The sequence below is a fragment of the Desulfosporosinus nitroreducens genome (assembly GCF_023897015.1).
GTDB lineage: Bacteria > Bacillota > Desulfitobacteriia > Desulfitobacteriales > Desulfitobacteriaceae > Desulfosporosinus > Desulfosporosinus nitroreducens.
This window is the reverse complement of record NZ_JAMHFY010000029.1, coordinates 1-57671: the sequence shown is the minus strand read 5'-3', so window position 1 is coordinate 57671 and position 57671 is coordinate 1. Positions and strand designations below refer to the sequence as shown.

General features: G+C 41.9%; 55 protein-coding genes, 1 rRNA gene and 1 riboswitch (1 of these 57 running past the window's edge). Of the genes, 37 read left to right on the top strand and 19 right to left on the bottom strand.

The features are described 5' to 3' along the window. From M8E35_RS22205 to M8E35_RS22195, 3 genes are all read left to right on the top strand, one after another. A protein-coding gene (locus M8E35_RS22205) for a methyl-accepting chemotaxis protein (protein ID WP_252472601.1) crosses the window boundary here: on the top strand, positions 1-206 show its final stretch. It extends 1492 nt beyond the left edge of the window; only the last 206 of its 1698 coding nucleotides appear in the window; the start codon falls outside the window, past its left edge; it ends in the stop codon at positions 204-206. Between the two features lie 273 nt (positions 207-479). Beyond that, positions 480-1871, top strand: coding sequence for a methyl-accepting chemotaxis protein (locus M8E35_RS22200; protein ID WP_309446496.1), 1392 nt, complete (start codon positions 480-482; stop codon positions 1869-1871). Positions 1872-2034: 163 nt separating this feature from the next. Next, positions 2035-2751: a M48 family metallopeptidase gene (locus M8E35_RS22195; RefSeq protein WP_252472599.1), complete on the top strand. Its 717-nt coding sequence runs from the start codon at positions 2035-2037 to the stop codon at positions 2749-2751. A 147-nt stretch (positions 2752-2898) separates the two neighbouring features. Here the strand turns inward: M8E35_RS22195 and M8E35_RS22190 are convergent, their stop codons facing one another. Continuing rightward, positions 2899-3678 carry a CAP domain-containing protein gene (locus M8E35_RS22190; RefSeq protein WP_252472597.1) on the bottom strand — a complete coding sequence of 260 codons (780 nt, stop codon included), beginning with the start codon at positions 3676-3678 and terminating at the stop codon, positions 2899-2901. Between the two features lie 225 nt (positions 3679-3903). Here M8E35_RS22190 and M8E35_RS22185 point away from each other — a divergent pair, with 225 nt between their 5' ends. Continuing rightward, complete coding sequence (locus M8E35_RS22185) at positions 3904-4302, top strand: TIGR02328 family protein (RefSeq protein WP_252472595.1); 399 nt, start codon at positions 3904-3906, stop codon at positions 4300-4302. A gap of 119 nt (positions 4303-4421) precedes the next feature. Here the strand turns inward: M8E35_RS22185 and M8E35_RS22180 are convergent, their stop codons facing one another. Together M8E35_RS22180 and M8E35_RS22175 are read right to left on the bottom strand one after the other, a co-directional pair. Next, on the bottom strand, positions 4422-4565 hold the full coding sequence (locus M8E35_RS22180; RefSeq protein ID WP_252472608.1) for a LysM peptidoglycan-binding domain-containing protein: 144 nt from the start codon (positions 4563-4565) through the stop codon (positions 4422-4424). A 356-nt stretch (positions 4566-4921) separates the two neighbouring features. Further along, positions 4922-5494, bottom strand: coding sequence for a xanthine phosphoribosyltransferase (locus M8E35_RS22175; protein ID WP_252472593.1), 573 nt, complete (start codon positions 5492-5494; stop codon positions 4922-4924). Between the two features lie 351 nt (positions 5495-5845). Here M8E35_RS22175 and M8E35_RS22170 point away from each other — a divergent pair, with 351 nt between their 5' ends. Further along, entirely contained in the window at positions 5846-7057 is a 1212-nt protein-coding gene (locus M8E35_RS22170; RefSeq protein WP_252472591.1) for an NADP-dependent isocitrate dehydrogenase, read from the top strand. 381 nt (positions 7058-7438) lie between these two features. On the opposite strand, the gene M8E35_RS22165 is transcribed toward M8E35_RS22170, so the two are convergent. Then, positions 7439-8596 (bottom strand): UxaA family hydrolase, encoded by a 1158-nt coding sequence (locus tag M8E35_RS22165; protein WP_252472589.1) that lies wholly within the window; start codon positions 8594-8596, stop codon positions 7439-7441. Between the two features lie 47 nt (positions 8597-8643). After that, positions 8644-8931, bottom strand: a complete 288-nt coding sequence (locus M8E35_RS22160) for a UxaA family hydrolase (protein WP_252472587.1) — start codon at positions 8929-8931, stop codon at positions 8644-8646. A gap of 198 nt (positions 8932-9129) precedes the next feature. Between M8E35_RS22160 and hprK the strand changes: the two genes are divergently transcribed. Next, entirely contained in the window at positions 9130-10023 is an 894-nt protein-coding gene (gene hprK / locus M8E35_RS22155; RefSeq protein ID WP_252472606.1) for an HPr(Ser) kinase/phosphatase, read from the top strand. 113 nt (positions 10024-10136) lie between these two features. Here the strand turns inward: hprK and M8E35_RS22150 are convergent, their stop codons facing one another. The 4 genes from M8E35_RS22150 to M8E35_RS22135 form a co-directional block, all read right to left on the bottom strand. Further along, complete coding sequence (locus M8E35_RS22150; RefSeq protein WP_252472585.1) at positions 10137-10847, bottom strand: C40 family peptidase; 711 nt, start codon at positions 10845-10847, stop codon at positions 10137-10139. 349 nt (positions 10848-11196) lie between these two features. Then, complete coding sequence (locus M8E35_RS22145) at positions 11197-11976, bottom strand: ABC transporter ATP-binding protein (protein ID WP_252472583.1); 780 nt, start codon at positions 11974-11976, stop codon at positions 11197-11199. Further along, positions 11973-13016: a FecCD family ABC transporter permease gene (locus tag M8E35_RS22140; protein WP_252472581.1), complete on the bottom strand. Its 1044-nt coding sequence runs from the start codon at positions 13014-13016 to the stop codon at positions 11973-11975. Before M8E35_RS22140 ends, M8E35_RS22145 begins: the two co-directional genes overlap by 4 nt. Before the next feature lie 79 nt (positions 13017-13095). Beyond that, entirely contained in the window at positions 13096-14064 is a 969-nt protein-coding gene (locus tag M8E35_RS22135; protein WP_252472579.1) for an ABC transporter substrate-binding protein, read from the bottom strand. Between the two features lie 139 nt (positions 14065-14203). After that, positions 14204-14389: riboswitch (cobalamin riboswitch) on the bottom strand. A gap of 174 nt (positions 14390-14563) precedes the next feature. On the opposite strand from M8E35_RS22135, the gene M8E35_RS22130 reads away from it, so the two are divergent. From M8E35_RS22130 to splB, 3 genes are all read left to right on the top strand, one after another. Then, complete coding sequence (locus M8E35_RS22130; RefSeq protein WP_252472577.1) at positions 14564-14854, top strand: phasin family protein; 291 nt, start codon at positions 14564-14566, stop codon at positions 14852-14854. Between the two features lie 172 nt (positions 14855-15026). After that, positions 15027-16706, top strand: coding sequence for an ABC1 kinase family protein (locus M8E35_RS22125; RefSeq protein WP_252472575.1), 1680 nt, complete (start codon positions 15027-15029; stop codon positions 16704-16706). Between the two features lie 40 nt (positions 16707-16746). After that, positions 16747-17790 carry a spore photoproduct lyase gene (gene splB / locus M8E35_RS22120; protein WP_252472573.1) on the top strand — a complete coding sequence of 348 codons (1044 nt, stop codon included), beginning with the start codon at positions 16747-16749 and terminating at the stop codon, positions 17788-17790. On the opposite strand, the gene M8E35_RS22115 is transcribed toward splB, so the two are convergent. The 4 genes from M8E35_RS22115 to M8E35_RS22100 form a co-directional block, all read right to left on the bottom strand. Further along, a complete protein-coding gene (locus tag M8E35_RS22115) occupies positions 17787-18476 on the bottom strand; it encodes a LutC/YkgG family protein (protein ID WP_252472571.1) in 690 nt (229 codons plus the stop codon). The genes splB and M8E35_RS22115 overlap by 4 nt on opposite strands. Positions 18477-18481: 5 nt before the next feature. Then, a complete protein-coding gene (locus tag M8E35_RS22110) occupies positions 18482-19897 on the bottom strand; it encodes a LutB/LldF family L-lactate oxidation iron-sulfur protein (protein WP_252472569.1) in 1416 nt (471 codons plus the stop codon). Continuing rightward, positions 19894-20622, bottom strand: coding sequence for a (Fe-S)-binding protein (locus M8E35_RS22105; RefSeq protein WP_252472568.1), 729 nt, complete (start codon positions 20620-20622; stop codon positions 19894-19896). The genes M8E35_RS22110 and M8E35_RS22105 overlap by 4 nt, the downstream gene beginning before the upstream one ends. A 214-nt stretch (positions 20623-20836) precedes the next feature. After that, positions 20837-21007 carry a hypothetical protein gene (locus tag M8E35_RS22100; protein WP_252472566.1) on the bottom strand — a complete coding sequence of 57 codons (171 nt, stop codon included), beginning with the start codon at positions 21005-21007 and terminating at the stop codon, positions 20837-20839. A gap of 249 nt (positions 21008-21256) precedes the next feature. Here M8E35_RS22100 and fadR point away from each other — a divergent pair, with 249 nt between their 5' ends. The 3 genes from fadR to M8E35_RS22085 are packed head-to-tail and all read left to right on the top strand — an operon-like array spanning position 21257 to position 25454. After that, positions 21257-21844 carry a fatty acid metabolism transcriptional regulator FadR gene (fadR, locus tag M8E35_RS22095; RefSeq protein WP_252472564.1) on the top strand — a complete coding sequence of 196 codons (588 nt, stop codon included), beginning with the start codon at positions 21257-21259 and terminating at the stop codon, positions 21842-21844. A 52-nt stretch (positions 21845-21896) separates the two neighbouring features. Next, a complete protein-coding gene (locus M8E35_RS22090; RefSeq protein ID WP_252472562.1) occupies positions 21897-24284 on the top strand; it encodes a 3-hydroxyacyl-CoA dehydrogenase/enoyl-CoA hydratase family protein in 2388 nt (795 codons plus the stop codon). Between the two features lie 12 nt (positions 24285-24296). Further along, positions 24297-25454 (top strand): thiolase family protein, encoded by a 1158-nt coding sequence (locus M8E35_RS22085; RefSeq protein WP_252472560.1) that lies wholly within the window; start codon positions 24297-24299, stop codon positions 25452-25454. 292 nt (positions 25455-25746) lie between these two features. Here M8E35_RS22085 and M8E35_RS22080 read toward each other — a convergent pair whose 3' ends face one another. Together M8E35_RS22080 and M8E35_RS22075 are read right to left on the bottom strand one after the other, a co-directional pair. Further along, positions 25747-25887, bottom strand: a complete 141-nt coding sequence (locus tag M8E35_RS22080; RefSeq protein WP_252472558.1) for a hypothetical protein — start codon at positions 25885-25887, stop codon at positions 25747-25749. A gap of 117 nt (positions 25888-26004) precedes the next feature. Continuing rightward, complete coding sequence (locus M8E35_RS22075) at positions 26005-26145, bottom strand: hypothetical protein (protein ID WP_252472558.1); 141 nt, start codon at positions 26143-26145, stop codon at positions 26005-26007. Positions 26146-26377: 232 nt separating this feature from the next. Here M8E35_RS22075 and M8E35_RS22070 point away from each other — a divergent pair, with 232 nt between their 5' ends. Next, positions 26378-28150: an acyl-CoA dehydrogenase FadE gene (locus tag M8E35_RS22070; RefSeq protein WP_252472556.1), complete on the top strand. Its 1773-nt coding sequence runs from the start codon at positions 26378-26380 to the stop codon at positions 28148-28150. Between the two features lie 201 nt (positions 28151-28351). Here M8E35_RS22070 and M8E35_RS22065 read toward each other — a convergent pair whose 3' ends face one another. Beyond that, complete coding sequence (locus tag M8E35_RS22065) at positions 28352-28501, bottom strand: hypothetical protein (RefSeq protein WP_252472554.1); 150 nt, start codon at positions 28499-28501, stop codon at positions 28352-28354. Between the two features lie 159 nt (positions 28502-28660). Here M8E35_RS22065 and M8E35_RS22060 point away from each other — a divergent pair, with 159 nt between their 5' ends. From M8E35_RS22060 to M8E35_RS21990, 15 genes are all read left to right on the top strand, one after another. Beyond that, a complete protein-coding gene (locus tag M8E35_RS22060; protein ID WP_252472553.1) occupies positions 28661-29560 on the top strand; it encodes an MBL fold metallo-hydrolase in 900 nt (299 codons plus the stop codon). 51 nt (positions 29561-29611) lie between these two features. Next, positions 29612-30907, top strand: coding sequence for a methyl-accepting chemotaxis protein (locus tag M8E35_RS22055; protein WP_252472551.1), 1296 nt, complete (start codon positions 29612-29614; stop codon positions 30905-30907). 87 nt (positions 30908-30994) lie between these two features. After that, positions 30995-31489 (top strand): spore coat protein, encoded by a 495-nt coding sequence (locus tag M8E35_RS22050; protein ID WP_252472549.1) that lies wholly within the window; start codon positions 30995-30997, stop codon positions 31487-31489. 404 nt (positions 31490-31893) lie between these two features. Then, complete coding sequence (dhaS, locus tag M8E35_RS22045; RefSeq protein ID WP_252472547.1) at positions 31894-32469, top strand: dihydroxyacetone kinase transcriptional activator DhaS; 576 nt, start codon at positions 31894-31896, stop codon at positions 32467-32469. A 256-nt stretch (positions 32470-32725) separates the two neighbouring features. Beyond that, the gene (locus M8E35_RS22040) at positions 32726-34306 is read left to right on the top strand and encodes an oleate hydratase (RefSeq protein WP_252472545.1); all 1581 of its coding nucleotides are present in this window, start codon (positions 32726-32728) and stop codon (positions 34304-34306) included. A gap of 386 nt (positions 34307-34692) precedes the next feature. After that, a complete protein-coding gene (locus M8E35_RS22035) occupies positions 34693-35118 on the top strand; it encodes an ArsR/SmtB family transcription factor (protein WP_252472543.1) in 426 nt (141 codons plus the stop codon). Positions 35119-35208: 90 nt separating this feature from the next. Further along, positions 35209-37359, top strand: coding sequence for a heavy metal translocating P-type ATPase (locus M8E35_RS22030; protein WP_252472541.1), 2151 nt, complete (start codon positions 35209-35211; stop codon positions 37357-37359). A gap of 73 nt (positions 37360-37432) precedes the next feature. Continuing rightward, positions 37433-38041 carry a methyltransferase family protein gene (locus M8E35_RS22025; protein WP_252472539.1) on the top strand — a complete coding sequence of 203 codons (609 nt, stop codon included), beginning with the start codon at positions 37433-37435 and terminating at the stop codon, positions 38039-38041. Between the two features lie 161 nt (positions 38042-38202). Next, positions 38203-38421, top strand: coding sequence for a YmaF family protein (locus M8E35_RS22020; RefSeq protein WP_252472537.1), 219 nt, complete (start codon positions 38203-38205; stop codon positions 38419-38421). Positions 38422-38561: 140 nt separating this feature from the next. Further along, positions 38562-39002 (top strand): histidine utilization transcription antiterminator HutP, encoded by a 441-nt coding sequence (gene hutP, locus M8E35_RS22015; protein WP_073032717.1) that lies wholly within the window; start codon positions 38562-38564, stop codon positions 39000-39002. A gap of 150 nt (positions 39003-39152) precedes the next feature. Further along, positions 39153-40721 carry a histidine ammonia-lyase gene (hutH, locus tag M8E35_RS22010; RefSeq protein WP_252472535.1) on the top strand — a complete coding sequence of 523 codons (1569 nt, stop codon included), beginning with the start codon at positions 39153-39155 and terminating at the stop codon, positions 40719-40721. 289 nt (positions 40722-41010) lie between these two features. Beyond that, complete coding sequence (locus M8E35_RS22005) at positions 41011-41355, top strand: metal-sensitive transcriptional regulator (protein ID WP_252472533.1); 345 nt, start codon at positions 41011-41013, stop codon at positions 41353-41355. Between the two features lie 28 nt (positions 41356-41383). Beyond that, the gene (locus M8E35_RS22000; RefSeq protein ID WP_252472531.1) at positions 41384-44125 is read left to right on the top strand and encodes a heavy metal translocating P-type ATPase; all 2742 of its coding nucleotides are present in this window, start codon (positions 41384-41386) and stop codon (positions 44123-44125) included. Between the two features lie 242 nt (positions 44126-44367). Next, complete coding sequence (locus M8E35_RS21995; RefSeq protein ID WP_252472529.1) at positions 44368-44568, top strand: CopZ family metallochaperone; 201 nt, start codon at positions 44368-44370, stop codon at positions 44566-44568. 244 nt (positions 44569-44812) lie between these two features. Then, the gene (locus M8E35_RS21990) at positions 44813-45010 is read left to right on the top strand and encodes a hypothetical protein (RefSeq protein WP_073032712.1); all 198 of its coding nucleotides are present in this window, start codon (positions 44813-44815) and stop codon (positions 45008-45010) included. Positions 45011-45105: 95 nt separating this feature from the next. Here the strand turns inward: M8E35_RS21990 and M8E35_RS21985 are convergent, their stop codons facing one another. Next, positions 45106-45312: an alpha/beta-type small acid-soluble spore protein gene (locus M8E35_RS21985; protein WP_073032711.1), complete on the bottom strand. Its 207-nt coding sequence runs from the start codon at positions 45310-45312 to the stop codon at positions 45106-45108. Between the two features lie 214 nt (positions 45313-45526). On the opposite strand from M8E35_RS21985, the gene trhA reads away from it, so the two are divergent. After that, a complete protein-coding gene (gene trhA / locus M8E35_RS21980) occupies positions 45527-46177 on the top strand; it encodes a PAQR family membrane homeostasis protein TrhA (protein ID WP_252472528.1) in 651 nt (216 codons plus the stop codon). Between the two features lie 85 nt (positions 46178-46262). Here the strand turns inward: trhA and M8E35_RS21975 are convergent, their stop codons facing one another. Then, a complete protein-coding gene (locus M8E35_RS21975) occupies positions 46263-46718 on the bottom strand; it encodes a YbjN domain-containing protein (protein WP_252472526.1) in 456 nt (151 codons plus the stop codon). Between the two features lie 163 nt (positions 46719-46881). Here M8E35_RS21975 and M8E35_RS21970 point away from each other — a divergent pair, with 163 nt between their 5' ends. The 6 genes from M8E35_RS21970 to M8E35_RS21945 all read left to right on the top strand — a co-directional run bounded on the left by M8E35_RS21970 (position 46882) and on the right by M8E35_RS21945 (position 55584). Continuing rightward, complete coding sequence (locus tag M8E35_RS21970; RefSeq protein WP_252472524.1) at positions 46882-48039, top strand: cache domain-containing protein; 1158 nt, start codon at positions 46882-46884, stop codon at positions 48037-48039. A gap of 311 nt (positions 48040-48350) precedes the next feature. Further along, on the top strand, positions 48351-51386 hold the full coding sequence (fdnG, locus tag M8E35_RS21965) for a formate dehydrogenase-N subunit alpha (protein ID WP_252472522.1): 3036 nt from the start codon (positions 48351-48353) through the stop codon (positions 51384-51386). Further along, on the top strand, positions 51386-52183 hold the full coding sequence (locus M8E35_RS21960; RefSeq protein ID WP_252472520.1) for a 4Fe-4S dicluster domain-containing protein: 798 nt from the start codon (positions 51386-51388) through the stop codon (positions 52181-52183). Before fdnG ends, M8E35_RS21960 begins: the two co-directional genes overlap by 1 nt. Then, positions 52183-52899: a formate dehydrogenase subunit gamma gene (locus tag M8E35_RS21955; protein ID WP_252472518.1), complete on the top strand. Its 717-nt coding sequence runs from the start codon at positions 52183-52185 to the stop codon at positions 52897-52899. The genes M8E35_RS21960 and M8E35_RS21955 overlap by 1 nt, the downstream gene beginning before the upstream one ends. Positions 52900-52941: 42 nt before the next feature. Beyond that, positions 52942-53667, top strand: a complete 726-nt coding sequence (locus M8E35_RS21950; protein WP_252472516.1) for a formate dehydrogenase accessory protein FdhE domain-containing protein — start codon at positions 52942-52944, stop codon at positions 53665-53667. A 330-nt stretch (positions 53668-53997) separates the two neighbouring features. Then, a complete protein-coding gene (locus M8E35_RS21945) occupies positions 53998-55584 on the top strand; it encodes a peptide chain release factor 3 (RefSeq protein WP_252472515.1) in 1587 nt (528 codons plus the stop codon). Here M8E35_RS21945 and M8E35_RS21940 read toward each other — a convergent pair. Next, positions 55581-56768 carry an N-acetylmuramoyl-L-alanine amidase gene (locus M8E35_RS21940; protein ID WP_252472513.1) on the bottom strand — a complete coding sequence of 396 codons (1188 nt, stop codon included), beginning with the start codon at positions 56766-56768 and terminating at the stop codon, positions 55581-55583. The genes M8E35_RS21945 and M8E35_RS21940 overlap by 4 nt on opposite strands. Positions 56769-56901: 133 nt before the next feature. On the opposite strand from M8E35_RS21940, the gene M8E35_RS21935 reads away from it, so the two are divergent. Next, positions 56902-57213 (top strand): hypothetical protein, encoded by a 312-nt coding sequence (locus M8E35_RS21935; protein ID WP_309446497.1) that lies wholly within the window; start codon positions 56902-56904, stop codon positions 57211-57213. A gap of 389 nt (positions 57214-57602) precedes the next feature. After that, positions 57603-57671, top strand: a 16S ribosomal RNA gene (locus M8E35_RS21930); the annotation flags it as partial.

Below are 57671 nucleotides of genomic sequence, written 5' to 3'. Positions count from 1 at the left end.
AAGAAATTTTAGCTTCGATGAAAGAGGTTTTCTTGACGATTGATGGAGTTTCCAAGGCAGCTTATGAGGGGGCTGGTGCAACGACAAATATTGCTCAAGAGGCCACAGAAATCACCCTGAAGTCTAATAGTATTTTAGAATTAACAAATAGCTCGAAGAAAAGTACCGAAAAATTACAAGAAGAAATTTCTAAGTTTAGGTTTTAATAAAATTAGCCTCTTTATTATGGTTCTAAAGTTAGCCTAATATTAAGGCACATTCTTTATGTCAATAGAGCAGTTATTTATCCTTCAAGGATAGATAAGCTGCTCTTTTTGTTTGAAAATATATCTATGTGAATCATAGAATTTAGAATCTAATGCACCTATAATAACTCTAAGAATTCAAAATGGTAAATTGAGTTCGAAAATTTAAAAACTTGCTATAACTAGGAAAGAATTTCAATGTGAAATTATTTTAATTTTTGAAGCTAAGGGGACGTGAGCGAAATATTATTCTCTAAAAAAATATTAAAGGAATCTCCGATAGGTGACGAAAAGTCAGATTATGAAAAGTTATATCAGTGTTTAAAAGGGTGCAATTTTACACACAAGATCGATATCGACCTCGATTCTTCAAGTCCTTTAAATCCGGCTGTTGAAATTTTGAATCGTGTCATCTCGGAGCAACAAGACTCGGTGAAGCTCTCATTGAAAAATCTTGATAGAGCAGTTCAAGATCTCACAAGTATGACGTCGATTCGTCAGATGCTAAAACAAATTCAAGAACAGACCATGCAACTGGGAAATCTTTCGGCGCAGGCTGAAGAATTAGGTGCTGCCGCCAGTGAGGTTGCCGTATCAGCAACCAATTCATCAGGATTTGTAGAGGAATCAACCAAGGCCGCAGTTTCTGGAGGACAAAAAATTGAACAGGCTATCCAATTTGTGGAGCATTCCTTTGATGAGTTTGAAAAAGTTAGTCAGCAAGTTCAGGAAGTTATGAGTTCAATGCAGGAGATAGAGCAAATTGTGGGGGTGATATCAGGAGTTGCGGACCAAACTAATTTGTTAGCTCTCAATGCGGCCATTGAGGCAGCTCGGGCGGCAGAACATGGCCGAGGCTTTGCAGTCGTTGCAGATGAAGTGCGTAAATTAGCGGAGTATACGAAAGGATCAGTTTCGGATATTAGTCATAAAATTGCTGACTTAAGCCATAATTCAGTAGAAACAACAAAAAAGATTACGTCACTTAGTCAGACAATGCAGAGTGGAAAGTCTGTGATGCAAGAGGCTGCCGAGTCCCTGCAACAAATTATTCGGAATTTCGAGTCTGTTGCTCATGACATGCATAATATTGCAGCTGGAAGCGAGGAACAAAGTGCTGCAAGCGAGGAATCTTCAAGGAGTATTGGTACGGTGTCCCAGGCTTCGGAGAATATCAATGATATCGCTATGATTACAGGCCAGGGGATTTATAACCTCAGTCGGGATCTGCAAAACATTAGGTTTGAGCAGATTCAGAGAGTCCCTGAAATGGATATTCTCCAAGCCTTAGAACTATACAAGACGGACCATCTGCTCTGGACTTGGCGGATATACAACATGATATTGGGCTTTGAAAAAATTAAGTCTAGTGAAGTTGGTAATCACCATGATTGTCGTCTAGGAAAATGGGTAGATAATTTAGCAAACAATAAATGCGCCCATTTACCTGCTCTTAATGATTTAAAAGTCCCACATAAACAAGTTCATGAGCTAGCCCGCCAAGCAGCAGAAGCTTTCGAAGGAGGAAATTCCGCAAAAGCAGAACAAATTCTTGTGCAAATGACCAAAGCTTCTCAAGAGGTTGTTAACATCTTAAACCAACTTCAAACTGAATGTAGAGATTGATTGCTGAACTTGCGTGCAGAATACAAAGTAACCCTCAAAGTGATTAGGTAGGATCGCTTTGAGGGTTACTTATATGTAAGACTATATCGAGCGTATTGACACCAATCAAAGATTAGGCTACTGTAAAATTTGAAAGGCCATATTCAGTAAGGAGCAACCTTTAATGGAACAACTGACTATAAGAGATCATACTATTCCTTATGAGGAACGAAGGAGTACTCGTTATCGGAGAATAACACTGAGCATTCTTGAAGATCGCGTTCGCATTTCAGCGCCCAAGAATGTGTCTGCCAAGCAACTTAAAGACTTAGTGAATGCCAAGCAGGAGTGGATTTTAAAACATTGGCTCGTGAAGCAAGATGCGATGAAAAGCCCTGCAAGATATATCGATGGTGAACAGTTTTTGTATCGTGGAAATACCATTGAGTTAAAAATCATAAGGTATCCACGTAAATTGATTAGAGTTTTTCTGGAGGGTCAATCGCTCGTGGTCAATTTGCCTATGGATTTACTAGAACAGGACTGTGCGTCGAATATCATGGAAGCACTCAAGTTATGGTATAAAGCGCAAGCGCGCAAGATTCTGCAGGACAAGCTTGATATACAGGCCAAGAGAATGCAGGTTTCCTTCCAAACATTTCGACTTAAGGAACAGAAGACAAGATGGGGGAGTTGTTCAAGTAAAGGTAATCTTAATTTGAATTGGCGTATTATTATGGCCCCTGATCCAGCGATGGATTACATAATTATTCATGAGCTGGCCCATTTAACCCATCTCAATCATTCTAATCAGTTTTGGCAGAGGGTTGCAGAGTTTATGCCGGAATACGCAGATTGGAGAAAGTGGTTTAAGGATCATGGGCAAAATTTAAGACTGTGATGACCAAAACCAGCTCTCAATCAATCATAAAAACGCCTATGTTAAATTGATTATATAACTCCCCCTAGAGCACTTATCATATTACTCTCGGGGGGAGTAATGATTTTAAGAACTTCTTATAATCGAATAAGCTTTAGCAATTAAAATTTAACGTCCGACAAACATTTGAACAAAAACTTTCCCATAAACAGGGCTGGGAACAATACCTATACCTATATAGTTAAAGCTGGGATTTAAGATATTCTTACGGTGGCCTTCTGACTGCATTAGAGCATTATGAGCAGCTTCTACTGTTGAGTTTCCAGCAAGATTTTCGGCAGCTGTTTGGTATGTTACGCCAAACTTGTTTAACATATCAAAGGGGGAACCATAAGTTGGCGAAGTATGGGAAAAATAATTGTTATCTACCATATCTTTTGCTTTAATTTTGGCGACTTCCATTAACTTGGTATCTGTTTTTAGGGGAGCAATCCCAGCCTTTGAGCGCTCAGTATTTATTAAATCAAGCATTTTTTGTTCATCCACTCCAATAGCCGGCTGCTCAGGACTGGGAGCCGGAGTGGGTGCAGGAGTTGGAGCAGGTTCCGGAGCTGGAGTGGGTCCTGGAGCAGGACTTGGTGGATAATATGGGTTAGCATATTTGTCTGTAATTAATCCTACAGTATCATTTTCTAAATGGACTACCCACCAAGCACCTATTTTGCCAATACAATCTACTATTTGGCCCTTATAAAGTAAACCGACTTTTATAGTTGATGCAGATGGTCCTGATCTTACGTTTAGAGAGGCTGCTGTGATTTTTACTTGTGCGGGTATATTTGTTCTATTGAATGGGGTTTGAGCATTAAGTGTTGAGGTAAATACAGTAGCTGTTAGCAACATACTAATAACGACTGAACTTAAAAGTTTTAAGTATTTCGAGTTCATTTGTTTTTCCTCCTTTTAGTGTACATTCTAAAATATGTTTAGTTTTAATCAAACCAAAGGTTTTTATGACAGAGAAATAGTGGGATTTAGTTTGAGTGACTTGAGTTGGTAAGATATAACTTAGCTGTTTAATGCGAATATTTTATCACCCTTAGAGCAGGATAAAGACGTATTGCGGAAATTATTATATAGGTAAAAACCTCAAAAAATAAGGGAGAGTAGTGTATGCGTCTATGGCATGAAAATTTGCTCCCACTTTTGCCAAGACAACAACTTTTGGGACAGCATAGGGAATGCTGTGCACTTCGCGGGAACAGTTGGGGAAAGCCTCATTCTGTAGTTGATTACGTTTTTCGCTATTCTCTAGAACGACTGTGGAGCTATCATATACAGGTAATGAATGAGATGAAGGGGCGCGGATACAATCCCGAAAGTTATTGGATTGATCCAGGATACCGTGGGAAATCGGCACCGCGATTCCAGCCTGATTATCGAGAAATTCAACATCTGAGAGACGAGAAAAGCGAGATGTTTCTTGTGTATCCCGAACACAATGAAAAGTACCTTAATGAGTGTTTGGAAAACCTGCGCAGTAAAGGAATAATCATTTTGTTCGAGGGATGAAAGAGGCAGAGTTAATACAGTTTGACCTGGCTGGAAGCCAATAAAGATAAGATAAGAGGATGTCTTGTAAGACATCCTCATTTAAAAGTAAATTTATTTTGTTTTATCAAGCAGGAAGGTTAATGAATTTTAATTCTCTGACCAACATAAATCAGATCAGGGTTCTTTATCGAAGGATTTTTATGAAGCAAATGATGAACAGAAGTGTGATGATGATGAGCTATTTTCCAAAGGGTATCCCCTGACTTTACTGTATGAAACATCTTATGCAAGATAAGCACTCCTTTTTCCTGTTTATTCCATATTATGCAAGGACAAAATTTAGAAGTGCACGGTCATATAAATATGAACCCAGTTTCTTTTCATAAATAATTTTATAGAATTTGATCTGCAAAAGTTGGTTCGCATATATAATTTTAGAGCTTTGTCGAGTTCTTCATCAATAATAGATTTCTCATAAGAAGTCGTCATAATTGCGTCTAGCACGCCTAAAGTTCTATAATATAGCGCATTGCTAATAAAGTAAACAGTTCTTCTTCTGTTTTCGAAACTATAATTTAAGTCGCAAAAAAAGGCACAAAGCTAGGGGTCAATCCCTAGCTTTGTGCTTAATTTTAGCCTATTTAAAAAATACTTGGCCGTCTTTCAACGCGTCGATAATCGCTAAAGACTCTACCTGCAAGCCTTTATCCTCTACGAGTTTTCTTCCCCCTTGAAAGGATTTTTCTATGACGATACCCACTCCAGAGATTTCAGCGTTGCTCTGAGATACCAAACTAACTAAACCCAGGAGTGCACTGCCACTAGCAAGGAAATCATCGATAATCAGTATCTTGTCATTTGGGGATATAAATTCTTTGGATATTTTAATGGTATATTCCTGGTCTTTAGTATAAGAATAAACTTTCGATTCGTAAACATCGCGATTCATATTGAGTCCGGCATGTTTTTTTGCAAAGACTACTGGTACATGATCAAAATATTGAGAAGTAATACTTGCAATGGCTATACCAGAGGTTTCGATGGTTACAATTTTTGTAACTTCTTTACTTGAAAACCTGCGTTTGAATTCCTTGCCTATTTCATTGAACAAGGTGATATCCAATTGGTGATTCAAGAAACTATCAACTTGAATGATTCTATTTTCAGTTATTCTAGCGCTATTACGAATTTTGTCCTTCAAGAGCTTCATGTGGTAAGATACTCCCTTCTAAGTATACATTACTGCTTTTAAATAGAGTAGACATGCGAAATGTATTAATGAATAGAATAGCTTGATAATCGAAAAAAATCAATTTTAATTTTTAAAGTTAGGCAGGTTTTTCAATTTGAAATGCGGAGGTTAGTAGCTTGATTTAAAAATCTGGGGCTTTTATAGGGGTTAAAGATCAAGGTTAACGAATAATATTGTATAACGGAGATAAAGCTAGTTGATAGTGTGTTTGAGGAAAAGGAATAACATTTATTTTGTCGAAGTATAAAAACATTAGATATAGGACAAGTCCTACATTCAATGAGCCATCACTAAGGAGGAAATCGAAACGTGCAGAAAATTCAAATGAATGTCCCGTTAGTGGAGATGGATGGAGATGAGATGACTAGAATCATCTGGAATTCCATTAAAGAAATCTTACTTAAACCCTACATCGAATTAAAAACAGAGTATTATGATCTTGGTCTCCAGAAACGGGATGAAACAGAGGATCAAATCACAATTGATGCTGCTATGGCAAACAAAAAATATGGGGTAGCTGTCAAATGTGCGACGATTACACCAAATGCTCAGAGAGTGGAAGAGTACAACCTTAAACAAATGTGGAAAAGTCCTAATGGCACTGTAAGAGCGATTCTTGATGGAACTGTTTTTCGCGCTCCGATCATTGCGAAGGGTATTCAACCATTAATACCTTCATGGAAGAAACCCATTATAATTGCCCGTCATGCCTATGGAGATATCTATAGAAATGTAGAGTATAGAGTAGGCGGACCTGGTAAGGCCGAGCTTGTCTTTACCAACGAAAAAGGGGAAGAGACTCGTCAGACGATTTTTGAATTCAAAGATAAGGGTGTTCTCATGGGAATGCACAATCTTGACCAATCCATTGAAAGCTTCGCACGAGCATGTTTTAATTATGCGCTTGAAGTAAAGCAGGATTTGTGGTTTTCCACCAAAGATACAATCTCCAAGCAATATGATCATACCTTTAAAGATATCTTCCAGGAAATTTATGATCAGGAATATAAGGAAAGATTTGAAGAAGCTAAGATAGAATACTTTTATACTCTCATCGACGATGCAGTCGCCAGAGTGGTACGCTCCGAAGGAGGTTACATATGGGCATGCAAAAATTATGACGGTGATGTTATGTCTGACATGGTCGCTACGGCCTTTGGGAGTTTAGCAATGATGACGTCAGTATTGGTATCACCGGATGGCGATTTCGAGTATGAGGCTGCCCATGGTACTGTTACTAGGCATTATTATAAACATCTTCAAGGGGAAGAAACTTCGACGAATTCAATGGCGACAATTTTTGCCTGGTCGGGTGCCTTAAGAAAACGCGGAGAACTTGACGGATTAAAGGAATTGGTTGAATTTGCCAATCGATTAGAGGAAGCTTCATTGAAAACAATTGAAGCAGGAATTATGACAAAAGATCTGGCGCTTATCTCGGAACTCCCTAATAAGAAAACTGTCAGTACAGAACGTTTTCTTATTGAGATAAAGCAGACACTTGATAAAATACGCGGATAATTATGATCCAGCTCCACCGGTCGCTGTGAAATGCCGATGGAGCTTTTTTCTTGGAGCTATGTTAATTGGATGAATGGTAAAGAAGTGAAACCGTGAAAAGGTTTACATGGTTTCCTAAATAAAATGCTTTTAGGTGGTTATGTGCTGGGACATAGGGGTGCGCAGCACCAAGTTTGGTTAAAGGATAATATCGACCTGGTCCAAGTGTGGATTGGAGTCAAAAGGAGCCCTTGGCCGGTAATCGCCGGCGAGGGTTCCTTCTTAAATAATGAGAATCATATGAAACTGAGCAGTACTGATGAGGGTTCAATAATTTCTTCGACGGTGTTAACTTGTATTAGTGATGACCAAGAAGTTTTTTCTACCGTAAATTTCGTCTGATTAATAAGTGGGTGCGATCTTGTAAATTCCAAATTCTTTATATCCTAAGCTCTCTGCTTTTGTTCTTCTTCCATTTGACACTGCCAGGATTTCTTCAAAAACTCGATGTCCAACTTGCTCGATGGTTTCTTCACCAGAGACAATGGGGGATGCATCAAGGTCGATGTTGTCTTCCATCGTCTTATAGGTCCGACTATTTGCGGTAATTTTGATGACCGGTGCAATCGGAGAACCGGTTGGAGTTCCGCGTCCCGTAGTAAAGATCACAACCGTAGCTCCACCAGCGAGCATTCCTGTAATAGATTCAATGTCTTGACCAGGCGTATCCATGATATAAAGCCCTTTGCCCTTAGGGATTTCTCCATACTTGAGTACGTCTTGAATGGGGGCATGACCTGCTTTATAGATACACCCTAAAGATTTTTCTTCAATGGAGCTAATGCCGCCAGCAATGTTACCAGGGGTAGGCTGTCCATCACGAATGTCGACGTTTAAAAACTTTGCCCGTTCTTCACAGTCGTGCACTATCTGAAATAGTTTTTCAGCAACTTCCGGCGTCTTAGCTCGACGTGCAAGGACATGTTCTGCTCCGATAAATTCCGTGGTTTCAGACAACATGACGTTGCCTCCGGCAGCAACTAATAGATCAGCAGCGATACCGGCAGCAGGGTTAGAGGCAAGTCCTGAGGTGAAGTCAGATCCTCCGCATTCTATAGCTAAACTTAGTTCGCTGATATCGACTTTTTGGGGTTGAAGATGTGAAACTTGGCGGACTAATTCACTTACTTTGCGCAGGCCTTCAGCTTCAGTTTTTAAGGTGCCGCCGATTTCCTGGATAATGACTACCTCAACTGGTTTGCCGGATGCAGCAATTTCAGCGGCAGTTTCTCGAATAGGAATCCCTTCACATCCAAGACCCACGACAAGTACGGCAGCGACATTTGGATTTTTGCCGAAGCCAATCAATGTTCTAACAGTTTGCAGGTGGTCGGGACCTATTTGACAGCAACCGTGTTGATTGGGAAGTGCCACTGCTTCTGGAATTTGATTGGCTATATTTGCAGCGACGGTGCTCGAACAGACGGAAGTGGGGATAATTAAAATATGATTACGAATGCCTACTTTGCCATCGGGACGGCGATAACCTAATATATCCATGAGTTCTTCCTCCTTAAGATCAATGATGTTTCTATTTCATAGAATAATTATTTATCTCTGCGTCCACGTCGACTTTCTAAATTGTGTACATGAACATGTTGTCCAGGTCGAATCAATTCAGTGGCGACCCCGATACTTTCAGCATATTTGAGGATATCTTGTCCGACCTGAATTGCACAAATAGCAAGTTTATGTCCAAGGGGAATGTCTTCTAATAATTGGAGAGAATGTTCTGATTGACCGATAAAAAAATGAATGATAGTACCAGAAGGGAAGTCTTCCACTACTGTGGCAACGTTATCTTTATGGTTTATCACGACGGCCTGCTTCTTCAAGAGGTTACCTCCTATTACTGTAAATATAAATCACGTCTAACCCTTAGAATATCGGAAACAGGGGGGGATTGTAAATGCTTTCTAAATATTTTAAGGACAAAAGGAAGCAAGATTTTCAGAAATAGTTTATAATATATTTCTATAGTGGGAAACATATGAAAACGGAGGGGCATCCCCTGTTTGGAAAGAGGGTTAAAATTGCTTACGGTAAACCAATTGGTAGAGAAATTTAATTTTGAGGTCTTAGCAGGGCATGTGGGATTGGACAAAGAGATTACAGAATATAGCTTAAAACGTCCGAGTGCTGAATTGGCGGGTTATTTAGAACATTTGACGCCCAAACGTATTCAAGTATACGGTCGGACTGAATTAGGACTAATACAGCAATTCGATTATTCTGTGCGCCGTTCGAAACTCGCTCAAGTAATGCTTGCAGAAGTACCTTGTGTAATTATTACCCGGGGTTTAACCATTCCCCTGGAGTTTATCGAATTGGCCAGTGAGCGGAAGATTCCTCTCTTAACAACCCCTCGCTCTTCAACCCAACTTTTTTATCTTTTAATTCGTTACCTTATAAACCAGTTAGCTCCCAGTACTAATGTTCAGGGAGTGTTAGTTGATGTTTACGGAGTAGGGCTTATGATCACTGGGGAGCGAGGGATTGGCAAAAGTGAGGCCGCTTTGGAACTTATAAAGAGCGGGCATTTGTTAGTTGCTGCTGATGTCGTGAAAGTTCGCCGAGTTGATGAAGAAAGGTTGATGGGCACTGCACCAAAACGGATTCGGCATCAGCTTGAAGTGCGTGGTTTAGGCATACTTGATGTTACGACGCTTTTTGGGGCAGGTTCTGCGAGAGATGAAAAAGTAATTAACTTTATTGTTCACTTAGAGGAATGGAAACAAGATAAGATTTATGATCGTATTGGGATTGATCCTCCTAAAACACGACAGATCTTAGGGATCTCGGTTCCAGAGATCACGATTCCGGTTCGGCCGGGGCGTAATCTTGCAACGCTTATGGAAGTGGCAGTGATCCAAAATTGGAATCGCAATTGCAAAGGGCAAGTAACGCCTCCTATCAGAAACATGTGAAGAATAAAGTGATCAAGCTTATACATAGCGGGGGGCTAACAAAATCAAAGATGTTTTGTTAGCCCCCCGCCTTCATAATTTTTGAGCTGAATAGCCTGACTCATAATGGAAGGCTATAAGACTCGTTTTGCTCCGACATAAGCGGATTTCCAATAAGTTCCCATGGTATAGATGGTTACGCCTTTAGAACTAGATGCATTGATAAATTGACCATTGCCTACATAAATTCCATCGTGGTCAATTACTCCGTTTTTAGCTAAAGAGAAGAACACTAAGTCTCCAGGTTGCAGATTGCTAAATGAGACAGAAGTACCTATTTTAAACTGATCACGAGAAACTCTAGGAAGATTTATGCCGTTTTTAGCAAAAACATATTGAACGAACCCAGAACAGTCAAATCCGGCCGGTGTAGTTCCACCGAAGACATATTTTACTCCGATATATTGTTTGCCAGTAGCGATAATGGCACTTGCTTTCGTTGGTTGTGAGGACGGTTTGGCGGTTGCAGGTTTACTCGGAGTACTGCTTGAACCTGTTGATCGAGATGGCTGTACCTTTTTTGCCGGAGTGTTAGCTGGAGCTGGTGTTGTAGAAGGGGTGCTTGTGTTATCGGGAATGGGGACAACTTGTGGGTCTACAGTAGGTTGGGGTACTGTGAGATCTTTTGTCGTTTCTGTCGTCGCTACGGCAATGGTTTGAATTTCTTGAGCATCCATTTTTTCAGTTATTGTTATTGGGGCAGCTGTGATAATTGTCACAAAGAAGAATGCTGATAAGACGGGAACTAGGAGAACAGACCACTTTATATTTTTAATAGTTTTCAATTTCGTCATTCCTTTCGTTTTCGTTATTTGTGAAGAGTTAAGACTAAAAATAATACTCTTGGCTGAGGTTTTGAAATCTTAAATGGCTGGATGCCGTGATGACGGATTAAAGGGAACTCCCAACTGAATGAGTTGATTGAAGTTGTTTCCTTAGTATAACGGATAATTATCGGCTTGTCTTTGGTAGATGTTGGTTCCGAAGTAAAAGAGAGGGATTAGCTTTTTAGAAAAAAGCTAATCCCTCTCGGTTTGAATGGTATTACAATAAGGCTTCTTGCGATTATTCGCAGAGGCCTTATTGTATGTGCTTTGTCAAATATTTTTGGAAATAACTCTGATAGAATAAGGGTTATTTGCTGGTGAGCAAAAATTGGGGTACTTGGTGGACAGGGTGATTAATCATAATGATTTCGGTTTTATAGATTGAAGATATGGTGGCGGGTTGTAAAACATCGTGAACTTCCCCGCAACTTTTAATGTGTCCATTATCCAAGAGCAAAAGACGATTACAGTATTGACTTGCAAGATTTAAGTCATGTAAGACCATAATTACGGTGATTCCCTCAGATTGGTGCCATTCTCGGACGTGTTCCATAACGAGCATTTGATGTCCAATATCTAAAAAGGTGGTCGGTTCATCCAGAATCAGAACCCGCGGCTGCTGGACCATGGCTCTTGCTAAGGAGACCATTTGACGTTGTCCTCCGCTCAGGTTATTTACCGGCTTAGTTCGTAAATTCCAGAGGCCTAGTTTTTCTAATGCAGTTTGAACTATCTGTTCATCCTTAAGAGATAGGTCTGAGAGGGGCTTTAACCATGGATAACGTCCCATGGCAACGACCTCTTCTACCGTGAACGACAGGGGCGGGATGCCTTCTTGTTCTAAAACTGCTATAATTTTTGCCAGCTCTCGTTTTCGATATGAACGAATAGATTTACCATTTAAGAGAATTTTCCCTCCACTAGGTTTTAGTAAACCACTCATGGTACGAATGAGTGTGGATTTCCCACTGCCGTTCGGTCCGATAATCCCAAAGGTCTCTCCAACTTTAATCTGAAATTCTATGTCTTGAAGAACTGGGATCGTTCCAAACTGGTGCTGAACGTGTATTACATCGAAAAGGTTCATACATGCCCCCTCCTCAGTCCTTTTTTTAGTAAGTACGCAAAAAACGGTGCTCCGATAAATGCGGTGATAACACCGATCGGAATTTCTCGTGAAGGAATGATGCTACGGGCTAAGGTATCCGCCCATAATAGGAATATTGCCCCTGCGAGAGTGGATATTGGCAATAAAATTCGGTGGTCAGGACCTACCAGTAAACGCATTAAGTGGGGGACAATGAGCCCAACGAATCCTATGATTCCGACAACCGAAACGGCCGCCCCTGTAAGTAAGGAACCAACGACTAAAACCCATATTTTCTTTTTTTCGACATTCATTCCAAGATGGGTCGCAGCGCTTTCCCCCAGTGAAATGAGGTTGAGGTCGCGCTTCTGAAGTGATAAATAGAAGAAACCCAAGGCGAGATATGGAATCAGCATCCCGACGTCTTGCCAAGAATGGTTAGCTAAACTTCCCATCATCCAGAATACAATTTCTTGCATTTGTTGACCCGATATGGCAATCAAGAAGGAAAGAAAGGCCCCAATCAAAGATTGAACAACGACACCGGCAAGAATCAATGTTTCCCGGTCACGTTGTCCGTGATGCTTGGCAAGTGCCATTACAAACCAAAGAGAGAGTAAGGCCCCTGAAAACGAAAAAAGCGGCGTGGTTAAGTAGCCTAACAGAGAAGAATTTCGAAAGAAGAGTATGGATGTCGCCGCTCCAAAAGCGGCACCCACGGAAACCCCAAGGATGTAAGGATCTGCAAGCGGGTTGCGCAACATGCCTTGAAAGGCAACCCCTGTTGAAGAAAGCATCGCACCAATGACAAGAGCCAAAAAAACACGAGGCAGGCGCAAGTTCCAGACAATAGCGTCCTGTGCCAATGTCCAAGTGGGAGTCAAGTCGAACAGAGGGAGGTGGTTAAGCAGAATCTTCAGAGTTAGGGTAAATGGCAGATGGACAGAGCCAATCATGACACTTAACACCAGGGACATAAGAAGGAGTGCAAAAAGAGCACCCGTCCATATGATTTGTTTAGTTCTTATTATTTCTTCCATGAAAATTCCACCTTAAGGATGATACTTAGTTGGGCATAGCAACGTGTAGCGTATTGAAGAAAGAGTCGAAGAAATGGAGTTATTGAAAAAGGTCAGGATACAATGCTTTTGCAATTGACTCTAATCCATCTACAATTCTCGGTCCGGGCCTAGTTACCATGTTACTATCCAGACCTACCACATGTTTGTTTTTTACAGCATCTATGTTTTGCCAGCCATTACGCGCTATAATGTTTGCGACAGCATCTTTTTGATAATAATCATAGGTCTCGAAAATAACTTGCGGATTTTTGGTAATTACTTGTTCACTATTATACTGTCCCCAACCTTGGACATCATCAGCAATATTGATTCCCCCAGCCTTGGTCAGCAATTCATTGAGAAAGGTTCCTTGACCTGGGGTGAAGAGGTTATCATCGACTTCAGTCCAGACCTTTAAACGATCAGCACTATTAATTTTTGATACCGTTTTAACAATAGATTGTTCTTTTTCCTTCATAGCAGAAACAAGCTGGTCTGCTTGTTTTTGTGTGTTTGTAAGTTGTCCGATGGTCTCGATGGTGAGATAGGTAGCCTCAAGGGTTTGGGGATTAACGGTTATGACGGGGACTTTCAGATTGCGGATTGCTTCGATGCTCTTAGGATCATGGCCCATTAACCCCAATACTATGAGGTCAGGGTTTAATTTTAAAATTTGCTCGATATTAGGGTTCAGGCTGTCTTGGAAAACATACTCTGTCTTTTTTTGAACGTCCACAGGATAGTCATCCCATTTTGTCACGGCCACAACGTTTTCTTCCAATCCCAGAGCGAAGAGGGTCTCTGTTGCGGAGGGAACCATGGAGACGATCCTTTTCGGTTGAGAGGATACGGTCACGTTATTCCCAGAATCGTCTTTGACGGTTAGGGGATAAGCTGTTTCAGTTGTTGGATCTGTCTTGGGGACGTCGGATTGTGCGTTAGACTTTGGTGTTGTACTCCCGCATCCAGTGAGCAAAGCGAGAGAGAATAATAAGATCAGGAGTGAGAGTGTTTTATTTTTAAGCATGGTTATCGCCCTTTCCTTTGGTATTATTCTGACGAATAAACAAAAGCCCCTTTATCGCTTATGATAAAGGGGTTTAAATCATGGTGCTTAACTGCGTTATACGCATATAGCGCCTAATCCCTTTCCTCGAAGGATATAAGCCTGTTTTGATAAATAGGCAGGTCTCCTGGCTTATGGCTTTGCAGTTCCACGCCTTCCCATCATTTGACAGTGGCCTATTGTGGAATACTTCCATATACAGTGGCGGGACCGCGTCGGTTTTTCCGAACTTCCCTCTTCATCCTTCTTAAAACTTAAGAAAGAAACCTATTCATCATACGATATTATATTATCTATATTCTAGTCTATTTTCAGTCAATAACCAAGAGTATTTAGGCACTGAATAAATAAGTTTAACTGTTTTTGTAAACAATCATTAGTGTAACTAAGATACTAACGAGTTATAATGATACAAATGGTTCATGAATATGGTGCAAGTTGGATAAAGGAGGAGATCGTTTTGAAAGACCTTATCAAAAAAGGGTTGTCCATTGGGTTAGGTTTAGCGGTGGTGAGTAAGGAGCAAATTGAGAAGCTTGTTGATGAATTAGTTAAAAAGGGTGAAGTGTCTACTGCAGAATCTAAGGACCTCATTAATGAATTGTTAGAGAAAGGGGAAGCTGAGCAGAAACAGATGAATGCCCGAATTCATGAACAATTAGAAAAAGTCCTCAGAGACCTGAATGTTCCGAGTAAAGCGGATTTTGAGCGATTAGAAAAAAGAATTCAGGAACTGGAAAACAAGCAATAGAACAGCTTAAAGAAAATCAAGGATACTCAAACAGGGGCCTGAAATAAAATTCAGGCCCTCTATATAGCAGATCTTTAAATAGTTAGTAAGCTAACGTAATGGTAAAGTATCAGGAGCGTTAGTTGAACTTTGAATCTGAATCACGAACCTCGAATAAAGGGGACGAATTCTTATGATTGGCAAAAGAATACGCCATATTAAACGGTATCGAGATGTCGCTAAAGTCTTAGCTCGCCACGGTTTTGGTTTTTTTGTGGAGGAGATGGGACTTTTACATATGCTTTCTCTGCCTAAACGGCTTTTTACGGATACTGAAGAGATGGACCCTATGTCGGTTGGGGAGCGGATACGCTCAGTGATTGAGGAATTGGGTCCTACATATATTAAGATTGGGCAGATTGCCAGTACTCGTGCGGATATCTTCCCGCAAGAAATTCTTTGTGAACTGGAAAAACTGCAAGAGAACGTACCTTCCTTCTCCTTTGAAGAAGTGACTGAGATTATTGAGGAAGAACTAGGTTCCCCTCTTGAGGATATCTTTTCTTCGTTTGATAAAAAAGTGATTGCAGCGGCCTCTATTGGTCAGGTTCATCGTGCGCAACTGCGTGCTACTGGAGAACTGGTTGCTGTTAAGGTACAGCGTCCTCGGATAAAAGCTATGATAGAAACTGATTTAGAAATCCTGTTGGATTTGGCCGCTTTGGCTGAAAACCGTATGAAACGAATGGAACGTCTCCAATTGTGCGATGTCGTCGAAGAGTTTGCCAAGTCGCTACGTAATGAATTGGATTACACTATTGAAGGCAGAAATGCGGAGAAAATAGCAAAGCAGTTTAAGAATGATAAGTTGGTTCACATTCCTTCGATTTATTGGGATTACTCTACTCGAAAAGTATTAACGATGGAGTTTGTTGAAGGTTTAAGGCTGAATCAGTTTGAAGCTCTTGAGAAAAATGGGTACGAACATAAAGTAATAGCAGAACAACTTGTTCGAGGGCTCTTCCATCAGATATTAATCGAAGGCTTTTTTCATGCTGACCCGCATCCCGGAAACATCTTTCTTTTACGGGGTGGCGTGATTTCGTTTATCGACTTTGGTATGGTAGGCAGACTTACATTAGATATGAAACATAATTTCGCTTCCTTAATTATCGCTATGATGCGTCAGAACACTGAGAGTATGATTAAAGCGGTTCTACGAATAGGGATAGTTCCTGAGGATGTCAATCTATCTCTGTTAGGTAATGATGTAGATGAATTACGAGAAAAGTACATGGATGTTCCTATGAGTCGGATCAGTCTTGGTGAGGCGATTAGCGACCTTTTTGAAGTTGCCTTCCGTCATCAGATACGCATTCCCTCAGATTTTACGATGGTGGCTAAGTGCTTACTGATTTTAGAAGGAATTGTGGAAAAGTTAGATCCCAATTTGAGTATTATGGACATGGCAGAACCGTTTGGAATTCAACTCCTTAAGGAACGTTACAAACCAAGTACCATTGCGGGCAGGCTATGGCATAATGTCTCGGATTATGGTGATCTTTTAGTAGATCTTCCTAAACAAATGAAAGATTTGATGCGGAATTTAGTTCGAGGGCGTATTCGCATAGAAGTCAGCGTTCCGGAGCTGGATATTTTCCTTAGGAAATTGGATCGTATTACAAATCAGATATCCTTTAGTATTGTTTTGCTTTCCTTTAGTATCGTTATGGCGGGAATCATTGTTGCTTCGGCTTTAGGCCAGCAGCCTATAACGTTTTGGCATATCTCCGTTATCGAGATTGGAGCAGCGATGGCGGGTCTGATGTTGCTTTGGCTGTTTATCTCTATTTTTAAATCGGGAAAGTTTTAGTTAGTCAATCTTAGGGTAACCTACTCCTGAGGTGATCAAAATGTCGTTAGAATTTATTCCAACTCGAGTATTTTATGAGCCAAGTGCTCTTGATTATCCCTTAGGAAAAACCTTAGTGGAGAAATTCCGGCAGATGGGGATATCAGTAAGTCCCACTTCTTCCCATAATCGGATTACAGGAATTCCAGGAAATACTGCAACAACTCAGTATCGAGAAGCCAAGCGGACATTGGTGATCGGGGTGCGTCGTAGTGGGACATTTCAATCGTGTAAACCGTCTGCCCATTATCAGTTGCCACTTGTCACGAGTTGCCCAGGCATGTGTGAATACTGCTATTTAGCCACCACATTAGGGAAGAAACCCTATGTGCGGATTTATGTCAATCTGGAAGAGATTTTAGGTATAGCTTCAAAATTGATTCTAGAGCGACTTCCAGAAATTACTCAGTTTGAAGGAGCTGCAACTTCAGATCCAGTTCCGGTGGAAAAATACTCTGGGGCCTTGAAGCAGGCGATCGAATTTTTTGGTCGTGAGACCAACGGGCGTTTTCGCTTTGTCACCAAGTTCACGGAGGTAGATGGTCTGCTCGAGGCTAAACATGAAGGTCATACTCGGTTTCGCTTTAGTTTGAATTGTTCTGAGGTCGTAAAAAGATATGAACATGGAACTCCCTCTCCAGAAGAACGCATTATTGCCTCAGGGAAAGTCTTGAAAGCTGGGTATCCTTTAGGCTTTATCATTGCTCCCATTTTTCGGTTTGAAGGATGGCAAGATGCGTATCGCAGGCTTTTGGAGCGCACCTCAGAAGAATTGGTAAAAAGGGCTCCGTCCGGTTGGTCCTCAGAGCAATTAACCTTTGAATTTATCTCGCATCGCTTTACTTCGAGAGCAAAAACTAATATTTTAGGAGTTTTTCCGAACTCCTCCTTACCCATGGAAGAGGCTGAGAGAAAATTTAAGTACGGGCAGTTTGGTTACGGAAAATACATCTACCAACCGGAAGAAATAATGGAAATGAAAGAATTTTTCTTAAAAGAAGCTAAGGGTTATTTTCCCTTAGCCCAGGTGGAGTATTTTATCTAATTGTCTATCACGACAACATAAACTTCAATGGGACCGTGTACCCCGATGGATAGATCCATTTCTATATCGGATGTTCGGCTGGGGCCAGAGATCATCTCTATGGCCGCTGGGGGAGTTCCTAACGCTGAGATTTCTTCGAGGACTTCGAAGAGGTTGTTCCGAATCTTTGTGGTCTCAATAAAGGCGAGATGACGAGGAGGGAGCAGACTTACAACCCGTCCTCTTAAGGGATCACTATTCATCACAATTGTACCGGAAAGCGCGATTCCCAAATCAGAACCTGTAATGCCAAGTTCCGCATGAGCAGCGATGGAATAACGGTCGCGAGGGTCTAAGGACGATTGAGTATAGCGGGTAAGGGGCCAGTTTAATGTGGAAAAGGCGGATTCCGCAATTGAGGGGAGCATATCCCAAGCAATGAGGGCTTGAGGATTATCTTTAAACCAAGTAATAGGCAGGTCTCCAAACCATTCCTTGAGGCATTGGAGCATGTCGTTTTCAGATTTTACAATAGCCCCTTTGCCCCCTAAGGCTTGCCAATTTTGCAAGAAGATAGAGGCTCGTTCTTCTGTGTTGGATAAACGGTATTGGGGAACAGATATCTCAACTGGAGGAGGAGTTTCAGTGGGGGTGGGACGACCTAGTTTGGACGCCAGGTGATTGATAAATTCATTGGTATTGGTCATTGCTCTCACCTCTTATTATTTAAATCAGCCCAAATTTGCATAAAGGGTTTGGGGGCGACCATGGGAAGGGTACGGCTCTTAGTCCAGTTGGAAAGTGGTGGTGGACCTCCAGTGATCCGATGATTTCGCACGAATGGCCGCTGCAAATGAGCGCCTAATCGGAGTGCTCTGCGCAAGGTTTTCTCACGGGTGAAGAGGTAGCGATAGGCTTTAAAGATCTGTTGTTCAACTTGAGGAGTGTGTCCGCTTTGAGTTTTACGCATCCTAAGTTTTACTAAGAGATCGTGGAGAGGGATACGGACGGGACAGCCCTCGGTACAAGCCCCACAAAGGGAGGAGAAGTAGGGGAGGTGACCCCATTTTTTCCAATCTTTCTCCAATAACGGAGTGATCACAGATCCGATTGGGCCGGAATATACGGAGCCGTATGCATGTCCTCCAAGTTGGCGGTAGACTGGGCATACGTTGAAACATGCTCCACAGCGAATACAGTTTAAAGCTGTGCGGAACAGCTTATCTCCTAGAATTTCTGAGCGGTTATGATCCAGGATTACAAGGTGATATTCTTCCGGACCATCTGAATCGGCGGATTTCTTAGGAGGGGTGAGGATGGTTGTGTAACTTGAGAGCCGTTGCCCTGTCGCACTCCGGGCGAGTAAATTTAACATAATGTCGAGTTCCCGAAATGAGGGGACAATCCGCTCCATGCCCATGAGAGTAATCTGGACTCGGGGCAAAGTGCTTACCATTCGTCCGTTTCCTTCGTTAGTTACCATGACGATGCTTCCCGTATTTGCTACAGCGAAATTGCACCCGGTGATTCCGATATCCCCTCGGAGAAACTGTTCCCGCATTTGAATACGGGCGAAACGGGTAAGAGTCGGAGTGTCAGAGCTTAAGGCGTGACCAGCGATAGGTTCGAATAAATCGGCAACTTGCTGTCGTGTTTTATGCATTGCTGGAACAATGATATGAGAAGGGGGCTCGCCGGCAATTTGGATGATATATTCCCCAAGGTCTGTTTCGACGACGGCGGCACCATCCTCCTCTAAGGCGTGATTGAGGTGAATTTCCTCAGAGATCATGGATTTAGATTTTAGGACATTTTTTGCGTCATGTTCACGAACAATGTTACGGACGATGCCTACAGCGTCAGCCGGGGTTTTGGCCAGATGAACATGCACTCCTCGTTGTTCCATTTGCTCAATTAGTTGGTGTAAATAAAAGTCCAAGTTAGCAATTACATGTTTACGAATAGTTTCTCCAGCGTTACGCCACTCTTCCCAATTTCCCAGTTCGTCAGATGCTTTATACTTGTTATTCCGTAAACGATCAGTAGCCCTGCGAGTGGCTTGGCGTAAGAAGTTATTGGCGAGGGCCTTATCTACGCGTTGATCGGTGGTTAGGTTAAACATGGTCATGATTTCATTCCCTCCCCCAGCAACTGTATGATATGCATAGTTTTCACGGGTTTATTAATCTTTTCTAAGTAGCCGGAGATATTCATAAGGCAACCCATATCGAGTCCCAGAAGTATATCTGCACCAGATGCAAGAACATGCTCTGCTTTTTCGGCGACCATTGCCTCAGAAATCTTAGGCATTTTCACAGAGAACGTTCCACCAAACCCACAACAAAGTTGGGCCTCGGGCAGGGGAAGAAGTTCAAGTCCATTCACGTGTTGAAGCAATTTTAGGGGAGCTTCGCCAATCCCTAGAAGCCGTGTGGCGTGGCAGGAAGGATGATAGGTAGCTTTTGCTTTGTAGTGAGCTCCCAGATCAGGCTTCTTCAGTACATCAACGACAAATTGGGTGAATTCATAACTCTTGTGAATGAGATCTTCTGCTTTTTTTAGGTAAACAGGCTCGTTCTCAAATAAGGTAGGGTAATAGTGATGAATCATTGCTATACACGAGCCGCTTGGACCTACAACTACTTCGCTGCGTTCAAAGGAATTGATAAGTGTCCGGGCAACTTCCCGAGCATCATCAACGTAGCCGGAATTAAAGGCAATTTGGCCGCAACAGACTTGCCCTTCGGGAACGTCGACAGTATGCCCTAAGTGTTTTAATATTTTGGCCATTGTCAGATCCACTTCCGGGTAAAAGGCATTAGTTAGGCAGGTTGCAAAGAGAGAAACCTTCATAAACACCATCCTTTTGAAAATCACTATATCTATGGGGGCAGTTGTCTTAGTATTTCCTCATCAATTGGATTTTGATGCGGGCAGGGTGTTTATATATGCAAAAAGAGAAGCTATTAGCCTTTCAGTGCTTTAGCTTCTCTTTTTTACTTTATATGGAAGTCCCTTCTCGCCGTCCATGGCTACAGGGACACTTGGCCATCCATGGCCGGCGGACTTAACCGAGAATTGGTACATTGGGTTCGTCGTACCAGATGGAGAGGACAGTGGCTGAGCCAGTGCTCTGAGTGATATTAAGCACCTTAATCCAACTGTTGTCATCTAACCATTGATTGACTTGGTTTTCTAAGATTCTGGAATCAGGGGAACTGAAAATCTTGACTTTCATCCTATTCGTCCTTTCAACTGGGTGATATTAATTGATTGAGGGGTATTTAATTTAATAGGAGTATTCCTCAACTTAATCATAAGGCAGACATACTTATTGTCAAGATTCATAAATTTAATTTTAAAATTGGCACAAAGGTTCTGAAAAGTCTATTTATTTTTTAACTAGGCTATGGTATGATGATCTTACTGAATGGTTATTCATTCATTGTCGAATTATTACTAATTTGAGAGGTGAGGTGCAGATTTCATGGACATGCAGCGCGAGGGTAAATTTCAACGGATTCTCGATGCTGCTATTGAAGCTTTTGCAGAATCCGGCTTTCATCAATGTCAGGTAAACAAGATTGCCCGCTTAGCGGGAGTTGCAGATGGTACCATTTACTTATACTTCAAAAGCAAAGAAGACATTCTCATACGCGTTTTTCAGGAACGAATGGGAGAATTTATCGCAGGTGTGAGTCGTGAACTTTCACAGTGCAAGACGACAAAAGCGCGCTTACGGACGATTGTAAGAACACATTTTACTTATATGGAACAAAACAGGTCAATTGCCATCGTGACTCAACTGGAGCTTAGGCAGTCCGAACCGCGTGTGCGGTTACCCATTAATCTTACTGTATTAGATTACTTTAACCTTATTGAGGGGGTGATCCAGCAAGGTATAGAATGTGGAGAAGTTCCTAAGATCGATACACGAATAGCTCGTCAAATGATCTTCGGATCATTAGATGAGGCCACAACCGATTGGGTGATGGCGCGGAGTCCACGAACACTCAGCAGTGGAATAGAACCAATGTTAGCTTTGTTTGAGGGCGCACTTCGGTTAAGAGAATAACCGTAAGATATATAACGAGGTGCCGTTGAACCGAAACGAGAGGAGGATGGAAATGCAGATTCATAAAGTAGCGGTAATAGGGTCAGGCGTGATGGGGAGCACCATCGCTGCACACTTGGCCAATGCCGGAATCCCGAGCCTGTTGTTGGATATTGTTCCTTCCAAACTGTCGGCTAAAGAAGAAGCAGCCGGATTGAAAATGGAGGATCGGAAGGTACGAAATAGTATCGCAGAAGGCAATAAGGTTAAATTATTGAAAATGAATCCCGCCCCATTATTAGTTCCAGAATTCGCGGATCGCATTGAAGTTGGAAATCTAAGCGACGACTTAGCACGCTTAAACGAAGTTGATTGGGTAATTGAGGTTGTCGTGGAACGTCTCGACATTAAGGTGGATCTTTTCAAGAAAATCGCTGCCCACGTCCGTCCAGGCACGATTGTCACTTCTAATACCTCTGGAATTTCCTTAAAAGCCATGGTAGAAGAGTTGCCAGAAAGCTTCACTCGATATTTCCTTGGAACCCATTTCTTTAATCCCCCACGTTACATGAAACTCTTAGAAATTATCCCTGGCCCTAATACCGACCCGGAAATTATTACGTTCCTATCCGAGTTTGGAGAGAGAGTCTTGGGCAAAGGAGTTGTCCTAGCGAAAGATACACCAAATTTCATTGCTAATCGTATTGGCGTCTTTGGTTTAGCTGTAACACTTCAGGAAATGTTGCGTTCTGGCTTGACCGTGGATGAGGTAGATGCTCTCACTGGACCCGTGATGGGACGTCCAAAGAGTGCCTCCTTTAGAACGGTTGATCTTGTCGGTTTAGATACCTTTATTCATACAGCTAATACTGTAGCAGTTGGGGTGCCTGCCGAAAAAGAGAATTTTACATTACCTGAATTCATGCAAACAATGCTGGCTAATGGCTGGCTTGGAGATAAAACAAAGCAAGGATTCTACAAGAAATCTAAAGGACCTCAAGGCAAAGTCATTGAAGTTCTCGATCCGCATACGATGACTTATGTTCCGAAAAAAAGTGTGAAATTTGCTTCTCTTGATAAAGCAAAAGCTGCAGGCGGCCTGACCGAAAAGATTCGCACTTTAGTAAATGGTAAAGATCTTGGGGCAGAGTTTGCTTGGAATGTATTAAAGCCTGTCTTGCTGTATGCAGCGACGATCTCCAAGGATATTGCGGATAACATTTCCGGAATCGATGAAGGGATGCGCTGGGGCTTTAACTGGCAAATGGGACCGTTTGAAATTTGGGATGCTCTTGGAGTCAAAACAATCGCAGATCGTGTGGTCGCAGAAGGTGGAACCCTGCCTCCTCTAGTCGAAGAATTGCTGGCTAAAGGGAATGGGCGTTTTTATCAAAAGAGCGAGTCCGGAGAAGTCTCTTATTTCGAAGCAGGAGAGTATCACAAAAAAGCAGTAAGTCCCTATGAGTTTTCGCTCAAGCAAGCTCACAAAGACGGCAAGAAAATTTTGGGCAATGCCGGAGCAAGTCTAATTGACTTGGGGGATGGAGTAGCCTGCTTGGAATTCCACTCTCCGAGCAATTCCATTGGTGCCGATATTTTAACCATGATTCATAAGTCGTTGGCAGAAGTTGAGAAAAACTTTCTGGGAATGGTCATTGGGAATCAAGGCAAGAATTTCTGTGTGGGCGCAAACCTAATGCAGATTCTCTTAGAAGCTGAAGAAGAAAACTGGGATGATCTCGATTACATGGTTCGTCAATTCCAAAATGGAACAATGGCATTGAAATTTGCTAAAAAGCCTGTCGTAGCGGCTCCCTTCGGTATGACTCTGGGGGGCGGAGCGGAAGTTTGCTTGCACTCCCATGCCATTCAAGCTTCAGCAGAAACCTATATGGGCCTGGTTGAAGTTGGAGTTGGCTTAATTCCTGGCGGCGGAGGAACCAAGGAAATGGCCATACGGGCTATGGAAGGAATTCTCCCAGGCGTGCAAGTCTCTCCTGATTACTTCTTTGCCAAACGGTTTGAAATCGTGGCCATGGCTCAGGTTTCAACAAGCGCAGAAAAAGCGCGTCAGCTTGGCTTCTTACGTGCCCATGATCGCTACAGCATGAATCCAGACCACATTATATTGGACGCCAAGGCGCGGGTCATTGACTTAGCTCGTAACTTCCGACCCAATTTACCAACGAAATACAAAATTGGTGGGGCCGGCGTTCGTGCAACCTTAGAAATAGCTCTGCATGGAATGCGTGAAGGAAATTATATTTCAGAGCACGACCAGCATATAGGCAAGAAAATTGCTTTTGCAATGACCGGCGGAGATCGCCCGGCAGGAATGCTCGTGGATGAGCAATATCTCTTAGACCTGGAACGTGAAGCCTTTATGAGCTTAGTTGGCGAACCAAAGACTCAGGATCGTATTCGTCACATGCTCGCCAAAGGCAAGCCATTACGGAATTAGGGGGGGAAAAGAATGCAAGAAGCCTTCATTATAGACTCGAAGAGGACAGCCATAGGTAAAGCAATTAAAGGTTCCTTGGCACTTGTACGTCCAGATGACTTGGGCGCTTATGTAATACAAGATATTTTAAAAAGAGTACCATCACTTAATCTAACAGAGATCGATGATTGCGTCATCGGTTGCTCCTTTCCTGAAGGGGAGCAAGGGATGAATATGGCCAAAATAATGACTCAGCGCGCGGGCCTGCCGGTTGATGTCCCTGGCGTAACAATCAATCGCTTCTGCTCATCAGGTTTGCAAGCGATTTCTATGGCAGCTGACCGAATTCGCTTAGGTGAAGCAGATGTGATGATTGCCGGAGGAGCAGAGAGCATGTCTGCGGTTCCACTTGGCGGTATGAAACCTGCACCAAATCCTTACTTGGCAGAGCATTCCCCACTGGCTTATGTATCTATGGGGATTACTGCTGAGAATGTTGCCAAGAAATACGAAATAACCCGTGAACAACAAGATGCCTTTGCAGCTTCTAGTCATCAAAAGGCTTGGGCTGCTCAAAGCAGCGGGCGTTTTGATGATGAAATAGTACCGGTTCCGTTGCCCATGTATGGAAAACCCGGTGAAAAGTGGTTCACCAAAGATGAAGGGATTCGTGCGGAGACCACTGCAGATTCGCTTGCGAAATTAAGGACAGCATTTAAGGCAGGTGGTACAGTGACGGCTGGAAACTCATCCCAGACCAGTGACGGTGCAGCCATGAGCCTGCTTATGTCAGAACAAAAAATGAAAGCGCTTGGCCTGAAACCTATAGCCGTATGGCGCGGATTTGCAGTGGCTGGTGTAGAACCGGAATTAATGGGTATTGGTCCGATTAAGGCGATTCCAAAGGTGTTAAAACAAGTCGGATTGACCCTTGACCAAATCGATTTATTTGAATTAAATGAGGCTTTTGCATCTCAATCGCTGGCTATCCTTAAGACGCTGGACATAGATCCGTCAAAGGTAAACGTTAATGGGGGAGCTATTGCCTTCGGACACCCGCTCGGTTGTACTGGTGCTAAGCTTACAGCTACACTCTTAAGTGAAATGACTAAGCGGAAGTTGAAGTACGGTATGGTGACCATGTGCATCGGTGGCGGGATGGGCGCTGCTGGAGTTTACGAGTTATTATAATTTGGGGTCTGTGAAAGTCAGGGGAAATTGCGCGTTCACCCACGTTCCCGTTCACTGGCTCGTTGGATGCTGAAGGAATTTCGCCAACCTCTGGGTAGCGCGAGATGTGAACCTGGGCGAAATTGGCCTTCAGCATCGGAACTCGCTTTAGCGTGAACTCCCACGAATGGGTTCACTAAGCAATTGTCCCCTTTCTTTCTGGTCGACGGGGATAGGAACGAGGGACGGGGGACGTTGGGGACGGTTCTGAGTTCATCTTTGGGGTCTGTGAAAGTCAGGGGAAATTGCGCGTTCACCCACGTTCCCGTTCACTGGCTCGTTGGATGCTGAAGGAATTTCGCCAACCTCTGGGTAGCGCAGGATGTGAACCTGGGCGAAATTGCCCTTCAGCATCGGCACTCGCTTTAGCGTGAACTCCCACGAATGGGTTCACTAAAGCAATTGTCCCCTTTCTTTTTGGTCGACGGGGATGGGAACGAGGGACGGGGGACGTTGGGGACGGTTCTGAGTTCATCTTTGGGGTCTGTGAAAGTCAGGGGAAATTGCGCGTTCACCCACGTTCCCGTTCACTGGCTCGTTGGATGCTGAAGGAATTTCGCCAACCTCTGGGTAGCGCAGGATGTGAACCTGGGCGAAATTGCCCTTCAGCATCGGCACTCGCTTTAGCGTGAACTCCCACGAATGGGTTCACTAAGCAATTGTCCCCTTTCTTTTTGGTCGACGGGGCTAGAGACGGGGGACGGGAGTACGCCTGGGAACGCACGGAACGTTGTGGGTAGAGATGTAGGCTTTAGAAGAAAAGAGAAGATGTTAGGGTGCAGAGTCGAAAGTAATGGGTTCAATGTTATAGCGTTCGAAACTGAACGTCTCTATGCGAACCTCGAACGTCGAACTTTGCATCTCGAGAATGAGGAGGATATATTATGGAATTAGAATTACGCGGAGGCGGATTTTTACTGGCTGAAGTTGCTCCGGATCAGATATATGTTCGTGAGGAGTTAAATGAAGATCATAAGCAACTTAAGAGAATGGCTCATAATTTTATGTCAAAAGAGGTTGCTCCGAAGGTAGAGGAAATGGAGGAGCAACAAGAAGGCGTCGTTCGGGAATTTATGCGCCAAGCTGGTGAATTGGGATTACTTGGGTTGGAAATCCCTGAGGAATTTGAAGGCTTAGCTATGGATAAAGCTTCTACGGTAGTAGTAGGTGAAGAAGTTCCTCGTGGTGGATCATTTGCGGTTGCTTATGCAGCACATACTGGAATCGGAACTTTACCTATCGTTTATTTTGGTACACCTGAGCAGAAGGCTAAATATCTTCCGGGCCTTGCTAATGGCACCAAAGTTGCTGCCTACTGCCTAACTGAGCCTGGTTCAGGTTCGGATGCTTTAGGTGCTAAGTCCACAGCAGTTCTTAATGCCGAGGGAACTCACTATATCATCAATGGAACAAAACAATTTATCACCAATGCCGGATTCGCAGACATCTTCCTGGTCTATGCTAAAGTAGACGGGAAAATGACTAATTTTATCATTGAACGCGAAACACCGGGTCTGTCATTTGGACCGGAAGAACAAAAAATGGGAATTAAAGGTTCTTCCACACGCCAAGTCATCTTGGAAGATGTTCTGGTTCCTGTAGAAAATGTGGTTGGTGAGCTCGGACGTGGACATGTTGTTGCCTTCAACATCCTGAATGTAGGTCGCTTTAAATTGGCCGCTGGGGCAATCGGCAGCGTCCAAGTTGTCTTGGAGACTGCATTAAAGTATGCTTCCGAGCGTAAACAATTCGGAGAAGCTCTCAGTTCGTTTGGCGCGATTCAACATAAGATTGCAGAAATTGCCACCAAGACATATATGGCTGAGAGTGTTGTTTATCGTACTGCAGGTCTTATGGAGACTGGATTCCATGGACTCGATCTGACTGGAGATTGCCGTAAAGAAGCTGGTAAGGCTTTAGAGGAGTACGCTATTGAATGTTCCCTTAATAAGGTCTACGCTTCTGAAGTTTTGGATTTTGCCGTAGATGAAGGGGTTCAGATTCATGGCGGTTACGGATTTATTAAAGAATATCCGATTGAACGTATGTATAGGGACTCCCGCATCAATCGTCTGTTTGAAGGAACGAATGAGATCAACCGTTTGCTTGTGCCGGGAACACTCCTGAAAAGGGCTATGACTGGTGAACTTCCATTGCTTCAGGCAGCTCAAGCTGTCAGCAAAGATCTGGTCTCCATTGGAATGGGCGGTGATGCAGAAGGGTTAGTAGCACTTAACCAAATGACACAGAAAGCAAAGAAACTATGCTTAATGGCTGCAGGATTGGCAGCTCAAAACTTGGGTATGGCTTTGAAAGATAATCAATTTGTTTTGACAGGTATGGCAGAGATGGTCCTCCAAGTCTACGCTATGGAAAGTGGCGTTCTTCGTGCGCAGAAAGTTCAAAACATGAATGTTTCTGACGAGCATAAAGCATTCGTTGAAAAAGCCGCAACCCTAGGAGCTTATGCAGCATTTAATATTCTTGAGCAACAGGCTAAAGAAGTACTTTGTGCAGTAGAGAAAGGGGATTCTCTCAGTACTGTTCTAGCAGGAATGCGCAAGCTTGTCCGCAGGCCGAATGTCGATATGATCGGAATGCGTCAAGAAATTGCTAAATATATTATAGAGAAAGAGTGTTATCCAGTAAACTACTAAAGGAAAAAAGAGACCTAAATAACTGTGACTACAACAAAAAGGCCATCGTCTGTTTACGACATGGCCTTTTGTTCTACTAGCATCAAGCATAAGTGTACAAAACAGTCACGCGTTGGTGCCTTCTCACCATCACGGCATGTAGCAATCGCAGCGATGAACTTTACTAATACGGTTGTAGTTCATATATTAATTAACTAGTTGTTAAATCGTTGCTTCAGTGCATTTGTCGCAAAGTACTGAGATAGTTTCTCCGTTACCTTGACCAGAATAAAAAATCGTTTTGTGACAACGCTCGCATACGATGCGGTACTGAAAAAGGGTAGATTCTTCAGTGGCCTGATTTAAATTCATTAATATTATCCTCCTGACCTATTCTTTAGTTTCTTAGAAATGATGAAGCGTCCTGATATATTTAGATTATTAATCAATTATTCTTTACTTATTCAATTGTACTTTATTATAGATGTAATAACAATGAATATTCATTCATTCCTAGGAGGTATTTTTATAATGATAGACATACAGGAAGTATCTAATAATGTTTATATGTTGAAAATTCCTGTCCCCATCAATGTGGAAGCAGTTAACTTATACCTATTTGATGGAGAAATTCCTACTTTATTAGATACAGGAACTAATACACCGGAAGTAATCGAAGCAGTTCATGAAGGAATGAAAAAGGTAGGGATAAAAAGGCTGGAACAGGTCTTGGTTTCTCATTGGCATGTTGACCATTCAGGAGCAGCAAATACTTTTGCTCAAGAAGGAGCAAAAGTATTTATAGGATCACGGGATTACCAAGAGTGGACAAGTTTTGTACATGGGGAAGCCTTCTCCAGTCTTAATCAATGGGCAACCCAAGAATGGGGTGTGCCAGAAATGGAAATCCCAGGAATGCTAAAGATATATAAACGACTGCAATACTTAACAGCCTTACCTGATCAGGTCGCATTAATAGAACCAGAACAGACTGTTATGGCAGGTGATAATCTGTTGCGTGCTATTCCGACACCAGGTCATACGGCAGGACATCTCTCTTTTTATAATGAGAAAGATTCTTTACTCTTTTCCGGAGATATGTTGCTTCCAGATGAGATTCCCTATCCGGGCATCTGGGAAGAAGAGGGGCATGTGGTAAGCGGCATGCCGAGTTATCTAGAAAGTTTAAATAGCATTGAGGCCCTGCAGACCAAGATGTATTTACCGGGGCATGGTTTACCAAGTGAAAATTTAATTGCACGATGTCAAGAAATTAGAGAGAAATTGTATCATCAGAAGACTAAGCATCGTCCAGCTGAGAGCGTTTATTTGAGCGCCTCAAACGGCAATCAAAAGATCCATCCGGGAGTACTTTTTATACAACTACACTATATTTATGGGTGGGAGCAGTTAAAAAGCCGGATAGGCTGACCTTATGATTCAATATAAGTATATTGGGGCCATGAGAAAGGAGGCATTTAAATGGAAGTTAGGGATGGGACTTTTGAGGAAAAAAAGCAATCGATCAGCTTGGTCAAGTATATAAGTCAAACATTATTGACGGTTATTCCTATGGTAGCCGCAATGGGACTTGTTATTATTTATGTCATGGAACTTGATCGGTCAAATTCGATTTCTTTATTTCTTTTGTTTTTACTATCAGGCATCCTAACAGGGATTTTTACTTCCTCAAAAAAGTATGTGAGCTTTCTAAAACCCATCTATATGATGCAAGAAAGAATTGTTAAGGTAGCTCAAGGGGATTTAACACAAAGAATCAGTGTTTTAAAAAAGAGCGATGTCGTAGAGTTAGCGCAGGCATTTAACCATATGATGGATAACTTTGGAGGTATTATAAGGGAGATAGGCATGATGTCGAAGGCCTGGGTTGTTTCGGCAGAAGAATTATCAGCAAGCTCTGAGGAAGTAACGGCTACGAACAGCAGTGTCGCCGATTATACTGCTCATATGGCCTCAGAGACCCGAGATCAGGCGCGAATACAGCAACAGATGAAGGTTATGGTTACAGAACTTGAAAAAGCCTCTCAAATGATTGCTGAAAGAGCTCAATCTGTTTCCCTCGAAGCGGTAAAATCCGAAAAACATTCGAATGATGGGTTAGCCAAGCTTTCGTTCATCGTGACCACTATGGAAGAAACAAATAGGGCAGTGAACAAATCTGTGCAGTTAATTGAGGAACTTGCTGAGCAATCGAATCGCATCGGTTCGATCACAGAAACGATTGCCCAAGTAGCAAGACAAACTAATCTTTTGGCGCTTAATGCTGCAATTGAAGCTGCACGGGCTGGGGAACATGGAAAAGGTTTTGCCGTGGTTGCCGATGAAATTCGTATACTGGCAGAAAATGTAGCCTCTTCAACACGAGATGTTACGGAAATAACGACTCTTATTCAACATAGCGTTCATCATGCAGTTCAAGGAATGATGCTAACAGATGCTAAAGTCAAAGAAAGTGTGGCAACGATTCATGAGGCTCAAGAAGCTTTAACTGTTATTACGGATTCGACTAAAGATGTTTCTAGCAATATTTCTGATATAGCTGCCTCAAGCGAGCAAATGCTTGGAAGTATGGAAGAAATAAACCTCTATGTAGATAGAGTTAAGCAGGTTTCAGATGAGTCAGTGATAAAAGCTGAAACTATCGAGGGATCAACTAAGGAAGTCGCGGCATCTATGCATATTGTTGCAACAACAGCCCAATCTTTAGCTCAAAACGCTAGTCAGCTTCAGAATGCAGTTGATAAATTTAAAATATAGGGCCCTGTAAAATCAAGTCGCTAAAGGCATGCATAGAATCGAGAATAATGAAAACAATATAAAGCAGAAATAAGGAGGTGCTTTATATTGCCAATTCAATTATCACAAAAGGAAAAATCGCTTTTGATGGACCAAAGAACTCACGAGGAGACCTGTGTCGATAAATACACTAAATATGCTAACCAAGCTCAAGATGCTCAATTGAAACAGCTCTTTAATTCTTATTCAGCAAAGGAGCAAGAACACCTGAATACGATTAATCAGTTATTAATTGGACAGGTGCCTAGTGTGGGGGGGCAACAAGGCCAAGGCCAACAAACTCAGAATCAACAGCAAACCGCTGGCAATCAAGGCCAAATGACCTCAACAGTTCAAGGGAATTATAACCAAGAAGATGCTAAACTATGTAAAGACATGTTAATGACAGAAAAGTATGTATCTGGTGCCTATGATACTGCGGTGTTTGAATTTAGAGATACTAATGTACGGCAAGTTCTCAATCATATTCAAAAAGAAGAACAGCAACATGGCGAAGGAATTTTTCAATATATGCAAAGCCAAGGTATGTATCAAATACAGTAGATCTCATCTCGTCTTGGCTAACATCGATTCTTAAGTGGCGTAAGTCTCCGATGGAGGCTTACGCCAAAAGCTCTTAGACAGTGATGAATGCTAAGGAGTAGAAAATAGGTAAAGAAGCCATTGATTCATCGGTTTGACGAATCAATGGCTTCTTTTCTGAACCTTTACACCACTTCTTGACAATACAAGGAATGCAAGCGACCCGAAGATACGCTTCTCATTCCTCCCTAATAAGATCTCAGTCTCCATATTTCAAAAGATATAAAGAATGAGCAAAAGTATAAGGTGCGCATAGGTGGGAAGACTGCTTGATTATGCTATAATAGAGAATGTACAAATCGCAATCTCTATTTGGAAGTCATAGGCGAGTGTACTTAATATACTCATAAAAAGGTGGAAGAAGAATGCCAAGGTCATCTCTGACCAAAAAAGCGCTGGCAACCTCTTTAAAGCGTTTAATGGAAAAGGCCCCCCTGAACAAGATTACGGTTCAAGAAATTGTTGATGATTGCGAGCTTAATCGTCAAACGTTCTACTATCATTTTCAGGATATTTTTGATTTATTAGGTTGGATCTATACAACAGAAGCGGTAGAGAGTATAGCTAACTACAAGACTTATACAACTTGGGAGGATGGGTTTTTAAAAATCTTCCTTTATATCGAGAAGAATAAGGCTTTTTGTCTAAATACGTTAAAATCTTTAGGTCGAGATCATCTAGACTCCTTTCTTCATTCGGTTTCGTTTGAATTACTAATGGGTGTGGTCAATGAAGTATCTAAAGACATGAAGGTTAAGGACGAGGATAAGAAGTTTATAGCAGATTTCTATACACTGGCTTTTATCGGGTTGGTGATTCAATGGATGAAAACAGATATGAAGGAAAAACCTGAAGTCATCGTAGAAAAACTAAGCGAGCTGGTGGAGGGGAATTTTGCCAGCGCACTAAAAAGATATGAAAAAAGCAGTAATCAGTTATAACAAAAATACTTTTTAACCAGGTACCTATAGACTAGACACTTGAGAGAGTGTTTAGCTGTAGGTTCTTTTTTTGAAATTTTTTTAACATTTGCACGTTGTTCTATAGAGAAATATAAAAAACTATACAAATTCTTTACTATGTAAAAAAATTAAACACTGCGAGTATTGTGTTCATATTCTTTTGGGTTTCAAAACGTTATAAATAAAGTGTCGGATCTAAAGAAGATCAAAAACGAAATGATGGAGGTCAGGTATAATGAAAAAAGACTATGAAAAAGAACAGGTTTACTTTGTTGGTGGCGGGTTAGCTTCTCTGGCTGGTGCGGTTTATTTGATTAGGGATTGCGCTTTTCCGGGCAAGAATATTCATATTATCGAAGAAATGAAGATTATCGGCGGAAGCAATGATGGGGCTGGAGATTCCGAGCAGGGATATGTTATTCGCGGCGGAAGAATGCTCAATGACGAAACTTATGAGAACACTTGGGAGTTATTAAGGTCTATACCCTCTCTGGATGATGCAAATCGATCGGTGAGAACCGAAATTTTGGAATTCGATAGGGCACATCCGACTCATGCTAAGGCTCGGCTGGTTAACAAAGACGGTGAGATAGAAGATGTTATGTCAATGGGGTTTGATCTTAGTGATCGCCTAGCTATGGCCAAACTCATTATTACCCCTGAGGAAAAGATGGGTAAGGCGAGAATTAGTGATTGGTTTAGCAATCATTTCTTTGAGACCAACTTCTGGTATATGTGGGCGACTACCTTCGCTTTTCAACCTTGGCACAGTGCGGTCGAATTAAAACGCTATATGATTCGTTTTATGCATGAGTTCCCAAGGATTCAGACTTTAGAAGGGGTTACGAGAACCCCGTATAATCAATATGATTCAATCATTCTGCCAATAAAAAAATATTTAGATCAGCACGAAGTTGATTTTGAAATGAAATGTACTGTGACAGATCTGGACTTTAAAGATTCAGATGGTATTACCGTAACTGCAATTCATTATACTAAAGACGATGTTACAGGATTGATCGAGCTTAATGAAGGAGACCGGGTTATCGTCACAAACGGATCCATGACGGATGGCTACAGCTTGGGGTCGATGACTAAAGTGCCTGTTCTGAACGGTAAGGGGAACTCTTGGAAATTGTGGGATACAATCGCTAAGAAAAAGCCGGGTTTAGGAAACCCAACTTCCTTTGATAACGATATTGCTGGCTCAAAGTGGGAATCTTTCACAGTCACATGTCAAGATTCCAGATTCTTTGACTTGATGGAGAAATTTTCGCGTAATAAGGCGGGCTCAGGAGCTCTGGTTACCTTTAAAGATTCCAATTGGCTAATGTCTATCGTACTGGCCTATCAACCGCACTTTTTAAACCAGCCTGGAAATGTTAAGGTGTTTTGGGGGTATGGGCTATATCCTGACAATGTTGGGAATTATGTTAAGAAAAAGATGGGTGAATGCACTGGTGAGGAGGTTCTAACTGAGCTGCTATATCATCTGAAATTTGAGAACGATCATGAAGCAATCTTAAAATCAGCTAATTGTATACCCTGTATGATGCCATTTATCACGTCTCAATTCATGCCCAGAGCCATTGGAGACAGACCGCAAATCATTCCTGAAGGGTCGACCAATTTGGCTTTTGTTGGTCAATTTTGCGAAATACCGGATGATGTTGTCTTCACTGAAGAATACTCTATACGTTCGGCAAGGATTGCTGTCTACAAATTGTTTGGAATCAATAAAGAAATTAGTCCCATCAATCAGTATCAATATGATATTAGAAGCTTGTTTAGTGCTTTTATAACTTCCTACAGATAAAAATGTTATAAGTACTAATTAAATTCTGCAAAAACAAGTTTCCATAAATACCAGTTAAGCTGCTATTGCTCGATTTTTCATTGGGTTGTGGCAGCTTAATTTTATTTAATTTCAATTTCTGATCTCAGTGTTTGTAGATAATAATAATATTTATTAATCGCTAGTTAATTTCTAAGGGCTAAAATATAGACAATACTGCTGACATTTAAGTGTTTTATCAAATTCTTCAGGGGAACATATCATATGCTGTATTGTCTTTATTTTAAGAAGAACATTAGAAGTCTTAAAATAAATCGGAAATCTCGAGGTAAAAGGATTGATAAAAAATAGTTATTCGTTATAATATACATATGAACATATAATCACATGTAAGGAGATGCTTTATCATGGCTAGAAATACGGAGGAATCTGAGAATCGCCTTTCGGAATCTAGAACACAGTCCTCAGATAGCCCAGTGTGTGAAATCTTATGTGTCCATACTGATTTGATCGAATCAGTTCGTAAAACACTCATCCCAGGGGGACAGGCCCATCATTTAGCTGATTTATTTAAGACGCTTGGAGATCCTACACGGGTACGAATCATGGATGCCTTAGCAAAAAACGAATTCTGTGTCTGTGACTTAGCGGAACTTTTGGGATTGAGTCAATCAGCTACGTCCCATCAATTGCGTGTTCTTCGGAGTAACAATCTTGTAAAGTATCGCAGGGAAGGAAAGATGGTTTATTATTCTTTAGATGACGACCACGTTATGGCACTTTACCGAGAAGGCCTGGAGCACATCTCAGAGGGTCGTACGGAAACTTACTGACATTTGGCAGAGCGATATATAAACTGTGACTTCGAACCTCGACATCGCAGCAGCTAACAATTTAAGATATTTGGTTTGGAGGAGAAAAGAATGAGTCTAGAACAAAAAGGTCACGAACGGATTAAGTACCGTTTAGAAGGTTTAAGTTGTGCAAATTGTGCCCTAAAAATTGAAAGAGCCTTTTGCTCTGAAGAAACGATTGGAGAAACCTCCTTAAACTTTGCTACCCAGACGGTCTATCTGCCTTCAACAGCCGTTGAGGTTGCCCAACGTATTATTGATCGAATTGAGCCAGGCGTAATATTAAAACCAGTAAACCAACTAGGTAAGAGCCTGCAACAAGAGGAAAGCTCCGCAGATGGTCAATGGCAAAAAATTCGTATGGTTGTTGCAAGTATTTTGCTTGCTGTAGGACTGTTATTACCAATACTTGGGTTCAATCTCTTTGGGGTCTTGGAATATGCGATTTTTTTAAGCGCTTACGTTCTGGTCGGATATGAAGTTTTATATACAGCCCTGAGAAACATCACTAAAGGGGCATTGTTTGATGAAAATTTCCTAATGTCCATAGGTACGATCGGAGCAATTGCCATTAATCAATTGCCGGAAGCAGTTGGGGTTATGTTGTTTTATACAGTTGGCGAGTATATTCAAGACTTGGCGGTGAACCGTTCTCGACACTCGATCCAAGCCTTAATGGATATTAGGCCAGATTATGCAAACCTCGTTCATCAATTAGAGGTTCTCAAGGTCGCCCCTGAAGATGTCCAAGTTGGGCAAACAATTTTAGTTCGTCCGGGTGAAAAGGTTCCACTGGACGGGGAAGTTGTGCAAGGTTCATCATTTGTGGACACTTCAGCCTTGACTGGAGAATCAGTTCCAAGGAATATTGAAGCAGGAGATACGATTTTGTCTGGGATGGTCAATTCAAGTGGTGTGCTCACAGTTCGAGTTACTCGGCCCTATGCTGAGTCTTCTGTGCAAAAAATCCTGGACCTTGTGGAAAACGCCAGCTCTCGTAAAGCACCCACAGAGAAGTTTATTACTACATTTTCTCGTTATTACACGCCGGCAGTGGTGTTAATTGCTTTGGGAATTGCGGTAATTCCACCCCTTCTTGGGGCAGGGTCGTTCAATGAATGGATTTATCGTGCCTTAACAATTCTTGTGATTTCCTGTCCTTGTGCCTTAGTAATCTCGGTTCCTTTAGGGTATTTTGGCGGTATCGGAGGAGCATCACGACAAGGTATTCTAGTTAAGGGGGCGAACTTCCTTGAAGCGCTGACCAAGGTTAAGACGGTTGTTTTTGATAAAACAGGGACGCTAACCCAAGGAGTTTTCGAAGTTGTAAAACTAAGCCCGGCGACAGGATATAGCTCCGAGTTTCTCATGGAGGTTGCGGCGGCAGCGGAAATCCATTCCAGTCATCCAATTGCCAAATCGATTCGTGATAGTTACGGATTACCCCTTGAACCAGGGACCATTGAGGACTACCAGGAAATAAGCGGAAAAGGAGTCCAAGCAAAAATCAAAGGGTATGACGTTTTAGTCGGAAAGGCCGTTCTATTGAAGGAAGCCGGCATTCAGATTCCCGATACTGAGAACTATGGGCAAGCTGGAACTCTAGTTCATATAGCGGTTTCTGGGGAATATGCGGGGTATATTCTTATTGCAGATCGTCTAAAGCTTGGGGCCAAGGAAACCATTCAAGCCTTAGAGAACTCAGGCATTAAAACTGTCATGTTGACAGGAGATCTTCAGGCTGTGGCCCAAAGCGTGGCGGATGATTTAGGGGTTTCAGAATTCCATGCGGATTTAATGCCCCAAGATAAGGTTGCTTGGTTAGAAAGGCTGATGGCTGAAAAAGGCAGTAATGAGAAGGTTATCTTTGTAGGGGACGGAATTAATGACGCCCCAGTCCTTACACGTGCAGATGTTGGAATAGCTATGGGTGGATTGGGATCAGATGCAGCAATCGAAGCCGCAGATGTGGTACTCATGGAAGATCAACCAGCCAAACTCCTTACTGCGATTAATATCGCCGGTTTTACAAAGAAGATCATTTGGCAGAACATTTTCTTTGCTTTAGGGATTAAACTAGGCTTTGTTTTCTTAGGGGCACTAGGAATTGCTACTATGTGGGAAGCGGTGTTTGCCGATGTTGGGGTAGCCCTTTTAGCAGTTTTGAATGCAACTCGTGTGAGGCGGTATACCAGCCCTTCGCCAATTATTCACCCATAAACTTTTTACGAAGTGGGTGAAAAGGAAGTGTCATCTTTGGTTAAACGAGTTCACTTTATGGAGGAATAAGCCTATGTCGGATATAAAGAATAGTCTATCTTTACTTCTATTTCTAATATTTCTTTTGTCTTATTTGGCAAAATTAATGATTCTAAAGAAAAAGCATAAAATACAGGCCAATGTCCTCACAAAAGGTAAAACCGATTCTCAAATAAGAAGAACTGAAGCATTTGTAAAATCTACAACGTTTATATGGGGGTTAATGTGGTTTTTACTCTCCGTATTTGAACCTACTATTTCTTACTGGATCGTTCCTTTAGCTAGAAATGAATATTTGAGCGGTTTAGGAATTCTGATCATGGCATTGGGGTTAGCAATTTTCATTGTGGCAATGATCTCGATGAAAACGTCTTGGCGTGTAGGTATTGATAAAAGTACCCAATCATCTCTTGTAACTGATGGAATCTATCAGTTGACAAGAAATCCTGCTTTTGTAGGATTTGACTTGATGTTTATCGGACTTTTTGTTACTTACCCCAACATCTTAACCTTAGGTATAGCCGTCCTCAATATTTGGGCGATTCATCATTTAATAGTACAAGAAGAAAAGCATTTGAAAGAAACATTTAATGAAGAGTATTTAAAGTATTTCTATAATACAAAGAGATATATCTGTTTTTAATGAAAAATAGTTCATTTATCTTATAGAATAATTACTCGCGTTTAAGACACCCACTTCTTGTAAGTGGGTGTTGCATATTCAGCAAATTCACTATCACGGGCTTAGTGTTTCGGCATAAAATAGAGTGCATTTGTGATTAATCAAAGAGGAGGCATTCTAAAATGTATGTACACGGAAAATCCGATCCAGCTCATAATCACGGAAGTGTCACGCATACATCCTGTGATCATGGACATTCGCATTATTATAAAGCGGTTTCGGGGCCTTCTCTTCCAATGCCAAATAATTATCACGTCCATGACTGGGATTTCAATACTTCTGTTGATGACGGACATCGTCATCATATAAGTGGTCCAGATATGCCAGCTCCAGGGGTTTGAATTATTAACCCGAGTGAAAATTTTTATTGAATGATGCGCGTTTCTCGTCTATGATAAGAGTAGGGTCAGCTGTAAGATTGCAAGTAATCGGAAGCTTGACATAGATAAAAGAAAATTCGCGTTTTAATTAGGGGGCAATTATGATACATTGTTCATCTATTGGCAAAACGGCCTTACTAATTGCGATGGCTGAAGGAAATGAAACTGACGACTATGTTTCGCGTGCTCGAGAAAAGGGCTTTGATGTCGTGACAGGTAAGGTTGGCTCTATGGATGTCCAAAAGATTATTGCTGCTGTTGAAACAGCAGCCAAACGCGGCGGGCTAACCGATGATAGTTATCGCTCGCAACATGCCCTTTATCACGCCATTCTTGATGCTCTGCAAGGGTTAGGACGGGGACCGCTTCAGCTGGGAAATATTTTGCGCACAGTGGGACTACGCTTTGCAATTGTCAAAGGGCCGCGTATACTGGAGGATTTAGATGACCTCTGGATTGCTGTCAGCATGTACGGAATGATTGGTGCACCTATTAAAGGGCATGAACATGAGGTTTGTGGTTTAGGAATAAATCATCTTTAAAAGATTTGAACTTGCATTTAACGTATTTATTTTAGAAAGTTGCAATAAAATAGAGTATGCTCAGAGTTATTAGATGTTTGAGGGCTAAGCTGTAGACGAAAGTTTATAGCTTAATCCTCTTTTTTCATTGCTCTAAAAGGAGGACAAAACATGAGCGTTGTGTTAGCCGAAAAGTCTAAAGTCACTTTGGATGGAGAAACCCTTACATTAGAGCAAGTGGTTGCGGTTGCACGGTACGCCGCTAAGGTGGAATTGCACCCTACAGCCAAGGAAAGAGTTCTGAGATCCAGAGAGTATGTGGATCAATTAATTGAAGGAAATAAAACCGTCTATGGAATCACTACAGGCTTCGGTAAATTTAGCGATGTCCTAATTTCCAAAGATGATGCCAAAAAGTTACAACGCAACCTTATTATGAGCCATGCAACGGGTGTGGGGGAGCCTCTTGCGCCGGAAGTTGTAAGGGGGATTTTACTTCTTAGGGCAAATGCCTTAGCAAAAGGCTTTTCAGGCATTCGACTTTCAACTCTCCAGACATTGATTAATGTCCTGAATGCTGGAATTGTTCCTGTCGTACCAGAAAAAGGATCGCTTGGCGCAAGTGGAGATTTAGCCCCCTTGTCCCATATGGTTTTGGTTTTACTGGGTGAAGGGGAAGCGTTTTATAAAGAGCGTCGCATGAATGGGCGGGAGGCCCTTGCGCAAGCAGGGATAGAGCCCGTAGTTCTGGAAGGAAAAGAGGGTTTGGCCCTTATTAATGGAACCCAGGTTATGACAGCAATTGCGGCTTTGGCTGTCTGGGATGCTGAGATCTTATGTGAGTCAGCAAATATTACAGCTGCCTTGTCTCTCGAAGCGCTGGAAGGGATTCTTGATGCCTTTGATCCGAAAATTCATGCAGTACGTCCTCACCAGGGACAAAATGATGTTGCAAAAAAAATTCGCCAGTTGACGGAGGGAAGTACTTTCGTAGCAAATGAACAACATCCCAGAGTGCAGGATGCCTATGCACTTCGCTGTATTGCCCAAGTCCATGGCCCTTCAGGAGATGCGGTTGGCTATGTAAAAAAAGTCGTGGAAACTGAGATTAATTCGGCTACTGATAATCCATTAATCTTCCCAGAAGAAAGCGTAGTTCTCTCGGGTGGAAATTTTCATGGTCAACCTATTGCCTTGGCGATGGACTTTCTTGGCATAGCAATGGCAGAACTGGCCAATATCGCAGAACGACGATTAGAACGTTTGGTCAATCCTAACCTAAGTGGGCTGCCTGCATTTTTAACCCCCAACGGAGGTCTGAATTCTGGATTTATGATCGTGCAGTATTCTGCTGCCTCCTTAGTTTCGGAAAATAAGGTTTTAGCTCATCCGGCCAGTGTGGACTCGATCCCCTCCTCCGCAAACCAGGAAGACCATGTAAGTATGGGAACAATTGCAGCCCGCAAGGCCCGTAGTATCATAGAAAACACAGGGCATGTATTGGGGATGGAACTATTAGCAGCCTGTCAAGGGCTGGATCTCAGAACCGGCAAAGAAGAACTTCAACTTGGCAAGGGAAGCGAAGGTGCTTACCGGCTCGTTAGGTCTAAGGTAGCTGCACTTGGAGAAGATCGTGCCATGTATTTGGAGCTTAATCTGGCCAAGGAGTTAATTTCTTCAGGAAAAATAGCTAACTCTGTTCGATTTGAATTGGACAGAAAAGGGATTGCATTTTCATGAAGTTTAAACAAAATAGAATATAGAATTTCTAATTGAGGTGTTTCAGTTAAGCAATAGTAAATCATATAGCTTAGCTGAGCCCTTTCTTTTTTAAGGAAAAAATGCTCTTATAAAGGTTTAAGGTTGCCCAAAGGTTACATAATACTAAAAAAATCTCAATGATGTTAATGAGGATAGTATACAGCTAATTGGGAAAGGTGTTAATAATGACTTTATTCTATGACCCATGAAAATTTCTCAATTGACATATGGTATAGGGGGGTATACTATATAAGCAGAGGTGATTAAGATGAAATCCGAAGAAAAGCAGATACACAAGTGTTCGGTCTGTGAGAGTGAAGTGACGGAGCAAGGTGAACGAAAGAGTCATCATGACGATAAAACAATCAAAGAACTTGTAACTAGAATGAATCGAATTGAGGGTCAAATTCGTGGTATTAAAGGGATGATTGAACGTCATGTTTACTGTGATGATATTTTAAATCAGATCTCCTCCGCTCAATCTGCCCTAGATGGAGCTTCTCGGTTACTCCTGGAAAAGCATATGAAAACATGTGTTAAAGAGAGACTCCAAGGGGATGATGATCAGGTTGTTGATGAGGTATTAAAGACCATATTTCGCATGATTCGGTAGTAATGGGATCTTAGTTTGGAGGATAAAAATGATGGAACAAGCAAAACGTGAGAATAAAGAGATCCCTGTATATGGAATGAGCTGCCAGCATTGTGTTAACCATGTCACTAAGATTCTAGAAAAGTTCCCCAGTGTAGAACAGGTTCAGGTATCGCTAGAAGATTCAAAGGCTACTTTTACTTGGGACCCTGCTCAGGTCAATTTGTCGGATGTTCGGCAAGAAATTGAAGAGGCTGGTTATTCATTAGAAAACATGGCCGTTGGTCTAGATGATCAAGTGAGTTCGGAGCAAGTAGAAGAAAAAGACTTAGGAAGAGCAGAAGATATTGAAGAGCTTAATGAAACAGTGGGGATGTCCTCCAAGGGGGAGCAAAAACAACTTTTCAAGATCAGTGGCATGACCTGTGCAAATTGTGCTTTGACGATTGAAAAAGGTCTTAAATCTATGCCAGGGGTCAAATCAGTTGCAGTTAATTTTGCTACTGAAAAGCTTACAGTGGAAATGGATCCTGACGTAGTTAAGGAAAACGATCTCTTGACGAAGATCAAAGATCTTGGGTATGGCGCGCAGAGTGCAGATGATGGAAAGCAACAATTTAAAGTAGGCGGAATGACCTGTGCAAATTGTGCTTTGGCGATTGAGAAAAAACTCAAAGGAACTCAGGGAGTCCAGAACGTTGCCGTTAATTTGGCGAGTGAAACAGTGACTGTGGAGTTTGATCCCGGTGTTGTGAATATGAAGGGAATTTTCGAGCAGGTTCGTGATGCAGGGTATACTCCGATCGCGAATGAGGACGAGAATCAAGATGATCGTACTGCGATTAGACAACGAAATTGGCTCATCTTCAGTGCGATTCTTTCGTTACCTATAATGCCAATTATGTTTCTTCCCATGTCAAGATCCCTAATGTATACAATGCTTATCCTTGCAACCATCGTTCAGTTTACGGCTGGTTGGACCTTTTATCGCGGTGCTTACCATGCTTTGAAAAACCGATCAGCTAATATGGACGTCTTGGTAGCGATTGGGATTACAGCCGCTTATGGATATAGTCTAATGACAACGCTTCATATGTTTATCCCGTCAATTTTTTTCGAAGGGCCTAACTTTTTTGATACGTCGGCATTGTTGATTACATTTGTACGCTTTGGAAAATATCTTGAGGCCAAAGCAAAAGGGCGAGCAGGTCAGGCCTTAAAAAAGCTGTTGGAGTTACAGGCTGATAAAGCACATTTATGGGTTGGTGGCGAAATTCAGGAAGTTGCTGCGTCAGATCTGAAAATTGGGGATATTACAATTGTTAAATCCGGAGAAAGAATACCGGTGGATGGTGAGATTATCGAAGGATCAGCGAGCATTGATGAGGCAATGCTGACTGGGGAATCCATTCCTGTTGACAAAGGAGTCGGGGACCCAGTAATTGGGGCTACCATAAATCGTTCAGGAAGTATCAAGGTTAAAACGACTAAAACGGGTAAGGATACCGTCCTTTCGGGAATTATTAAAATGGTCGAGGATGCTCAGGGAGTAAAGCCTCCAATTCAGAGACTGGCAGATAAGATTTCTAATTATTTTGTGCCAACAGTAGTTGCCATCTCGGTTATCACCTATTTGATTTGGTACGTTGTACTTGACAGTACGTTTGTTTTTGCCTTTACGGCTGCCATTGCAGTGTTAGTGATCGCTTGTCCCTGTGCTTTGGGTTTAGCGACTCCTACGGCAATTATGGTTGGCAGTGGGGTAGGGCTAAATAGGGGAATCCTCTTTAAATCTGCAGCAGTTCTGGAAGGGATAGCTCATTTGCAAGCCATTGGGTTCGATAAAACGGGGACATTAACTAAGGGAACTCCCGAAGTGACAGATATTATACCCTATGCGGATTATTCGAGACAAAATGTCCTGAAAATTGCTGTAGCAGGGGAGAATCCTTCGATTCATCCCCTGGCTCAGGCGGTCGTTGCAGAGGGAAAGAAGGAATTGCTCGCAATTCAAGCGGTCGAGAATTATCATGAAGAGGCTGGCTATGGCGTTATCTGTACCTATGAAGGGCAAACTTTACTAATCGGAAATATTAAACTGATGCATAAGTACAAGATAGACGTCAATGAGTCAGAGCGTGACTTTCAGCGTTTGGCCGAATCGGGCAGAACGACTAGCTTTATAGCCTTAGGTGGACAAGTAATCGGGCTAATCGCACTTGCTGATGTGGTTAAAGAGAGTACGAAAGAGGCTATTAAAAGGCTACATCAGTTGGGTTTGAAGACGTTCATGATCACTGGAGACAATAAAAAAGTCGCCACTGTTGTCGGTGAGCAGGTCGGAATTGATGAGGTGATTGCCGAAATCTTACCACAAGATAAGATCAGCATTATTAAGAAGTATCAAGACCAAGGCTTTAAGGTGGCGATGGTTGGAGATGGAATTAATGATGCTCCAGCCTTAGCTCAAGCCGATATCGGAATTGCCATCGGATCAGGAACTGATGTGGCCAAGGAAACCGGGGATGTGGTGTTGGTTCGCAATGACCTGCTTGATGTAGAACGTGCGATTCGATTAGGGCGAAAAACACTTCTTAAAATCAAGCAAAATCTATTCTGGGCTTTGATTTATAATGTCATTGGTATCCCGATTGCCGCTGGTGTCCTATATCCTTTAACTGGACAACTATTACCGCCCGAGTGGGCAGGGCTGGCCATGGCTTTCTCGTCAGTGTCCGTAGTAACTAGTTCTCTCCTGTTGAAAAGATATGATAAAAAGTTGGTTGCTTAGAATTTAGAATAGAATTATAGTAGGAAGTTTGGCATTTAAGGTAATTTATCCTCTAAAGTACATTACATGGCACTTAAGAGGATAAAGATATAACTCAATTTTGAATAATACTTTGAGATAAACGGTCATTAAAAATTGAGTTGAACCTTTTCAGGGTAATCTATGCTTATATCTTTGCGGAAGTTAACTGTCATTTGGCTTCTGGCCTGTGATCTATGACTTCTGAACTAGGAGGTGAAAAAATGAGCCAAACCGTCCTGAAAATTGAGGGTATGACCTGTAACCATTGTAAAATGAGAGCTGAAAAAGCACTGGAAGGGGTAAGCGGCGTTGAAAGTGTCAAAGTCGATCTCTCGAGCAAAGAAGCTGTCATAACTGGAAATGCAGAACGTGCGAATCTTGTTAAGGCTGTAGTAGATGCTGGATATTCCGTTGAAGACTGAGCCTCAAATTACAAGTAAAATTTAGCTTAAGACACTGGTTGCTGTATCTTTTATTATTTTAATAGAAGATACAGATTTTTTTAATTCTAATTACCCATATGAGCTCACTTGTCATTCTGGATTACATCATCCACTAACTATCAAGTGATCCCAAAGAATAGATAAAATCCTTCGAGAAGCCTTTCAAGAAGCGAACTCGGATTAATAAATTATCTTTGGATAAACTATTTATGAGGTGATGACAATGCCAAGAAATGATGGCAATAAGACAAAAAATGAGGATTTAAAAAAGATTGAATTAACGCTTCGGAACATTCATAAAAATGAAGAGTTTTTACTGGAAAATGCTGAAGAGTTAAGTGCCCACCAAATTAAAGATGTGAAAGCCCATTTAGCTTCGAAGAAAAAACACCTTGAAGAAACAGACGGAACCATTAAATAGGAGCTCAAAGCTCCTTTTAATTTTTGTTGTTTTTAAACAAAATAGTAAGAAGGATATCTTTCGATATCCTTCTTAGCAGTAACTAACATTGGAAGTTAGATTTTGGTTCCACCTTTAAGGTGTTCTTCTGCAAACTGAATCATGCGTTTGGTCATTTGACCACCAACCGAACCGTTTTCACGGCTTGTGCGGTCGCCACCTAATTGAAGGCCCATTTCATTTGCTACTTCATACTTAAACTGATCCAATTGTTGTGAAGCACCTTTAGTTGCGGGTGTATTAGTGTTTCTTTCTCCTGCCATGATAGGTACCCTCCTTTAAATTTATGTTTGTGTACTGGAACATTCTTATTATGTGTTTATGCCGTTTTCTTACTCAGGTAATTATTTCTACAATATAGAGACCTTTCCTTTTCAGAATTGTTTGGCCCAAGTTTGATTCTAGTTGATTTTTTAGATTATAAGGTTTAGAATTAGACTGTATTTAGTAGTACTTGGATAGTTGGGAGGATACAAAATGGTTTTGAAGATGAAGGAACCGGTAAACACTTGGACTCATTTTGTTTTGTTTGTGGCTGCAATTGTAGGACTAGTATTCCTAATTATCCTAAGTAAGAATAATATCTCTAAGCTTATAACAATGACGGTTTATGGAGTTAGTATGATTTTGCTTTACGGTGCCAGTTCGCTTTATCATTGGGTTCGAACAACTCCTCAAAAAGAACTTCTTTTAAAAAAGGTAGATCATATAGCGATATATTTATTAATTGCAGGCTCCTATACACCGGTTTTTTACTATGGACTGGAAGGGGCATGGCGTTGGGCAATGCTAAGTGTTGTTTGGGGCTTGGCCTTCATAGGAATGCTATTAAAAATTTGGTTTATCCATGCACCTCGATATGTATCTTCTGCTTTCTATTTATCTTTAGGTTGGATTGCGTTGGTTCCATTCTTGCAACTTATCAAGAATTTACCAATGGGTGCAATTATTCTCATGGCATTAGGAGGACTTACCTATACCGTTGGTGCCATTATATATGCAACTAAGATCTGTGATTTCTTTCCGAAGCGCTTTGGATTTCATGAAATATTTCATTTGTTTATTGGTGCTGGCAGCATCGTGCATTATATAATGATTCTTATATACATTATTCCCATGGCAGAATAGTCTGCGTTTTCTATAATCAAAGTTACATCAATTAGTTGAATTAATAAATGCAAATAAAAGGAGCGGTATTTTTGTACCACTCCTTTTATGTTTCATCAGAGCAAAAGGCGGCTGCCTCCTCTGCGCTGTAATCACCATAGACGAGCTTCATTAGCCCAGGGTAATATGTGTCAAATCCAAGGACTCCGTTCCAAACAATGTTTAGTACTTGGTCTTGCGAAGGGCGAGCGTCAGCCAGATCAAGGAATGTACGGTACCTTATCTCCCCGTTATCCATATCCATTTCAAAGTTACCATTGACCAGTTCGTAGTTAACGCGACTCATGTAATCACAAACTTCGAGGCGTTTAGAGGGGGGGATTTTTTGATCAATATGAGTATTGCAGAGTAATGATTCTTGTTCTTCATCAACAAAAAGGAATGCGTGAAAATCAGTATTTATGCCGCTAATCTCAAGTTTGATGATTCCATTCTTGTTGTCAAAATCAAATTCCCAACCGTTTTGACTTAGAATTTCATAGAGAACCCGAAATAAGGACATAATTACCCTCCTAATTCCTCACTTGTTTTTTAACAAATTCAACATTAAGAAGGAAAATTCCTTCCATTTTTGGAATATAAATAAATAGTATAATAGAAGAAAGGTTTTTAATAGTTTGACAACGAATTACTAAAGAAGATTTATCTCCGAGGGAGGAGTGCTATTGCGTTCACTTAAACATCAGATTCTTTTGCTAATGCTTGGTTCCTTAGTTGTCTTAGCGACAAGTCTAGTCTTCGTTTTAGGGTGGCATTTAAAGCATGGTGCAGTTGATGCAGCAATTGTTAAAGCCAAAACGGATCTGGCAACGTGCATGGATATTATTGAATATAGTACGCCAGGCCCTTGGCATGTAAAAGATGGTATGCTTTTTAAAGGAGAAATTCAAATCTCTTACAGCACTGAACTTGTCGATCATTTAGCAGAGCTGACGGGTGATACCGTGACACTGTTTCTAGGTGATACCAGAGTTGCTACAACAGTAAGAAGCGTAAATGGTGAAAGAGCGGTCGGAACAAAGGTGTCGGATATAGTTGCCCAAACTGTCTTGAAAGATGGACAGATTTACCTAGGTGAAGCGAATGTCGTCGGACAGCTTTATCAAACAGCCTATGAGCCTATCCGTGACAGTAATGGGGATATTGTTGGGATTTTTTATGTTGGGATTTCTAGAAGTTACACCCAAGCATTTATTGTTAATTCATTAATCCGGGTTGCATCGTTTGGCTTAGGCTTGACGGTGATCGTTGTTTTATTAACTTGGTTTTTTATTCAAAGAGTTGTTATCCGTCCAATACATGAAATCACGCTCGGAACTCGTGATGTGGCGACTGGACACTTGACTGAAAAAGTCGCTGTTTCTGGTCCTAAAGAGATTGGCGAACTGGCGGTTGCGTTCAATCAGATGGTTGAACGACTAGGCGATATAGCCGATGAAATGAGTAAAGTCTCCATGAAAAAAGACTCACAAGTAGAAAAGATTACTTTGGTTACTAATCATACGGAAGAACCAGAAATTATCTTAGATGAGACTCACAAGCAAAATTTCTATATTGATCAACAGGGCTTGCCGAAGGGATTAAATCAACTCACTCTTAAGCAAATTGTTTCTTTTTTGAGCGAAACAAAGGACCCGGTTTCTGCTGAAAATGTTGCTGAAGGAGTAAATCTAACTAGGGTAACGGTTCGAAGATATCTTGATTTTCTTGAACAATATGGAGCTTTGACAACTGATTTAAAATACGGAACAGTAGGCAGACCTGTAAAACTGTATCATCCGGAGCTTAATCTAAGCCTAAAAGATATTGAAAAAATTCATTGATGTCAATTGCTTTCCCCCTAAATAATTAGGGGGAATTTTTATTGCTTGGTTAACGGTATAAGTGTGTTGTATTCTTTCTAAAAGCATAGGTTTAACTGAGGGAAAGCTTGCGGTTACCTGTTCGCAATCCGAGACGCCAGATAGACTATTCTTTATTTACAGAATTATTTCTTTATTTACATAATGATGACTATAAGCACAAAGGAAGATAAGCTAAGAAGGTATTGAAATATCAGAACATTCTTCATTATCTTAATTATTTAATTATGGTCATAAGCAGACAATATGAACATTTTAAGGGAGGAAAAGAGATGGATGTTTCTCGTCGTGGTTTCTTTAAACTTTCAGGGCTTACCATCGCCGCTTTAGCTGCGGGCTTGGGATTTGATCCTGCCGTTGCGGAGGCAAAAGGGTACGCGTTGAAACTGGAAGGAACCAAAAAGATTCCGAGCATCTGCCACTTCTGTTCCGGTGGGTGTGGAATGCTACTGTATGTGAAAGAGGGCAAGCTAATTCACTTAGAGGGTGATCCAGATCATCCAACCAATGAGGGGACTCTTTGCCCAAAGGCAGCAAGTTTACTAAGTGTTGCTAATTCACCGGATCGGGTGACAAAACCAAGGCGTCGCGCTCCTGGGGCTGATAAGTGGGAAGATATTTCTTGGGAAGAGGCACTGGACATCGTAGCGAAGAAGACAAAAGAAGTCAGGGATGCCAGTTGGAAAGCCGCCGATCAGATTGTCAATGCGAAAACCGGACTGCCAGAAAGCCTTACAGTGAACCGTGTAGAAGGAATCGCCTTCCTTGGTTCTGCTGAAGTGGACAATGAAGAGTCGTATCTTATTAAGAAATTTTGCCAGTTAATTGGAACTCCTTACAATGAACACCAGGCCCGGATATGACACGCTCCCACGGTGGCAAGTTTGTCACCTTCATTTGGTCGCGGTGCGATGACAAATTCCTGGTCTGATTTAAAAAATGCCGAGGTTTTTTTAATTGCCGGAAGTAACTGTGCAGAAAACCATCCGATTGCTATGAAGTGGATTAATCGGGCAAAAGAGAACGGCGCAAAAATAATTGTTGTCGATCCACGATTTACGCGTACAGCCTCTAAGGCAGACATCTTTGCACAAATCCGTCCGGGAACGGATATAGCTTATCTAGGCGCTATTATTAATTATATTATTGAACAAAAATTGTACGATCAGAAATATGTTTTAAATTATACTAACGCTCTTCTTAAGGTCAGTACAGATTACAAATTAGAAGCTGGCCTCTTCTCAGGTTATGATGCCAAAACGAGGAAATATGGCACAGCAAGCTGGGGTTACCAACTTGGGCCAGATAAAAAGCCTCTGAAAGCTGAAAGTATTGAGGACCCTGATAGCGTGTTTTCGAAGCTCAAAGCTCACTATTCTAGATATACGTTTGATACAGCTGAAAAAATCTCAGGCATCCCTGCAGAAAAAATTAAGGAAATCGCGGACGTCTTCTGTAAGGGGAAACCGGCAAGTATCCTTTATGCACTGGGAATGACTCAACATACCACAGGAGTTCAAGGAATTCGTGCCTATGCAATCATTCAATTATTATTGGGTAACATCGGAAAAGCTGGGGGCGGCATTAATGCTCTGCGTGGAGAACCAAATGTCCAAGGTTCAACAGATATGGCCAACCTTGTCAGTAACTTGCCGGGCTATTTACCACACCCAATCAATACGGATAAGACTTTACGTGATTATCTCGTGCGCAATGGGTCGTTTTTTGAAAAACATATCGTTGCTCAACTTAAAGCATGGTTTGGTGAAAACGCCACTAAAGATAATGACTACGGATTCAGCTACTTACCGAAGACCAATCCCGCTGTGAATGCGACGATGGTAAAACTCTTTGAAATGATGAATAAAGAGCAGTTTAAGATTCTCTTTAACGTCGGATCTAACTCTCTGGTTTCTATTCCGGATCGGCAACTGGTACGATCAGCTTTAACCAAACTTGATATGTTAGTCGTATCAGACCTTTTCGAGATTGAAACTGCCCAGTTTTGGCGTGAGCCAGGGGTGAATCCCGCAGATATTAAGACAGAAGTCATCATGTTCCCTGCAGCCTTCGTCTATGAAAAGGCAGGCAGTATGTCAAATTCCTCGCGCTGGATTCAGTGGAAAGACGCTGCGCTTGAGCCACTCGGGGAATCGTTACCGGACCTCGATATGCTGGATCACCTCTTTAAGAAAATTCGCAAATTATATGCGGGGAGCACAGATGTTAAGGATGCCCCGATCTTAAAGGCCCGTTGGGACTATGGTGAGCATACAAGCGCTTTGAAAGTACTTCAGGAGCTAAGTGGGTATGACGAAACCACTGGTAAGCTACTTCCGACTATAGGGGATTATCTTAAAGCACCGATTGGTACAGCTTCTACAGGATGTTGGATATATGCAGGTGTTACGGGGAACGGGAACTTGGCGGCACGTCGCAACAATGCCGACCCCTCAGGACTGGGATTGTTTAAAGACTGGAGCTTTGCTTGGCCTGGAAATGTTCGTATTCTATATAACCGTGCTTCCTGCGATGAATTAGGTCAACCGGTTGACGCTAAACGCAAACTAATTTGGTGGGATGCGGCAGCAAGGGTTTGGGCTGGAAATGATGGCGGGGACCTTGTCGATAAGACCAAGGGACCGGATACGCCTGAAGGAAAGCTAAGTTTTCGTATGAATCCTGAGGGAGTAGGTCGCCTATTTGCCGCTACTTACATGAGTGGATTGCCTGCGGAGGCTCCCGCTGATGGACTTCCAGCCATCGGAATTCGTCCGGCAGGGATATGTGTTGATGGACCGCTTCCAGAATTCTACGAACCGACGGAAAGCCCAACGACAAATATCTTGCATCCCGAGGTTTCAATCAGTCCATGTGCCTTGGTTGTATCAACTAAGATCGGCAAGTCAGATCAGTTCCCACATGTTCTTACTACTTATGGCGTGGTCGAGCATTTCTGTGCCGGGGGAATTACGCGTAATATTCCGTGGCTGAATGAAATTATGCCGGAGCCCTTTGCAGAGATCAGTAAAAACCTAGCGGCAAAGATTAAGGTTGTTGAAGGGGATATGGTCGAGGTTTCTTCTGCTCGCGGCAAAATCACAGTAAGAGCTTTAGTAACGGATCGACTGCAGTCCTACAAAGTCAACGGAAAAGACACTGAAACCATCGGTATGCCCTGGAGCTGGGGCTTTGCAAGCTTAAGCCCCGGACCGAGTACTAATGAAATAACCATTGCTGCCTTGGATCCTGGAGCCGGTACTCCAGAGTATAAAGTTTGCCTAGTCGATATAAGGAGGGCAAATTGATGGCGAGGAAAACGGTTTTAATTGACACTTCATTGTGTACGGGATGTAAAGCTTGCTCAGTGGCCTGCAAGGAGTGGAATGAGCTTTCAGCGGAGAAAACTCAATTGCTGACGAGCTATCAGACTCAGAATGCTTTTACCACGAAGACTTGGACGTATATGACCTTCGTCGAGAAATATGAAGATCAAAAAATGAATTGGTTTATGCGCAAGGCGCAATGTTTTCACTGTGCTGATCCTGCTTGCATGAAGGCTTGTTCTTCGAATGCAATTACTAAGACTGAGTCTGGGTACGTTGTGATCGATCAAGAGAAGTGCATTGGTTGTGGGTATTGTGTTGAAAACTGTCCATTCGGGGTTCCAAAGGTTGATCAAGTCAAGAAGAAATCATACAAATGTACTGGATGTATTGATCGGGTAGAGAATAATCTACTGCCAGCTTGTGTCAATACATGTCAACCGGGTGCGTTAAGTTTTGGTGAACGTGACGCAATGCTGACACAAGCGAAGAAGCGTCTTGCTGAGGTTCAAAAGACTCATCCCAAGGCCCAGCTCTATGGAGAAAAGGAAATGGGTGGAACGACGTATCTCTATTTGTTATTGGATAGCCCAGAAGTATACGATCTCCCAGTTAATCCTACGGTTCCGCTCTCTCTGACTCTCTGGAAAGATGTGATCAGGCCAGTTGGCACTGTGGCCGTGGGTGGTGCGGCTGCGGCTGTTGTTCTTGGGGTCTTTGCAAATCTGTTTAGGGGTAATTACAGTAATTCTGATAATAAAGAAGGAGGGAAAGACTAATGGCACTTAAGATGGAAACAAGAAATCAAATGCCCAAGAGAATTGTTGAAGACAAGGTTTTGCGCTTTAGTGCTGGAGAACGCCTTAGTCATTGGGTTCATGCTATTTCCTTCTTTGTTTTGCTCTTTACTGGGCTAGGAGTTCTCAGCACCTCATTTCAACCGGCAATGGCCATTTTTGGAGGGATCCAGGTTGCTCAGTTGATTCATCGTATTGCTGCAATCTTTTTTGTTGTCGTAGTGGGGTTGATGTTCTTTGTTGGAAATCCGAGATATCACTGGAGATGGCTAAAATTTGTCTTTAGTTTTAAAAAATCAGATTGGCAACACGTCTGTGCCTTTCCTAAAGAATTCTTCGGTGGACATGGCAACTATCCAGAACAAGAGAAATATAACGGGGGAGAGAAAATTAACTCGTTGATCACAATTTTTGGCACTATTTTCATTACTCTTAGCGGCGTTGTGATGTGGTTTGCCTCCTCGTTCCCCCCTGCTCTGGTACGTTGGGCTTATCCAGTTCACGATCTCTCTATGTTTATTATGACTGCTGCTGCCATTGGGCATATCTATTTAGGACTTTTACACCCAGACTCGAGAGCGGCTATGTCTGGCATGATCAACGGTTATGTATCGACTAAGTTTGCACGTGCTCATCACCGTGAATGGTATGAACGATTAAAGAAAGAACAGTCAATGAATGAGCAGAAGAATGTATGAGGAGAGAGATCGCCTCATATACAGCTAGAAGCATAAATTGAAATGATTGGAGTAATTATGATGGACAACGCCTTTCAAACCTATCGCCTCCTTAAGGAGGAAGTTAAACGTTGGCAGGATGAGCGAGGTTCGTTTTGGATCAATAGGTTGAGTCCAGCCAAGGTACCTCCCTACTATCCTATTAAGGAGTTGCCAGAAAAGGCGGTTCTGGAACTTTGTCAAAGGTTGAATAAAGTCAGCAATATATTAGTTTCAGAATCAATGTTACGGGATGCGTGGAACAAATTCATGGCACTTAAACCTGTGAAGAACAATGAGCTGTTAAGCCGTTTACAGATTGCCCTTTGTGGCGTTGCGCAACTGTATCGAAACAAAATAGTCGAAGTGGAAAATAGTTCAAAAGCATCCACTCATAGTATGACGTGCCCCATCTGTGGTGAGTTGGCAGGTGTATCGGTTCTATCTCCCCCAAATGGGAATCGATTCGTACACTGTTCCATATGCGGGCATGAATGGACAGCTAAGCGCGTTGGTTGCATTCGTTGCGGAAGTGAGGAAGCCTCAATGCTGACCTACTTGCAATCAGATGAGTTTCCGGGGGTTGAGATGATCGTCTGTAAAGAATGCTGGCAGTATTCTAAGGAATATGACTTACGTGTGTTAAGTACAAGGGATATCGATTGGGAAACTATTAGAACTCTATCTTTAGATTATGCAGCAGAAAAATGGCTTTCTGAGCATGCCCGGTTATTAGAAAGCGTTCACTAATCTAGGAACTCTACTATCTGTTTATGACTTTCTCTAAAGTGGTTTTTCACCAATTGCTTTGAATATTTCTAGAGCCCACCTAAGTGTTAGAATATGCTTCTAAAACTATGGGTGGGCATTTTTTGTACTTTCTGAAAGTATAAGTGCAACTATGGCTGCCGCCATCTTTACGAAGACAATTTCACAGGATTTCACAGATCAGCAATACAACGATAAGGAAGTAATTGAGGATGTACATAATATCGTGTATAATTAACACTTATACTATTGAAAACTATTTAAAAATTAGAATAGAATGTATGACAAAGTTGAGTTAAGGAGTTAAAAACATTGAACCAAACGGATTTAAAATCAGAAATTTCTTCCCGTAAAACCTTTGCGATTATTTCTCATCCAGATGCAGGGAAAACAACCTTAACTGAAAAGTTGCTCCTTTTTGGAGGGGCGATTCGCGAAGCAGGCTCGGTCAAAGCCAGAAAAGCGGAACGATATGCTACTTCGGACTGGATGGATCTTGAGCGGCAGCGGGGGATTTCCATTACGTCTAGTGCCCTTCAATTTAAGTATCAAGGATACGTCATTAACATTCTCGACACTCCCGGGCACCAAGATTTCAGTGAAGATACCTATCGAACGCTGACAGCAGCCGATAGCGCCGTAATGCTGATTGACGCAGCCAAAGGGGTTGAAACTCAGACCAAGAAGCTCTTTCAAGTCTGTCGAAAACGAGGTATACCAATTTTTACCTTTATTAATAAGTTTGATCGCAATGCTAAGGATCCTTTAGATCTGATGGATGAAGTGGAAAAGGTACTGGGGGTTGAATCCTATGCCATGAATTGGCCAATTGGTATGGGTCAAGATTTTAAGGGGATCTATGACCGTCAGACTGGGCAGGTTGAACGCTTTATAGAAGGAAGCGCAAGATCCAGTGGAAAACCGCCTGTTTCAGGTGCGCTCAGTGATCCATTGGTACAGGAAGGCATCGGGGACATCCTAGTTAACCAGCTGAAGGAAGAAATTGATCTTCTAGACTTGGCCGGAAATACCTTCTCGCAGGAACGAGTGGATCGTGGGGAAGTGACGCCAGTATTTTTTGGAAGCGCACTCAATAACTTTGGTGTGCCAAACTTCTTGCAATATTTCCTAGAACTAGCCCCTGCACCTCAAGCAAGAAGCACAAATATTGGAGATCTGGATCCTGAAACTCCAAGCTTTTCAGGATATATCTTCAAAATTCAAGCAAATATGAATGCCCAGCATAGAGACCGAATTGCCTTCATCCGTATTTGTACAGGCCGCTATGAACGGGGTATGAATGTTATTCACACGCGTTCTCATCGTCGTCTCCGACTGGCACAGCCTCAACAATTGTTCGCCCAGGAACGAACGATTCTCGATGAAGCGTTTGCTGGCGATATTATTGGAGTGCACGACAGCGGACTTTTGAGAATTGGGGATGTGCTTACCGAAAAGGATGGATTACAATTTGAAGCCATGCCATTTTTTAGTCCTGAAAACTTTGCCCGCATCAATATTGCGAATGCCTTAAAGCGCAAACAATTCATTAAAGGAATTCAGGAACTTCAAGAAGAGGGAGCTATCCACGTTTTTCGTGATCTCCATGTAGGTGTTGAGGCTCCTATCATTGGTGTTGTCGGTCAATTGCAGTTTGAGGTTTTAGAGTACAGATTACGTGAGGAATATGGAGTACATGTCAGTATTCAACACCTTCCCTTTGAAATCGTACGGTGGGTTGAAAAGGACGAAAAGACCATTAAGCTTCTTACTGAATCAAGTATGAGTACGGTAGTGATCGATAAAGATGAAAATTATGCGGTATTGTTACTAGATGAATGGAAAGCAAATTGGTTAAGCGATCGTTATGAAATTAAATTTCACATGCAACCGCTTTAAACACCAAGTTCAGTGCTAAATGTCCGATCTAAGAGGATGTGTCCACCAATGGAGTCTCCAAATTCACCATTAACGAGAATACGGACACTGGTAATCCCAGGAATTTGCGTCATTGACCAAATGATTGATTTAATAGCCATGTCTTCTCCTGAAGCCCCACCAGGAAAATCATCTCGGATATCCTTGCTAAAGTCGATAGTGGCTAGGCCATTTTGAGTAGTCACGGAAAGTAATTTAGTGGTTGGAGCTATGGTAGGTGTTAGTTTACTCGACCGAGGGCCTTGAATGAGTTCGCTCATGACAAGGCTTGCTTTTTGCGAAAGGTTAAGTTTTGTCCAGACCGATTGGTTTATTTGACGATCTTCAGGCACAAGACTATCCAGGTTTTCATTTGAAAAGTAGAGTTTATAGGTATTTTCGCTTATAGTGGGAGGTCCTTCTTGTCCGGCAGTTGGTGAATTTTCTTGTACCCCTTGAGGAAATGCTTGGAAGTAATGTTCAACTCCGGCACCTATGGCATCGGCCACTAAGTTGCGGTAATCCTCTGATAGTAATAGTTTTCTTTCTCGGGGGTTTGAAATGAATCCTACTTCTACTATGACAGAGGGCATTTCGGCCTGATTAATTATGTAATAATCCCCTGCTTTGGCTATACGCTTATTATCAGGTTGAACCTGTGTAAGTTTTTCATGGATAATTTCTGCCAGTGCTTTTCCAGCTGCTGATTTTAGGTGGTAATAGGTTTCCATCCCGTAAGAATTACGTTGGGGAAAGCTGTTGGCGTGAACGCTAATAAAGAGATCAGCATTGTTTTCGGTGGCGATTTTAATTCTAGTGTTTAACTCTGCTCGTTTAGCCATGCGCCCTTTGACAAACCCTGGCAGGAAAAAATCCCTATCTACTTCGCGGGTTAGAATAACTTTACATCCTTTGGACTCTAGGACCTTTCCTAGGCGTAAAGAGATATCTAAATTTATCTCTTTTTCCTTGAGCCCTGAATTTTGTGCCCCAGGGTCAGCGCCTCCATGTCCTGGATCAATGACAATAACCTTGTCTTTTAGGCTTGAAGAAAATGCCGATGTTAATTTTAATGAGCCAGCCCCAATAAATAGAATGAGCAGGATTATGATGCCAGCCAAAATCCAGGGCTTACAAATAATTAGTATAATTGGACGAATGGACATTCTGTAGCACACTCCTCTCATAAGAATCATCCCATAATGTATATTGTAAGAATGTGTTTCGTAAACATAATTTGAGAAAAGATTTGTGCGTATACGTCTTCTATTATAGAAGGAGGCTGAGGATGGCTTGAGTATGATTCTAACAACGGTGATATTATTAAATATCCCATTTGGCTATTGGAGAGAAAGTGTTAATAAATTTTCATTTCAGTGGTTTTTATCCATTCATTTACCAGTTCCAGTTATTATGTTTCTTCGTATACGGATGGGACTTGGATGGGAATTAACGACGTATCTTATGTTAGCGGGAGCATATTTCACTGGGCAATGCTTGGGAGCCATGTGGCATCGACGTTGGAAGAAATCAATGCGTTTGAGTAGTTGTCTAGTGCTTGATATACTACGAAGTCGATGGATTATTATAATCTTCCGTAGATATTTGTAACACTCCGGTTTAAAAATACATATTGTAATGATGTGGCTAAGATATATTACTTAAAATAAATCTCCTAAAGCAAGCATAAAATTTTTAAACGGTGAAATACTAGTTGACATCATATTGCTATAATGCTATTATAACTGAGCGCCACAAAGACGCACTGCGATTGACAGTAAGGTGTTAAACCTTTAGCTCTTCAATCAAAAAACATTTAGTAAATTAGTTATTGACAACGCAAGTTGAAAATGCTAAGATACAATTCCGGCCTAAACAGCCAAAGAAAATGATTCTGATCTTTGAAAACTAAACAACAAGGACAGCCAATGAGAGAAATTCGAAAGAGTTTCAAAATAAATCATGAGCGAATCATCTTCTTCATTGAAGTGAAATAACTTTTTTTGGAGAGTTTGATCCTGGCTCAGGACGAACGCTGGCGGCGTGCCTAACACATGCAAGTCGAACGG

What these genes read in the sequence shown, in the direction of transcription:
- M8E35_RS22175 (WP_252472593.1), bottom strand. Translation starts at nt 5,494, where the DNA reads ATGAAGCTCTTGAAGGACAAAATTCGTAATAGCGCTAGAATAACTGAA.
- M8E35_RS22090 (WP_252472562.1), top strand. Translation starts at nt 21,897, where the DNA reads ATGCAGATTCATAAAGTAGCGGTAATAGGGTCAGGCGTGATGGGGAGC.
- M8E35_RS22190 (WP_252472597.1), bottom strand. Translation starts at nt 3,678, where the DNA reads ATGAACTCGAAATACTTAAAACTTTTAAGTTCAGTCGTTATTAGTATG.
- M8E35_RS22145 (WP_252472583.1), bottom strand. Translation starts at nt 11,976, where the DNA reads ATGAACCTTTTCGATGTAATACACGTTCAGCACCAGTTTGGAACGATC.
- M8E35_RS22060 (WP_252472553.1), top strand. Translation starts at nt 28,661, where the DNA reads ATGATAGACATACAGGAAGTATCTAATAATGTTTATATGTTGAAAATT.
- dhaS (WP_252472547.1), top strand. Translation starts at nt 31,894, where the DNA reads ATGCCAAGGTCATCTCTGACCAAAAAAGCGCTGGCAACCTCTTTAAAG.
- M8E35_RS21990 (WP_073032712.1), top strand. Translation starts at nt 44,813, where the DNA reads ATGCCAAGAAATGATGGCAATAAGACAAAAAATGAGGATTTAAAAAAG.
- fadR (WP_252472564.1), top strand. Translation starts at nt 21,257, where the DNA reads ATGGACATGCAGCGCGAGGGTAAATTTCAACGGATTCTCGATGCTGCT.
- M8E35_RS21950 (WP_252472516.1), top strand. Translation starts at nt 52,942, where the DNA reads ATGATTGGAGTAATTATGATGGACAACGCCTTTCAAACCTATCGCCTC.
- M8E35_RS22055 (WP_252472551.1), top strand. Translation starts at nt 29,612, where the DNA reads ATGGAAGTTAGGGATGGGACTTTTGAGGAAAAAAAGCAATCGATCAGC.
- M8E35_RS22180 (WP_252472608.1), bottom strand. Translation starts at nt 4,565, where the DNA reads ATGTTTCATACAGTAAAGTCAGGGGATACCCTTTGGAAAATAGCTCAT.
- M8E35_RS21975 (WP_252472526.1), bottom strand. Translation starts at nt 46,718, where the DNA reads ATGTCCTTATTTCGGGTTCTCTATGAAATTCTAAGTCAAAACGGTTGG.
- M8E35_RS22135 (WP_252472579.1), bottom strand. Translation starts at nt 14,064, where the DNA reads ATGCTTAAAAATAAAACACTCTCACTCCTGATCTTATTATTCTCTCTC.
- M8E35_RS22020 (WP_252472537.1), top strand. Translation starts at nt 38,203, where the DNA reads ATGTATGTACACGGAAAATCCGATCCAGCTCATAATCACGGAAGTGTC.
- M8E35_RS22185 (WP_252472595.1), top strand. Translation starts at nt 3,904, where the DNA reads ATGCGTCTATGGCATGAAAATTTGCTCCCACTTTTGCCAAGACAACAA.
- M8E35_RS22195 (WP_252472599.1), top strand. Translation starts at nt 2,035, where the DNA reads ATGGAACAACTGACTATAAGAGATCATACTATTCCTTATGAGGAACGA.
- M8E35_RS22125 (WP_252472575.1), top strand. Translation starts at nt 15,027, where the DNA reads ATGATTGGCAAAAGAATACGCCATATTAAACGGTATCGAGATGTCGCT.
- M8E35_RS22085 (WP_252472560.1), top strand. Translation starts at nt 24,297, where the DNA reads ATGCAAGAAGCCTTCATTATAGACTCGAAGAGGACAGCCATAGGTAAA.
- M8E35_RS22030 (WP_252472541.1), top strand. Translation starts at nt 35,209, where the DNA reads ATGAGTCTAGAACAAAAAGGTCACGAACGGATTAAGTACCGTTTAGAA.
- M8E35_RS22025 (WP_252472539.1), top strand. Translation starts at nt 37,433, where the DNA reads ATGTCGGATATAAAGAATAGTCTATCTTTACTTCTATTTCTAATATTT.
- M8E35_RS21940 (WP_252472513.1), bottom strand. Translation starts at nt 56,768, where the DNA reads ATGTCCATTCGTCCAATTATACTAATTATTTGTAAGCCCTGGATTTTG.
- M8E35_RS22105 (WP_252472568.1), bottom strand. Translation starts at nt 20,622, where the DNA reads ATGAAGGTTTCTCTCTTTGCAACCTGCCTAACTAATGCCTTTTACCCG.
- M8E35_RS22070 (WP_252472556.1), top strand. Translation starts at nt 26,378, where the DNA reads ATGGAATTAGAATTACGCGGAGGCGGATTTTTACTGGCTGAAGTTGCT.
- splB (WP_252472573.1), top strand. Translation starts at nt 16,747, where the DNA reads ATGTCGTTAGAATTTATTCCAACTCGAGTATTTTATGAGCCAAGTGCT.
- M8E35_RS21935 (WP_309446497.1), top strand. Translation starts at nt 56,902, where the DNA reads ATGATTCTAACAACGGTGATATTATTAAATATCCCATTTGGCTATTGG.
- M8E35_RS22100 (WP_252472566.1), bottom strand. Translation starts at nt 21,007, where the DNA reads ATGAAAGTCAAGATTTTCAGTTCCCCTGATTCCAGAATCTTAGAAAAC.
- M8E35_RS22005 (WP_252472533.1), top strand. Translation starts at nt 41,011, where the DNA reads ATGAAATCCGAAGAAAAGCAGATACACAAGTGTTCGGTCTGTGAGAGT.
- M8E35_RS22035 (WP_252472543.1), top strand. Translation starts at nt 34,693, where the DNA reads ATGGCTAGAAATACGGAGGAATCTGAGAATCGCCTTTCGGAATCTAGA.
- M8E35_RS22110 (WP_252472569.1), bottom strand. Translation starts at nt 19,897, where the DNA reads ATGACCATGTTTAACCTAACCACCGATCAACGCGTAGATAAGGCCCTC.
- M8E35_RS22065 (WP_252472554.1), bottom strand. Translation starts at nt 28,501, where the DNA reads ATGAATTTAAATCAGGCCACTGAAGAATCTACCCTTTTTCAGTACCGC.
- hutH (WP_252472535.1), top strand. Translation starts at nt 39,153, where the DNA reads ATGAGCGTTGTGTTAGCCGAAAAGTCTAAAGTCACTTTGGATGGAGAA.
- M8E35_RS22040 (WP_252472545.1), top strand. Translation starts at nt 32,726, where the DNA reads ATGAAAAAAGACTATGAAAAAGAACAGGTTTACTTTGTTGGTGGCGGG.
- M8E35_RS21995 (WP_252472529.1), top strand. Translation starts at nt 44,368, where the DNA reads ATGAGCCAAACCGTCCTGAAAATTGAGGGTATGACCTGTAACCATTGT.
- M8E35_RS22165 (WP_252472589.1), bottom strand. Translation starts at nt 8,596, where the DNA reads ATGGATATATTAGGTTATCGCCGTCCCGATGGCAAAGTAGGCATTCGT.
- M8E35_RS21955 (WP_252472518.1), top strand. Translation starts at nt 52,183, where the DNA reads ATGGCACTTAAGATGGAAACAAGAAATCAAATGCCCAAGAGAATTGTT.
- M8E35_RS22140 (WP_252472581.1), bottom strand. Translation starts at nt 13,016, where the DNA reads ATGGAAGAAATAATAAGAACTAAACAAATCATATGGACGGGTGCTCTT.
- M8E35_RS21985 (WP_073032711.1), bottom strand. Translation starts at nt 45,312, where the DNA reads ATGGCAGGAGAAAGAAACACTAATACACCCGCAACTAAAGGTGCTTCA.
- trhA (WP_252472528.1), top strand. Translation starts at nt 45,527, where the DNA reads ATGGTTTTGAAGATGAAGGAACCGGTAAACACTTGGACTCATTTTGTT.
- M8E35_RS22000 (WP_252472531.1), top strand. Translation starts at nt 41,384, where the DNA reads ATGATGGAACAAGCAAAACGTGAGAATAAAGAGATCCCTGTATATGGA.
- M8E35_RS22115 (WP_252472571.1), bottom strand. Translation starts at nt 18,476, where the DNA reads ATGACCAATACCAATGAATTTATCAATCACCTGGCGTCCAAACTAGGT.
- hutP (WP_073032717.1), top strand. Translation starts at nt 38,562, where the DNA reads ATGATACATTGTTCATCTATTGGCAAAACGGCCTTACTAATTGCGATG.
- M8E35_RS21960 (WP_252472520.1), top strand. Translation starts at nt 51,386, where the DNA reads ATGGCGAGGAAAACGGTTTTAATTGACACTTCATTGTGTACGGGATGT.